This window comes from Planktotalea frisia (assembly GCF_001890925.1).
GTDB classification, from domain to species: Bacteria; Pseudomonadota; Alphaproteobacteria; order Rhodobacterales; family Rhodobacteraceae; genus Planktotalea; species Planktotalea frisia.
On the sequence record NZ_MLCB01000130.1, the window covers coordinates 1 to 42,845 of the forward strand.

General features: G+C 53.4%; 45 protein-coding genes. 15 read left to right on the forward strand and 30 right to left on the reverse strand.

The window, feature by feature from the left end:
- From PFRI_RS09680 to PFRI_RS09695, 4 genes are all read right to left on the reverse strand, one after another.
- Nucleotides 1-244, reverse strand: a 244-nt coding sequence (locus PFRI_RS09680; protein WP_483878467.1) for an IS66 family transposase, incomplete at its 3' end; no start/stop codon positions are given.
- A 59-nt stretch (nt 245-303) separates the two neighbouring features.
- Nucleotides 304-654, reverse strand: coding sequence for an IS66 family insertion sequence element accessory protein TnpB (gene tnpB, locus PFRI_RS09685; protein ID WP_072630505.1), 351 nt, complete (start codon nt 652-654; stop codon nt 304-306).
- Nucleotides 651-1,046: an IS66-like element accessory protein TnpA gene (gene tnpA / locus PFRI_RS09690; RefSeq protein WP_072630506.1), complete on the reverse strand. Its 396-nt coding sequence runs from the start codon at nt 1,044-1,046 to the stop codon at nt 651-653. Before tnpA ends, tnpB begins: the two co-directional genes overlap by 4 nt.
- Before the next feature lie 186 nt (nt 1,047-1,232).
- Nucleotides 1,233-1,883 (reverse strand): RluA family pseudouridine synthase, encoded by a 651-nt coding sequence (locus PFRI_RS09695; protein ID WP_072630507.1) that lies wholly within the window; start codon nt 1,881-1,883, stop codon nt 1,233-1,235.
- Nucleotides 1,884-1,959: 76 nt separating this feature from the next.
- On the opposite strand from PFRI_RS09695, the gene PFRI_RS09700 reads away from it, so the two are divergent.
- Nucleotides 1,960-2,370, forward strand: coding sequence for a nuclear transport factor 2 family protein (locus PFRI_RS09700; protein WP_072630508.1), 411 nt, complete (start codon nt 1,960-1,962; stop codon nt 2,368-2,370).
- Here PFRI_RS09700 and rarD read toward each other — a convergent pair.
- The 9 genes from rarD to PFRI_RS09745 form a co-directional block, all read right to left on the reverse strand.
- Nucleotides 2,367-3,263 (reverse strand): EamA family transporter RarD, encoded by an 897-nt coding sequence (rarD, locus tag PFRI_RS09705; protein WP_072630509.1) that lies wholly within the window; start codon nt 3,261-3,263, stop codon nt 2,367-2,369. The genes PFRI_RS09700 and rarD overlap by 4 nt on opposite strands.
- Before the next feature lie 132 nt (nt 3,264-3,395).
- Nucleotides 3,396-5,837 carry a GcvT family protein gene (locus tag PFRI_RS09710; RefSeq protein WP_072630510.1) on the reverse strand — a complete coding sequence of 814 codons (2,442 nt, stop codon included), beginning with the start codon at nt 5,835-5,837 and terminating at the stop codon, nt 3,396-3,398.
- Between the two features lie 13 nt (nt 5,838-5,850).
- A complete protein-coding gene (locus PFRI_RS09715) occupies nt 5,851-6,747 on the reverse strand; it encodes a homocysteine S-methyltransferase family protein (RefSeq protein WP_072630511.1) in 897 nt (298 codons plus the stop codon).
- Nucleotides 6,747-7,187 carry a hypothetical protein gene (locus PFRI_RS09720; protein WP_072630512.1) on the reverse strand — a complete coding sequence of 147 codons (441 nt, stop codon included), beginning with the start codon at nt 7,185-7,187 and terminating at the stop codon, nt 6,747-6,749. Before PFRI_RS09720 ends, PFRI_RS09715 begins: the two co-directional genes overlap by 1 nt.
- The gene (locus PFRI_RS09725; RefSeq protein WP_072630513.1) at nt 7,184-9,634 is read right to left on the reverse strand and encodes a GcvT family protein; all 2,451 of its coding nucleotides are present in this window, start codon (nt 9,632-9,634) and stop codon (nt 7,184-7,186) included. Before PFRI_RS09725 ends, PFRI_RS09720 begins: the two co-directional genes overlap by 4 nt.
- A 9-nt stretch (nt 9,635-9,643) precedes the next feature.
- A complete protein-coding gene (locus tag PFRI_RS09730; protein ID WP_072630514.1) occupies nt 9,644-10,027 on the reverse strand; it encodes a GFA family protein in 384 nt (127 codons plus the stop codon).
- A complete protein-coding gene (locus PFRI_RS09735; RefSeq protein WP_072630515.1) occupies nt 10,024-10,644 on the reverse strand; it encodes a LysE family translocator in 621 nt (206 codons plus the stop codon). The genes PFRI_RS09730 and PFRI_RS09735 overlap by 4 nt, the downstream gene beginning before the upstream one ends.
- A 10-nt stretch (nt 10,645-10,654) precedes the next feature.
- Nucleotides 10,655-11,227 (reverse strand): helix-turn-helix domain-containing protein, encoded by a 573-nt coding sequence (locus PFRI_RS09740; RefSeq protein WP_072630516.1) that lies wholly within the window; start codon nt 11,225-11,227, stop codon nt 10,655-10,657.
- A gap of 116 nt (nt 11,228-11,343) precedes the next feature.
- Nucleotides 11,344-11,805 (reverse strand): free L-methionine (R)-S-oxide reductase MsrC, encoded by a 462-nt coding sequence (locus PFRI_RS09745; protein ID WP_072630543.1) that lies wholly within the window; start codon nt 11,803-11,805, stop codon nt 11,344-11,346.
- A gap of 70 nt (nt 11,806-11,875) precedes the next feature.
- Here PFRI_RS09745 and PFRI_RS09750 point away from each other — a divergent pair, with 70 nt between their 5' ends.
- The 3 genes from PFRI_RS09750 to PFRI_RS09760 all read left to right on the forward strand — a co-directional run bounded on the left by PFRI_RS09750 (nt 11,876) and on the right by PFRI_RS09760 (nt 14,629).
- Nucleotides 11,876-12,223 carry an STAS domain-containing protein gene (locus PFRI_RS09750; protein WP_072630517.1) on the forward strand — a complete coding sequence of 116 codons (348 nt, stop codon included), beginning with the start codon at nt 11,876-11,878 and terminating at the stop codon, nt 12,221-12,223.
- The gene (locus tag PFRI_RS09755; RefSeq protein WP_170124852.1) at nt 12,216-12,698 is read left to right on the forward strand and encodes an ATP-binding protein; all 483 of its coding nucleotides are present in this window, start codon (nt 12,216-12,218) and stop codon (nt 12,696-12,698) included. Before PFRI_RS09750 ends, PFRI_RS09755 begins: the two co-directional genes overlap by 8 nt.
- 353 nt (nt 12,699-13,051) lie before the next feature.
- The gene (locus tag PFRI_RS09760) at nt 13,052-14,629 is read left to right on the forward strand and encodes a gamma-glutamyltransferase family protein (protein WP_072630518.1); all 1,578 of its coding nucleotides are present in this window, start codon (nt 13,052-13,054) and stop codon (nt 14,627-14,629) included.
- Here the strand turns inward: PFRI_RS09760 and hspQ are convergent.
- On the reverse strand, nt 14,626-14,952 hold the full coding sequence (gene hspQ, locus PFRI_RS09765; protein ID WP_072630519.1) for a heat shock protein HspQ: 327 nt from the start codon (nt 14,950-14,952) through the stop codon (nt 14,626-14,628). The two genes, PFRI_RS09760 and hspQ, sit on opposite strands and share 4 nt — an antisense overlap.
- An 84-nt stretch (nt 14,953-15,036) precedes the next feature.
- Between hspQ and PFRI_RS09770 the strand changes: the two genes are divergently transcribed.
- Both PFRI_RS09770 and PFRI_RS09775 read left to right on the forward strand, forming a co-directional pair.
- Nucleotides 15,037-15,918 (forward strand): AEC family transporter, encoded by an 882-nt coding sequence (locus PFRI_RS09770; protein WP_072630520.1) that lies wholly within the window; start codon nt 15,037-15,039, stop codon nt 15,916-15,918.
- A gap of 89 nt (nt 15,919-16,007) precedes the next feature.
- A complete protein-coding gene (locus tag PFRI_RS09775; RefSeq protein WP_072630521.1) occupies nt 16,008-16,595 on the forward strand; it encodes a transglycosylase SLT domain-containing protein in 588 nt (195 codons plus the stop codon).
- Here PFRI_RS09775 and PFRI_RS09780 read toward each other — a convergent pair.
- From PFRI_RS09780 to PFRI_RS09795, 4 genes are all read right to left on the reverse strand, one after another.
- Nucleotides 16,592-17,197, reverse strand: coding sequence for a LolA family protein (locus PFRI_RS09780; RefSeq protein ID WP_072630522.1), 606 nt, complete (start codon nt 17,195-17,197; stop codon nt 16,592-16,594). The two genes, PFRI_RS09775 and PFRI_RS09780, sit on opposite strands and share 4 nt — an antisense overlap.
- Before the next feature lie 78 nt (nt 17,198-17,275).
- Nucleotides 17,276-20,407, reverse strand: coding sequence for a DNA translocase FtsK (locus PFRI_RS09785; RefSeq protein WP_072630523.1), 3,132 nt, complete (start codon nt 20,405-20,407; stop codon nt 17,276-17,278).
- A 15-nt stretch (nt 20,408-20,422) separates the two neighbouring features.
- Nucleotides 20,423-21,601: an aminotransferase class I/II-fold pyridoxal phosphate-dependent enzyme gene (locus PFRI_RS09790; RefSeq protein WP_072630524.1), complete on the reverse strand. Its 1,179-nt coding sequence runs from the start codon at nt 21,599-21,601 to the stop codon at nt 20,423-20,425.
- Nucleotides 21,602-21,711: 110 nt separating this feature from the next.
- Nucleotides 21,712-23,040 (reverse strand): amidase, encoded by a 1,329-nt coding sequence (locus PFRI_RS09795; protein WP_072630525.1) that lies wholly within the window; start codon nt 23,038-23,040, stop codon nt 21,712-21,714.
- Between the two features lie 42 nt (nt 23,041-23,082).
- Between PFRI_RS09795 and PFRI_RS09800 the strand changes: the two genes are divergently transcribed.
- Nucleotides 23,083-24,342, forward strand: a complete 1,260-nt coding sequence (locus PFRI_RS09800; protein ID WP_175549246.1) for an FAD-dependent monooxygenase — start codon at nt 23,083-23,085, stop codon at nt 24,340-24,342.
- Here the strand turns inward: PFRI_RS09800 and PFRI_RS09805 are convergent.
- The 6 genes from PFRI_RS09805 to PFRI_RS09830 form a co-directional block, all read right to left on the reverse strand.
- Nucleotides 24,339-24,524 carry a Trm112 family protein gene (locus PFRI_RS09805; RefSeq protein ID WP_175549247.1) on the reverse strand — a complete coding sequence of 62 codons (186 nt, stop codon included), beginning with the start codon at nt 24,522-24,524 and terminating at the stop codon, nt 24,339-24,341. The genes PFRI_RS09800 and PFRI_RS09805 overlap by 4 nt on opposite strands.
- Nucleotides 24,521-25,165 (reverse strand): LON peptidase substrate-binding domain-containing protein, encoded by a 645-nt coding sequence (locus tag PFRI_RS09810; protein WP_072630526.1) that lies wholly within the window; start codon nt 25,163-25,165, stop codon nt 24,521-24,523. Before PFRI_RS09810 ends, PFRI_RS09805 begins: the two co-directional genes overlap by 4 nt.
- A 27-nt stretch (nt 25,166-25,192) precedes the next feature.
- Complete coding sequence (locus PFRI_RS09815; protein WP_072630527.1) at nt 25,193-26,107, reverse strand: thioredoxin family protein; 915 nt, start codon at nt 26,105-26,107, stop codon at nt 25,193-25,195.
- A 74-nt stretch (nt 26,108-26,181) separates the two neighbouring features.
- Entirely contained in the window at nt 26,182-26,970 is a 789-nt protein-coding gene (locus PFRI_RS09820) for an exodeoxyribonuclease III (protein ID WP_072630528.1), read from the reverse strand.
- Nucleotides 26,971-27,008: 38 nt separating this feature from the next.
- Nucleotides 27,009-28,004, reverse strand: coding sequence for a zinc-dependent alcohol dehydrogenase family protein (locus PFRI_RS09825; protein WP_084649663.1), 996 nt, complete (start codon nt 28,002-28,004; stop codon nt 27,009-27,011).
- Nucleotides 28,005-28,153: 149 nt separating this feature from the next.
- Nucleotides 28,154-28,534, reverse strand: coding sequence for a VOC family protein (locus tag PFRI_RS09830; protein ID WP_425439461.1), 381 nt, complete (start codon nt 28,532-28,534; stop codon nt 28,154-28,156).
- 72 nt (nt 28,535-28,606) lie between these two features.
- Here PFRI_RS09830 and soxR point away from each other — a divergent pair, with 72 nt between their 5' ends.
- The gene (soxR, locus tag PFRI_RS09835) at nt 28,607-29,059 is read left to right on the forward strand and encodes a redox-sensitive transcriptional activator SoxR (RefSeq protein WP_072630530.1); all 453 of its coding nucleotides are present in this window, start codon (nt 28,607-28,609) and stop codon (nt 29,057-29,059) included.
- Between the two features lie 159 nt (nt 29,060-29,218).
- Here soxR and PFRI_RS09840 read toward each other — a convergent pair whose 3' ends face one another.
- Entirely contained in the window at nt 29,219-29,905 is a 687-nt protein-coding gene (locus PFRI_RS09840; RefSeq protein ID WP_072630531.1) for a response regulator transcription factor, read from the reverse strand.
- A gap of 172 nt (nt 29,906-30,077) precedes the next feature.
- Between PFRI_RS09840 and ribA the strand changes: the two genes are divergently transcribed.
- Nucleotides 30,078-31,169 carry a GTP cyclohydrolase II gene (gene ribA, locus PFRI_RS09845; protein ID WP_072630532.1) on the forward strand — a complete coding sequence of 364 codons (1,092 nt, stop codon included), beginning with the start codon at nt 30,078-30,080 and terminating at the stop codon, nt 31,167-31,169.
- Nucleotides 31,166-31,660 (forward strand): L,D-transpeptidase family protein, encoded by a 495-nt coding sequence (locus PFRI_RS09850; protein WP_072630533.1) that lies wholly within the window; start codon nt 31,166-31,168, stop codon nt 31,658-31,660. Before ribA ends, PFRI_RS09850 begins: the two co-directional genes overlap by 4 nt.
- Nucleotides 31,661-31,714: 54 nt before the next feature.
- On the opposite strand, the gene PFRI_RS09855 is transcribed toward PFRI_RS09850, so the two are convergent.
- Together PFRI_RS09855 and PFRI_RS09860 are read right to left on the reverse strand one after the other, a co-directional pair.
- Nucleotides 31,715-32,371, reverse strand: coding sequence for a YggS family pyridoxal phosphate-dependent enzyme (locus PFRI_RS09855; RefSeq protein WP_072630534.1), 657 nt, complete (start codon nt 32,369-32,371; stop codon nt 31,715-31,717).
- Between the two features lie 105 nt (nt 32,372-32,476).
- A complete protein-coding gene (locus tag PFRI_RS09860) occupies nt 32,477-33,310 on the reverse strand; it encodes a porin (protein WP_072630535.1) in 834 nt (277 codons plus the stop codon).
- A gap of 315 nt (nt 33,311-33,625) precedes the next feature.
- Between PFRI_RS09860 and PFRI_RS09865 the strand changes: the two genes are divergently transcribed.
- On the forward strand, nt 33,626-34,111 hold the full coding sequence (locus PFRI_RS09865; protein ID WP_072630536.1) for a DUF3576 domain-containing protein: 486 nt from the start codon (nt 33,626-33,628) through the stop codon (nt 34,109-34,111).
- A gap of 6 nt (nt 34,112-34,117) precedes the next feature.
- Here the strand turns inward: PFRI_RS09865 and PFRI_RS09870 are convergent, their stop codons facing one another.
- Nucleotides 34,118-35,356 carry a glycosyltransferase gene (locus tag PFRI_RS09870; protein ID WP_072630537.1) on the reverse strand — a complete coding sequence of 413 codons (1,239 nt, stop codon included), beginning with the start codon at nt 35,354-35,356 and terminating at the stop codon, nt 34,118-34,120.
- 162 nt (nt 35,357-35,518) lie between these two features.
- On the opposite strand from PFRI_RS09870, the gene leuS reads away from it, so the two are divergent.
- From leuS to PFRI_RS09890, 4 genes are read left to right on the forward strand one after another with little or no spacing between them, the layout of a single operon-like run.
- Nucleotides 35,519-38,080 carry a leucine--tRNA ligase gene (leuS, locus tag PFRI_RS09875; protein WP_072630538.1) on the forward strand — a complete coding sequence of 854 codons (2,562 nt, stop codon included), beginning with the start codon at nt 35,519-35,521 and terminating at the stop codon, nt 38,078-38,080.
- Nucleotides 38,067-38,561, forward strand: coding sequence for an LPS assembly lipoprotein LptE (gene lptE, locus PFRI_RS09880; RefSeq protein ID WP_072630539.1), 495 nt, complete (start codon nt 38,067-38,069; stop codon nt 38,559-38,561). The genes leuS and lptE overlap by 14 nt, the downstream gene beginning before the upstream one ends.
- Nucleotides 38,558-39,583 carry a DNA polymerase III subunit delta gene (holA, locus tag PFRI_RS09885; protein WP_072630540.1) on the forward strand — a complete coding sequence of 342 codons (1,026 nt, stop codon included), beginning with the start codon at nt 38,558-38,560 and terminating at the stop codon, nt 39,581-39,583. Before lptE ends, holA begins: the two co-directional genes overlap by 4 nt.
- 19 nt (nt 39,584-39,602) lie before the next feature.
- On the forward strand, nt 39,603-40,190 hold the full coding sequence (locus PFRI_RS09890) for a glutathione S-transferase family protein (RefSeq protein WP_072630541.1): 588 nt from the start codon (nt 39,603-39,605) through the stop codon (nt 40,188-40,190).
- Here PFRI_RS09890 and PFRI_RS09895 read toward each other — a convergent pair.
- Nucleotides 40,174-41,355, reverse strand: coding sequence for a TIGR03862 family flavoprotein (locus PFRI_RS09895; protein WP_072630542.1), 1,182 nt, complete (start codon nt 41,353-41,355; stop codon nt 40,174-40,176). The two genes, PFRI_RS09890 and PFRI_RS09895, sit on opposite strands and share 17 nt — an antisense overlap.
- On the reverse strand, nt 41,352-42,707 hold the full coding sequence (locus PFRI_RS09900) for a mechanosensitive ion channel family protein (RefSeq protein WP_425439462.1): 1,356 nt from the start codon (nt 42,705-42,707) through the stop codon (nt 41,352-41,354). Before PFRI_RS09900 ends, PFRI_RS09895 begins: the two co-directional genes overlap by 4 nt.
- Nucleotides 42,708-42,845 lie beyond the last annotated feature (138 nt).

Genomic DNA, 42,845 nt, shown 5'->3' on the forward strand with positions numbered 1-42,845 from the left:
CCGCTTCCAATTCCTCAAGCTGCAATTCCAGCTGATCAATCAGCCGCGCGCGACGCTCGGAGGAGATGCCGTATTTGTCGCGCCGAAGCTTGGCGATCTCCAGCTTCAATTCTTGGATCATTGCGTCCGTGCAGGAGGCCAGGGCGCGGGCCTGCGCCAATTCGGCTTCCGCAGCCTGCGCACGGGCGGTCTGCACGGCAAGTGCAGCGCTTAATCTGGCAATTTCGGAAGCGGCGTGTGACATGGCAAATATTTACCACAGAAGCCGTTAAACGCCAATAAAAACAGGCGCTTCAGAACGAATTATCCAGCCGCTTTGGGCCTTTGCGTCCAGCGTGGATTGCGCCAATCGATCCCCTCGAGAAGATAGCCCAACTGCGCCGCAGATATCGCAACCGCCGTCCCGTCTTGGCTCACCGGCCAGATGAACTTCCCCGCCTCAAGACGCTTCAAATATAACGACATGCCCACCCCGTCATGCCAGAGCAGCTTCACCAGGTCACCTTTGCGGCCTCGAAAGCAAAAGATCTCGCCCGCATGCGGATCACGCCCAAGCCCCTGTTGCACTGTCAGCGCTAAAGTATTCATGCCTCGACGCATATCCGTCACACCGCCTGCAATCCACACCTTCGTACCCGCCGGAAACGCGATCATGACCACACCATCAAGCCGTTGAGCAGATGCGCAGCAGCTTTCATGTCAAAACCTGACGGGATCGCCACACGACACCGCGGGCCAAGATCAATAGTCATCACAGGAGCTTGGGGCGCTGGCGCAGTGTCACAGCCATCGAAAGCATCTTCGATCTTCGTAACACGCAAAAATTGCAGGCCAGAACCAAGCAATCCATTCTTATGGCGATAACGCCAATCGTAAAGCTGAGACCGCGATACCTCATGGCGTCGTGCTACCTCAGCCACTGTTACGCCGTCGCCAAAGCTTTCCTCAACGATACGGATTTTTTTGTCATCTGACCAACGGCGGCGACGGCCGGTATCAGAGACCGACAAAACTTGAATGCGGGGGGTGGCTTCGTGTGCGTCCATAAGGACACTCGATAAACGATCTCACAGCCCAGCAGCCAGACGGCCCTCGGCGGAGGTTTACGATCAGAATAGATAAGGCACATAAATTGCATGGTATTTCCTTTGGTTTGAAACAGACGCAACGCACGTCTGTACACCCTAGACGGATGAACCTTAGCGAAACCGACACTTTTAGCGAAATTATTTCTAAAAAGGCGCCTTGGCGCGAAATTTATGGGTCGCGCCGCCATCAGGATGCTTCACGCGCAACTCCTCAGAATGCAGCATCAAGCGCGGATGATCTGCTAACGCAGAACCAAAGGCGTAAAATGGATCGCCCAAGATCGGATGCCCAAGGGCGAGCATATGCACGCGAAGCTGATGCGAGCGCCCTGTTCTGGGTGTCAAACGCACCCGCGTTTCATTATTTCCATAACGCATTACACGGTAATCCGTATGCGCGTTCTTGCCTGTTTCGTGACAGACCATCTGCAAAGGACGATTCGGCCAATCCACGATAAGCGGCAAATCAACCGCGCCAGTCTTCGGCTTCAACAACCCAGCCACACGCGCCACATAGGTCTTTTGCGTCATGCGTTTTTCAAATTGCAGCCCCAAGTGCCGCTGCGCATGACGGGTCAGCGCAAAGACCATGACGCCAGATGTATCGCGATCCAAACGATGCACCAGCAGAGCCTGCGGGAACACCAACTGGATGCGCGCGATCAAGCAATCCGCAAGCTCTTCGCCCTTCCCTGGAACGGATAACAAACCAGCAGGTTTGTTCACGATCAGCAGTTCGTGATCATCGTGGATGATGTCCAAAGGATCGTTCGGGGGATAATACGCTGAGCTCATGCGCCCTCGTCTCAGATGCGCGCCTTCTTTTCAACCCGACATCTTGCGCTTAGGCTAAGCAACAAAGGAGTTTCCAATGCACCCCACGATCACCACCATGCAAGAGGTCGTCGCCAAAGGCGATGACAGCAAGATCGCGCCTTTGCTTGCGGAGCAGGTTAAATTCATGCCGCCGACCTATTTCGCCACATGGACGGGGCGCGATGCAGTGGCAGCTGTATTGGGTCACGTGGGTCAAGTCTTCAGCGATTTCGAGTATCGCCGCGTGATGGGCGAGGGCAAGGATTGGGCGCTAGAGTTTCAATGCAAGATCGGTGATCTCGATGCGGTGGGTGTTGATCTGATAACCCTCGATGATGAAGGTCTGATTAAAACGTTTGAGGTCGTCATGCGCCCCCACAAAAGCATCGGCGCTTTGCGTGAGGCGATGAATGCACGCGTTATGAAAGACCCAGCATTCCTGAAACACAAAGCTGCGCTTAGCTAGTTTTTCGCGCGCATCTGACGCACCATCGATGTGGTGTAGACGATCAACGCCAGCCAGATCAGCGGAAACGCAATCGCACGTGCACGGCCAAACGGTTCATCAAACACAAAGACCGCGATCAGGAAGATGATCGTTGGGGCGATGTATTGCAGGATGCCGATAGTTGAGAGGCGCAGTAGTTTCGCGCCATTCGCGTAAATCATCAGAGGCACGGCGGTGATCACCCCGCAGCCGAGCAAGAGCCAAGTGTTGGTGCTAAGCGCTGCCTCAAAATGCGATGTGCCCTGCGTGCTGAGATAAGCCACATAGGCCAGCGCAAAGGGGAGCAGGATCAGAACTTCCAGCAAAAACCCTTGGTTCGGCCCAATCGGTAACTGCTTCTTGCCGAGCGCATAAAATCCCCACGTAAACATCATGCCCAGCGCCGCCCACGGCAGGCCACCCCCATCAATGACCAGCACCAGAACCGCTGTCGCCGCCAATCCAATCGCCACCAATTGCGCACGGCTCAACTTTTCACCCAGCAAAAGCGCACCCAGCGCGATACTAAACAGCGGGTTCATGTAATAGCCCAACGCCGCTTCCATCGCGTAACCTGCGGTGACGGCCCAGACATAAATTCCCCAATTCAGAGAAACCAATGCAGCTGTCACACACGCCATGCCGAGCATCTTAGGCGTTTTCAAAGCCGTCAGAACATCCTTCGTTCTGCGCAAAATCAGCAACACAACAACGGCAATCGGCACAGACCAAATGATACGATGCGCGATGATCTCAGCGGGTGGAATATGCGCCAACAACTTGATGTAAAGCGGTAAAAATCCCCACAAAAAGTAAGCGGTCAAAGCAAAGGCAAGCCCTTGGGGCGTATCTACGTTCTCGCGTTGTATCATATCACTGCCCTAACGCTGAAAACCTATCAAGCCAATGCGCAACTGCTTTGTCTTCCTCTCTTTTTAAATATCCCGGGGGTTGCGGGGGCTGGCCCCCGCACCGGTCGGATCGCGCAAGCGATCTGAAAGACCTCAGACTTTTACACGCTCGGACTTTGGGTCATAAAACGGCTTGGACGATACTTCCGCCTTCACGCGGGTGCCAGCGACATCAATCTCGAATGTCGATCCCAGCACATCTGCCAATTTCTCACCCTTGCACGGAATATACCCCATGCCCATCGCGGCACCCTCATGGTGGCCATACGCACCAGACGTCAGATAGCTCACAATCTCACCATCGCGCAGCACGGGTTCTGCATGATACAAAAGCGGCTCGGGATCGCTCAGTTTGAACTGCAACAGACGCATATCAAGACCGTTCTCTTGCTTGGCAATAATCGCTTCACGCCCGATGTAATCCGCCTTGTCCTTCTTCACCGCAAAGCCAAGACCTGCCTCCATCACATGATCCTCAGACGTAATATCATGCCCAAAATGGCGGAAGCCCTTTTCCATCCGACACGTATCCATCATGTGCATGCCACACAGACGCATCCCCATCTCCAGACCCGGCTCCGCCAAGGTTTCAAACACATGCCCCGCCATATCGGCAGAGACGTAAATCTCCCAACCCAGCTCCCCCACATAGGTCACGCGATGCGCTCGCGCGAGGCCCATGCCGATCTCGATCTCTTGCGCTGTACCGAATGGATTGCTGTCATTGCTAAAGTCATTCGGTGACACCATTTGCAGCAATTCGCGCGAACGTGGACCCATGATCGCGAGCACACCTTCGCCCGTAGTCACATCTGTGATCACTACATTGAAACCGCCTTGATTGCGGCGCAGCCATGTCTCGTCCGCCAAGCGTGTCGCAGCAGGTGTAACAACCAGATAAGCCGTCTCCGTCAAACGCGTCACAGTCACATCCGCCTCAATTCCACCTGAGCGGTTCAGGAATTGTGTATAGACGATCTTACCATTCGCAACGGAGTAATCACCGCCGCCGACGTAGTTCAAGAACGCCTCTGCATCGCGCCCCTCAACACGGATCTTACCGAAAGAGGACATGTCATACATGCCAACGCCTTGACGGACGGCCATATGTTCCTCGCGCACGTTGTCGAAGAAATTTTGACGTTGCCAGCTGTACTGATACTCAGGCTCTTGTGCTTCGCGTGCGAACCAATTGGCGCGTTCCCATCCCGCGAGTTCGCCCATAACAGCCCCGCGTTCCATCAAGTGATGATGGAAAGGCGTGCGACGCACTCCACGTGCGGTTTTCTTCTGTAGATAGGGGAAATGATCCGCGTAAAGCAGACCAAGCGTCTCTTTAGAACGCTCGAATAGATAGGTTTTGTTGCCTTGGAACGGCTGCATGCGGGAGATATCCACATCGCCCAGATCAAACGGCTTTTGACCTTCATCCATCCACTGCGCGAGCGCAGATCCTGCGCCACCAGCGGACTGAATACCGATGGAGTTGAAACCAGCCGCGACCCAGAAATTATCAAGCTCAGGTGCGAGGCCGAGGTGGTAGGCGTCATCCGGCGTGAAGCTTTCCGGCCCATTAAAGAACGTGTGAATGCCTGCTTCGGCCAGCATCGGAAGACGCTCGACAGCGGCTTCTAGGATCGGCTCGAAGTGGTCGAAATCCTCGGGCAGTTGATCAAATTCAAAGTCCTTCGGGATGTCCAAAGTCCAAGGTTTGGACACAGGCTCAAACGCGCCCAAGAGCATCTTGCCTGCGTCTTCTTTATAATACGCACACTCGTCAGGGACACGCAGCACAGGCATTTGCGTGAGGCCCGGAATCGCTTCGGTCACGATGTAAAAGTGCTCGCAAGAATGCAAAGGCACGTTTACGCCAGCCATACGCCCGATGGAGTGACCCCACATGCCGCCACAGTTGACGACATGCTCCGCCTCGATCGAGCCTGTCTCGCCGTTCTTATCTTCCCACGTCACACCCGTTACACGACGACCCTCTTTGTGGATATCCGTGACGAGATACCCTTCCTTAACGAGCGCCCCATTCTGGCGCGCGCCTTTCGCCAAAGCATGGGCGATATTCGCCGGATCGCCTTGACCGTCTAGCGGCAGATAAACGCCACCTTTGACACCATCAATGTTAAGGTGCTCATACTTTGCTTTCACTTCAGCAGGCGAAATCGGCTCTGCCTCAACCCCGAAAGAGCGCGCCATTGCGGCTTGGCGATTGATCTCTTCGAGGCGTTCTTCGGTCAAAGCGACAGTGATCGAGCCACAGCGTTTGAAACCCGTCTCTACACCGGTCTCAGCCGCAAGATTGCCGTAGAGTTCCTGAGAATACTTCGCCAGTTTCGTCATGTTCTTCGTCGCGCGCAGCTGCGCGATCAGGCCAGCGGCGTGCCATGTTGTCCCTGAGGTGAGCTGTTTGCGCTCCAGCAAAACCACGTCTTTCCAGCCAAGTTTGGCAAGATGATAGGCGACAGAACATCCAATGACGCCGCCGCCAATAATGACAACGCGGGCTTTTTCAGGAAGAGACATCGACGAGTTTCCTTTAGACAATAATATGCCCAGCCGCACGAAGGCGCTTGGCAATTTCAGCGATATGAGCGGGGCTGACTTCACAGCAACCACCCACGAGTGTGGCACCCTGATCCACCCACGCCATCACATGATCAGCGTAGTGTTCAGGGGTAAAATCATGACGCAAAGTGAGCGCATCAACAGTGGGGCGTTCTTTCAAGAATCCCTCGCTGATTTTGGTAAATCCATTGGCATAAGCGCCGTAGGGCAAGCCCGTTTTAGCAAGCTCACGCAACGCAGCAGGGATCACTTCGGGGGCGGAACAATTGGCTAGAACTGCAACAACGCCCATGTCAGCCGCAATCTGCGCAGCCTCTGCCACAGGTTCGCCAGAGCGCAATTTGCTGCCGTCTTCATCATTCACAGAGAACGCACAATAGATTGGCAGGCCAGCAGATTTTGCGCCCTCAATGATGCAGCGCGTATGATCGAGCGAGACAACTGTTTCGCAGATCACCAGTTCGGCCTTGCCTTTGAATTGCTCCGCCACTTCACGGTAGAGCGGCACGGCAATATCAGCGCTCGGGTGAATATCAGGACGATAGCTTGCACCCAAAGGACCAAGACTGCCAGCAAGACGCCCTGAGCCATGTGCCGCAATAGCATTTTGACCCTCTTGCAGCGCCATCGCGTGCAAGGTTTCGAATTTATCTTCTATGCCAACAGGAACGAGACGATCACGCTGGATTGCGTAACTATTGAGGGTTGCAATCGTCGCGCCAGCGGCCAAAAAATCGCGAGAAACTTCCGCGACAAGACCAGGTTTGTCCATCATAACTTGTGTGGACCAAAGCGCTGTTGGGCGGTCGCCAGCACGGTGCACAAGTTCTTGCCCCATGCCGCCATCAAGAAGCGTAATATCAGTCATCAGATCTGTCCTGTCAGTAAAAAGAATGTCAATGCCGCCGCATAACACCAGTCCACAACAACGCAACCGCTTATGTACCAGCCAAAGAACGGTGTACCGTGGCCGCGATGTTTCAACAGATCCCAAACACCGTGTCCGAAGATGCCAGCGATGACGAGCCAAGGAGTGGTGAACAGGCCGACAAGGCCGAACAATGCCAGAAAAATCGAGACGCGGAGTTCTAGTGAGAAATGGTTTCCGCTACGCCATGCAGCAACGGGATACGTAAAGAGCATCGCGATCAAGAAGAAGACCGCGATGCCCCAGATGTATGAATGCGGCAGAGCGAAATGACTGATCGGAATTGCGATGACATAGAACGTCGACGCGGCCTTCAACCAAAGGAAGGCACGCGAAAACGGGCTGTCATGCCAGTCAATATCGTCTGCCACTAGGCTCACGCACGCAATCTTTCGTTCGCAGGATCCCACATCGGTTGATCTTCCTGAACGGTCACGCCGTAGCGCGCACCAAAGATCTCAACCTCCAGTTTCGTGCCCGGCTCAAGCAAGTCCGCGCGCAGCATCCCAAGTGCGATACATTTGTTTGTCCGATACCCCATGGCAGAGGAGGTGACTTCGCCAACAACCTCATCACCGTTCCAAATTGTGGACATGTAAGGCGCATCAAAGACGCAGGCGTCGTCGATGGTCATAGTGACAAACCCCTTCTTACGACCTGATTGCTTTTCGCTCAGCAACGCGGCTTTGCCCGGGAAGTCTTGCGGTTTGTCAAACTTGATGAAACGCTCATGACCACCCTCAAGCAAGGTGTAGTCAGTGGACAGATCACCTTTCCAAGCGCGGTAACCCTTTTCGATACGCATGGAGTTCAGCGCATACATGCCAAAGGGCGTTGCGCCTGCGCCGATCACAGCATCGTAAAGTGCTGGCATATGCGCGTTCTCTGCGTGGATTTCCCAACCGAGTTCCCCAGCAAAGCTGACACGGTTCAGCGCGCATGGTTTGCCCGCAACTGTTGCGGATTGGTGTGTAAGCCAACCTGTTGAGAGGTCCGCATCAGTGCCAATCGTCTCGAAGAGTGTGCGGGACTTGGGGCCCGTAACGATGAGCGTGGAAAACTCCGTCGTGTGATCCGTCAGGGTCAAACCCGCAGGCAGGTTTTTGTTGAGCACATCAAAATCATGCCACTGCGCGAGCGCGGCGGTGATTAGCGTGAAATGATCCTCACCGTGACGCATCACGGACATTTCTGTCAGGATACGGCCTCGGCTATCAGCGAAATACGCGAGGTTCATGCGGCCGACTTTTGGCAAAGCGCCAGCGATCAAACCGCGCAAGTATTCTGCGGCACCCTCGCCCGTAAGATTGAAGCGAGAGAAGCCCGGCAGATCGAGCACACCGACGCCATCGCGCACTGCTTCGACTTCTTCCTTGATGCGCTGCTCCCATGGGCCATTACGCTCCCATGTTTGTGTGCTTTCTTCGGATGTGTCGTCGCCGTCTTTGGCAAACCAATTCGCGCGTTCCCATCCATTGAAGGCACCCATTTGGCCACCAAGCTCCCGGATCTTCGCATCAACTGGCGAGAGCTTCTTATCGCGACCCGCTGGCCATTCGTGATGCGGGAAGTGCATCGCGTATTCGTGGCCGTAGGTCTCCAGCGCTTTCGCAAGGCAGTGATCGTGATCGGTGTAATCGGTGTAACGACGCGGATCGACGGCCCACATGTCATCTTCTGTTTCGCCGTGCATGATCCATTCCGACAGGACCTTACCCGCGCCACCACCTTGAGCGATGCCGAAAGTGAAGGAATGGCCTTCAAACGCATTCGGACAACCCGGCATTGGGCCGATCATCGGCAAGCCATCAGGGGCATAGGGGATAGGTCCGTTAATGTTACGCTCGATCCCACCTTCGCCGAGTAAAGGAACACGCTCCATCGCATCAGTAATCTGATATTCGATCCGCTCAAGGTCGTCTGGATAAAGCTGGAAAGAGAAATCTTCAGGCATCGGATCTTCGGGCGTGACCCAGTGGGCCTTACAATTCCGCTCGTAAGGGCCGAGGTTCAAACCGTTTTTGTCCTGACGCAGGTAGTAACTGATATCCACATCGCGCAGCAGCGGCACCTTGTGACCCTTTTCCTTGGTCCATTCCTCAAGTTCCGGCAGTTGGCCTGTCAGGAAGTATTGATGGGACATAACAACCATCGGCACTGTGCGTCCGCCATGCGGCTTGAACATCTCACCAACGCGCTGCGCATAATAACCCGCACAGTTCACCACCTTCTCGCAGCGAATATCACCTTTGTCGGTCTTCACGATCCATTCATCACCATCGCGATCAATACCTGTTACAGGGCAGAAGCGTTCAATCCGCCCGCCTGCATCACGCGCGCCTTTGGCTAAAGCTTGGGTTAATTGCGCCGGATCAATGTCACCGTCTAAAGGATCCCAAAGACCGCCCGTCAGATCATGGGTTTCCATGAAAGGATGCAATTCCTGCATCTCTTTCGGGGTCATGATGTCCATTTGCAGACCTTGATAACGCCCCATGCCTGCGACACGCTCAAACTCTTGCATCCGTTCTTTGGAATGCGCCAAACGGATTGAGCCGGTAACGTGGTAATTCATCGGATAATCAACATCGGTCCCCAGCGTGCGATACATCGCGGCGCCGTAACGCTGCATGTTCATCACCGCCCAAGAGCCCGCAAAGTTCGGCACGTTGCCAGCCGCGTGCCATGTGGAACCCGCAGTCAATTCATTCTTTTCCAGCAGCACACAGTCTTTCCAGCCTGCTTTGGCCAAATGGTACAAAGTGGACGTGCCGACGACACCGCCACCGATAATGACCACACGGGCCGTTGTTGGAAAATCTGACATGTTTGCTCCCTAGTTTTCGCTTTGCGGAACGTTGTCCGCGATATTGTAGTAATCGCCTTTGAAGGCGGTAAAGATGTGTTTGCTCGTCTCGATGCCAGTCGCCCCGTCAATCGTGCCTGACATGACCGAGATGGCACCGTTGTCGGCTTCATGCTTCCAAAAAAGCGATGACCCGCATGTGTTGCAGAACCCACGTTTTGCTTCTGGCGTGGATTGGAACCACGCAAGCGTCGCGTCCTTGGTGATTTTGAGTTGGTCTGGCCCAACCTGCGTCGCCGACACATAATGCCCGCTGGTTTTGCGACACTGCACGCAATGACAGGCAACCGAAGGACGCAGATCGCCGCTCAACTCAAAAGTGACACCGCCACAAAGGCAGCTTCCCGTTTTCATGCTGTTTTTCCCATGTTCGTACTCCCCAAAAGCACACCGTAAACAATGAAACACGCCGCCATTGCGCGGCGGACCCAGACGTTGAATACCGCACCAAGTGCTGCGCGACCGATGCCTGCGCCAAGCGCAGTAAAGCCGCAATAACTCAGCGTAGTCAGGAAGAGTGCTGTCGGCACGATGACACTCATTTGCTCCCAAATGGGCACACTTGGGTCTACGAATTGGCTGAACGCGGCCAAGTATCCTGCCACACTTTTTGGATTGATCACCGCGATCGCCAGCGCGCGCATGTAGATAGAGCCTGTTTTTGGCGGCAGTTTAGGCACGGGTTTGCGCGCGTATATCAAACCTTTGATACCCAGCCAGATCAGCCAAGCCGCCCCAATATATTTCGCCATTAAAAAACCTGTTTCAGAGGCCGCGATAAGCGCGGTCACGCCCAGCGCTGACAGCACCAAGAAAAGCGTCGCTTGCGTCAATATCCCTGCAACGCCCCAAAGACTTCGCACGAAGCCAAGTTGCATCCCATTCGTGATGCAATTTAGTGCATTTGGCCCCGGCGTGGTTACGAACACGACCCAAAACAGTGCGAAAATCGTCCATGCCTCGAAACTCATGCGCGCATCCTCAATACACCGGTGGCGCGATCACCCAGATCGCAACAGCTGGTTCAGAATATGGATTCGCCCATTGATAAGACGCACCTTTGATGCGGAAACTATCCCCTGCGCTGACTGTGAACGACTGCCCGCCAATCACCAGATCAAGCTTGCCCGACACCAGATACCCCACTTCTTGCGTGGGGCGTGTCACCGCCTCTTCCATGGTCGCACCGGAATCAAAGGTGGAATGCACCATCTCGAAATCATCGGTCAAGTCTGGAGACAGCAGTTCTTCAACCAACCCCTGTTCTTTCGAACCTATGGGACGGCGCGCATGCTTGCGCACGATGATCCCCGCTTCTTGGGCTGGGGTTTGTGCTTGCCCAAAAAGAATGGAAACTGGCACTTCAAGCGTCTTCGCAATCTGCTTGAGATCGAAGACCGACGGCTCTGAGAGATCGCGCTCGACCTGAGACACCCAGCCAACAGAGCGATCCAATGCGCTCGCCAAATCGCTCAACGTCAAACCACGCGCTTTGCGCAATGCCCGCAGGTCTGCGCCGAGGCTTTTGGTCTTGGTTAAATCCGATTGGATCATGTGCGATTCGAGGCTTTCGTGAAAAATGGTTCCTATTTTTCACCAAAGCTGAACACGTATGAAAAATCAAAGGTTTTTTTCACGGCGATTAGATTTGTTAAAGTGCAAGAGGTGATCTAGCGAACGAGTGCGAAGACTTCGCTCAAAAGATGGCTCAAATTATCTGCATCTTCCTGAGTAAACGCATCGGGTTGATCGCTGTCGATATCGAGTACGCCAAGCAATCGGCCAGCTTTATTTTGCACAGGAATAACCAGTTCTGAACGGGTGGAACTCGCACATGCGATATGTCCCTCGAACATATCCACATCGGCGACCAACTGTGTTTCTCTTTTGCGCGCAGCTGCGCCGCAAACGCCACGATTGAATGGAATAACGAGGCAACCATGTCCCCCTTGATAGGGCCCGATCTTAAGAAGCTCCGGTTCAGTGACGCGGTAAAAACCGGTCCAATCAAACCGCGCATCGCTATGGTGCAACTCGCAGACAAAAGTCGCCATCAACGCGATTTCATCAGTCTCATTACTGGTCAAAGACAAGATTGCTGCGCGTAAATCTTTGTAGTTGATTTTAGTCATGTCGCTCACCGAATCGTAACCAATTGCTTCTAGCTGTGATCGCAGGTTTTCCAAAACAGGCAAGATTAAGATGAACATTACAAGCGAAACGACTGGCGATCTTCAGATTTTAACTGTCCACGCGCAACGGATTGATGCCGTGGCGGCGATCCAGTTCAAAGATACCGTGCGCGAACTCACCGCCGACCAAGATACGGCTGTGGTGCTCGATTTGTCTCAGGTGGATTTCATTGATTCAAGCGGGCTAGGCGCGATCGTTGCGTCGATGAAGCAACTTGGTAAAGAACGCCCTTTGCATCTCGCTGGATTGACACCGATTGTGTCGAAAGTGTTTGCCTTGACGCGAATGGAACGTGTTTTCAAGATTTTCAAATCACCACATGAAGCCGTCCAAATAGATGAGGCTAAAAGTGCCTGATGGCTCTTTTATAGAACCCATGCATCTCATGCCAAACACACCTGCGCAGCCTGATATTCATTTGGTCTTCCCTGCTACGGAAATATCTGTGCGGCGCGCTTTGTTGTCATTGCGCGCCTCTCTAAAGGCACTGGCGGTTGATGATCTCACAATTGGCACGGTTGAAATTATTTTGGCCGAGGTTGCGAATAACATTGTCGAACATGCCTACCCGTTGAATGTCAGCGGCACGGTAACATTGGCCTGCACCAAAGCCGAACAAGAGCTGCGATTTGAGGTCTGTGATCAAGGAAAACCCTTGCCTGGTGGCGAAATCCCTTCGAAAAAAGAGCACGATCTTGAAGCCGACAGAAACCAGCTACCAGAGGGTGGATTCGGTTGGGGCTTGATCCGCGATATGACAACGATGCTGATGTATAAGCGCGACCAAGGTCGCAACATTCTCCGTTTCAGAGTAGCTTTCGCTAATATCTAAGAGCGTTCATGCGCGATGACCAATTCACGCGCGACTCATAGCGCGAGAGAATCGCTGCGCTAAGCGCACAGCAGCGCAATCTGGAGTAGCAAATTTTACCGCCTGCCGACCGATGGTAGCACTATATTATACGACGCAGCCGAATGACCAAATATTGCCTCATTCACACCAAACATCGGCCCCGAAGCATAGTCATACCCATTCTTGTAGCTGCATATAGCTTCATTCCAGCGTCGCGTGTTAATTGCCCCCACCCAGTACGCGACGCTGGGAACCTCCCTCAAACAAGTTGATTGATTGGCAAGTTGGATGGTCCGACCTATGCTCTCTCTTAACTTATTGAGAGAGACGATATGCGCGATTTTCATTTCCCTGGTCGTTCCGAAGTTTTTGCAAGCAATGGCATGTGTGCAACCTCGCATCCGTTAGGGGCTGCTGTAGGTATCGATATTCTTAAACGTGGCGGCTCAGCGATGGATGCTGCTATCGCGGGGGCCTTCGTTCTGGGCATTTGTGAACCGCAAATGACAGGAATAGGCGGTGATTTGTTCGCGCTGATTTCGCCTGCGAATTCCAACAAAATCCATGCTTACAACGGATCCGGTCGCGCGCCTGCTGCCGCAAGTGCTGAAAACCTGCGTGCGCAAGGGCATGAAACCGTCCCACTTTTTGGCGCCGACGCTGTGACTATCCCAACAGCGATGCACGCCTTTGCCGAAATGAGTGAAAAATGGGGAAAACTTGGGCTCGATGTGTTGCTCGCACCGACAATCCACTACGCGCAAGAAGGTGTTCCCGTCGCGCCGCGCGTTGCGTTTGACTGGTTGGATGCGTCCAAAGCACTGCAAGGCGCGGGTAAAACCCACTACTTGATAAACGGCAAAGTGCCAAAAGCAGGCGAAATATTTCGTGCGCCCGGCCAAGCTGAAGTTTTAAAGCGGGTCGCGAAAGATGGCGTCAAAGCTTTCTATGAAGGCGAAATCGCAGAAGATATGCTCAACGCGCTAAACACGCTTGGCGGAGTCCACACTGCGAGCGATTTTGCAAATGTCAGCTCTAACGAAACGACACCCGTTAGCGGCACATACAAAGGTACAGAATTGTTCGAGCATCCGCCAAACGGCCAAGGTGCGACGGCAATCTTGTTGCTCAATATCTTGAAACACTTCGACATCGCTGCGATGGACCCATTTGGAACCCAACGTGCGCACATCGAAGCAGAGGCGACGAAGCTTGCCTATGATGCACGCAATCGCTTTCTTGCCGATCCGGATCACACGACAAAACTTGACCACATGCTTGCGCCTGAAACTGCGGAAAAACTTGCGGCTTTGATTGATCCCAAGCGCGCAATGCCTTCTGCGGCAGCCCTCAGCGAAGCGGTTCACAAAGACACGATCTACATCACTGCGGTGGATCGCGACGGCATGTCCGTTTCTCTAATTTATTCTATTTTTCATGGATTTGGCTCTGGCATCGCCTCTGAGAAATTCGGAATTCTGCTACAAAACCGCGGTGCTGGTTTCACGTTGGAGCAAGGTCATCCCAATGAGCTGGGCGCAGGAAAGCGACCCATGCACACGATTATCCCGGGGATGCTGGCTGAAAATGGAATACCGACGATGCCCTTTGGTGTGATGGGCGGCGCCTATCAACCCAATGGGCACGCACGTTTCCTTTCAAATTTGAACGACTTCGGCATGGACGCGCAAAGCGCGATTGATGCACCCCGCGCCTTTGCAGATGGCGGTGTCCTCAAAATAGAGAAGGGTTATAGCGAGCAAGTGCGCGCAGAATTGACCGATCTTGGTCACAAAATCGAAGTGCCTAACGGACCTATTGGTGGCGCTCAGTCGATCAAGATAAGTGAAAATGGCGTTCTCATTGGCGCATCTGATCCAAGAAAAGACGGATGCGCGTTGGGCTATTAATTCAGCTGGAAATGCAACGGATAGGTCCCGTCTTCGATGGGGCCGAACAGATCCTCGATATCAGGGTGGTCCACAGGTTCGCCTGAATAATCAGCGATCAGGTTTTGCTCTGACACATACGCCACATAATAGCTCTGATCATTTTCTGCGAGCAGGTGATAGTAGGGCTGCTCACGTTTGGGCCGACTATCCTCAGGAATCGCATCGTACCACTCTTCAGTATTGTTGAACGTCGGATCGACATCAAAAACCACGCCGCGAAACGGGTGCTTTTTGTGTCGGACGATTTGCCCGAGGTGATATTTTGAGTGCGCGATCATCATTGCATTGCAGCTCCTACATTTGGTTAGTACCCAATTCAAGGGCGTCTTGTCCAATTTTTGAGCCATTTTTCAGGGAAACAGTTTGTGATCATCTTTGTGACAGTGCTTGAGATCGTCGCGCCCGTTTTTCTGTTGGCGTTGATTGGGTTTAGCTGGGTGAAACTTGGCTTTGAGTACCGTGTCGAGTTCGTCACACGGCTGGCGATGACACTTGCCGTGCCCTGCCTGATCTTCACAGCATTGATGAAAACCGAGATTAACCCGAGCGCATTAACCACGCTTTTGATCGCCAGCATCGCTGCCCATGCAGCGATTGCGGCGATTGGGGCGATTGGGTTTTGGGCGCTGAAGATGCGTCAGCAAACCTATCTCGCGCCATTTACCTTTGGAAATACTGGCAACCTTGGGCTGCCTCTCGCGCTTTTCGCTTTTGGCGCGGAAGGGCTTGGTTATGCGATGATTGTTTTTGCAGTCTCTGCGATCTTTTCTTTTACGTTCGGGATTTGGGTCGTGTCTGGTGGTGGCAGCCTGATGAAAGCGCTGAAAGAACCGATGGTCGGCGCGACTTTGCTGGGGACTTTGTTCTTGTGGCAGGGGTGGCGTACGCCTGATTTTTTCACCAATACGCTTGATCTGATCGGTCAGATGGCGATTCCTTTGATGCTGATCACACTTGGTGTTGCGGTTGCCCGGCTGAAACCGGGGCGCATAGCGCAGGCATTTGTTCTGTCGTTTGTAAAATACCTCGTTTGCGCGGGTGTCGCTTTGGTGATTGGTCTCGCGCTTGGGCTTAGCGATGTTCCGCTCGCAGTTCTAATCCTTCAAACCGCCACCCCTGTCGCCGTCACCGCCTACCTTCTTGCCGAAAAATATGGTGGCGATTCGGAGGCGGTTGCAGGTTTGGTCGTCGTGTCCACGCTGATGTCCGTTGCCGCAATACCGCTGTTGCTGACGTTTCTGCTTTAGCGTGCAGACCTCAAGCGAAAGTCATTTTGCATCGCAGCATTTTACGCTATTATAAAGAAAATATAAAAATAGTACAAAGCGAGAGGCCAATGAGCAGATTCTTTCGCGCCCTGGTGATTTTGAGCTTGGTCGCATCTTGCGGCGGCGGCGGAGGAAAGTTTTCCGCGCCCCGAAACCTTGATAATGCGTGCAGTATCGCAAAAGAGCGACCTGCCTATATGAAAGCCTTCAAGAAGGCAGAGCGCAAATGGGGCGTTCCCATTCATGTGCAAATGGCCGCCATGTATCAAGAAAGCAAATTCATCGGCGATGCGCGCACGCCGTTGAAATACACGCTTGGCGTCATTCCGATGGGACGTCAAAGTTCTGCGTTTGGCTATGCCCAAGCGCTTGATGCCACGTGGAAAGAATACCAGGTCGATCAGGGCAAACGCTCTGCGAGACGTGATCGTATTGAGGACGCCTCAGATTTTATGGGGTGGTACATGAATCTTAGCCGTGAACGTAACGGCATTTCACTCAATGATGCGCGCAATCAGTATCTGGCCTATCATGAGGGTCACACCGGCTATAAGCGCGGCAGTTTTTACGGCAAGAGCTGGCTGATGCGTATCGCGGGTGAAATCGACGAGCGCTCGTTCAAGTACAAAAACCAGCTAAGAGGCTGTCGCGTTTAGCGATCACTGCCCTGAGGAAGCGCGGAATCAGGATTGAACAATAAATTGTTCATCCGCGCTTTCTTGTCCAACTCGCCCAAAATCACTGTCGTGCGATTGCCACCATCATCATTGATGACCCATTGGCGCAACTCGACAGGGTTAGCCGTGAACACCAATTCGATGTTGCCGTATTCTGGATGCTCTGGATCTTGCGCTTTGACTGTCGTGGATTTGCCATCGCTCTTGTGACCCACCACCATACGCGCGCGAGAAAGATTTACGTTCTTCGCCAAGATGATCGACAAAGGTGTGCGCGCAAGCGGGTAAGTTTCAGGGGGCTCATTGGTTTTGGGATCATAGATCACCACAGCGCCGCCACTTGCCAGAACAAGCTGTTTGTCAGGCGGGTTATACTCGAACCGGATGCGTCCGGGCCGCTTGATATAGATCGTCCCGGTAGAAATCGTGCCATCGTCATTCACTTGCGTGAACGCACCTTTGGCGGTCTGAAGATTGTTCAGATAATTCGAAATCGCATTCAGCGAGATTTGCTGCGCAGCGGCAGGCAATGCAGTGGCCAGCACGATCGCAACAGCGGGGAGGAGCGTTCTAATATTCATACAACCTACTTAACCATTCCAACGCACAGGTACACCCCACGCCATTCTCACGAATGTGAGAGCGGCGAAGGACTGCCGTTATTGCGCTTCGGGAACGAGTATCTCACGTTTACCCACATGGTTTGCAGGGGAAACGAGACCTTCGTCCTCCATTTGCTCAACCAAGCGCGCAGCTTTGTTATAGCCAATCGCCAGTTTGCGCTGGATGTATGACGTCGAACATTTGCGATCCTTAACCACAATCGCAACCGCGGTATCATAAAGCGCATCTTCGCCATCGGTGTTGCCACCAAGGCCCAGAACCGTGTCGATGCTGCTTGCCGCATCTTCTGACGGACCTTCAACAACACCGCTCATGTAGTTTGGCGGGCCGTAACCTTTGAGGTGGTTGACGATTTCTTCAACTTCCTCATCGGACACGAACGGGCCGTGGCAACGCGTAATCTTTGCACCACCTGCCATGTAGAGCATATCGCCCATACCAAGCAGTTGCTCAGCACCCATTTCGCCCAGAATTGTGCGGCTGTCGATTTTTGAGGTCACTTGGAACGAAATACGCGTTGGGAAGTTCGCCTTGATCGTACCTGTGATAACATCCACGGACGGACGCTGTGTCGCCATGATCAAGTGGATACCAGAAGCACGCGCCATCTGCGCAAGGCGCTGAATGCACGCTTCGATTTCTTTGCCGGCAACCATCATCAAGTCGGCCATCTCGTCGACAACGACCACGATGTAGGGCATTTTCTCTGGCTGCGTCTCTTCCGTTTCGAAGATCGGTTCACCCGTTTCATCGTCAAAACCCGTCTGCACGGTGCGCGAGAACATTTCGTTCTTGCCCAGCGCATCCGCGACACGAGAGTTATACCCATCAATGTTACGCACGCCCATTTTGGACATTTTGCGATAGCGCTCTTCCATCTCGCCCACAGTCCACTTCAACGCGACAACCGCCTTTTTCGGGTCGGTCACAACAGGACTTAGAAGGTGTGGAATGCCGTCATAGACGGAAAGTTCCAGCATCTTCGGGTCGATCATGATCAGGCGGCACTCTTCCGGCGTCAGCTTGTAGAGCAAGGACAAGATCATCGTATTGATCGCAACCGATTTACCTGAACCGGTTGTACCCGCGATCAAAAGGTGGGGCATCTTGGCAAGGTTGGCTACGATAGGATCGCCACCAATATCTTTGCCCAAAGCGAGTGGGAGTTTCTGCTGACCATCGCCAAAGTCTCGGCTTGAGAGGATCTCGCGCAGAACAACCTTTTCACGGTTCTCATTCGGGAGTTCGATACCGATCACAGAGCGACCCGGAACAGTAGATACACGTGCGGACAAGGCAGACATGGAGCGCGCGATGTCGTCAGACAGACCGATAACGCGGGATGCTTTGAGGCCCGGCGCAGGCTCAAGTTCGTACATGGTAACAACCGGACCAGGGCGCACAGAAACGATTTCGCCTTTGACCCCATAGTCATCCAGAACCGCCTCAAGCATACGCGCGTTTGCTTCCAGCGCTTCATCGCTGAGGTGATGACGCTGCACAGTGCTGGGGCTTTCCAACAGGTTAAGCGGTGGTAGCTCGAACGCCTCTTTGCTGTCTGCAAATTTCAACGTTGGCTGCGCTTCGGCTTTGGCCCGTGTAGAGGGTTGCATGGGCTTGCGCTGCGCGTGTTGCACGACGCTTTTGGGCGCAGGCGCTGGAACTGGATCAGGCAGCGGTGCAAACGTCGCAATCTCTTCTTCCGTGACAAGCGGCGCACTTTCAAAGCTTGGCACATCTGCAAGTTCCGGCGTCGGCAAGTATTCCGTCGGCATCGCATCAAAACTTGTCACAGGCGCTAGTGTCGGCTCAGGCATCGATGCGGCAGGTGCAACGTAGGCCATCGGTTCCTGCGGAACAGGCTGCTCAAGGGGGGGCTGAGTTTGATAAGACGCGCTTAGAAATGCCGGGGCTTGCGCCACCGGCTCTTGCATAATCGGTGCTTCAACAGGTTCCGCAGGTTCAGCGACCGCCTCCATGCGTGCGGACGTAAACGCCAATGCGCTTGGCTCTGCCATTTCTGCCAAAGGCGGTTGCGCAATCAAAGACGCGCTCAAAGGTGGTTCAACACGCATATTCGGCAGAGTTGTGTCCACAACAAGCGGGATCGGGCCACGACTGCGCGACTTTGCAGGATGCGAAGATACAGGTGGTTGCGTGACCATATGGTTGCGCGCGCGGCTCTTAATGACGTTGGAAATCTTGCTCTTGATGCGATCATCCGTTGGCATTTCGGCATAGTTTTCGAGCGCTTGTTGCTCTACCAATTCCGGCTCTGGCATCGGATCTGCGCGTTTGATTAAAGACGGCATGCGCGCCAAAAGGCCGAGTTTCTCTTTCTCGGGAGCAGGCTCTGGCTCTTCGTAAACGGGTTCGATCACAGGCTCAGATGCAATGTGGCTCATACGTGGTTCATCGGCGAGACGGCGCGCGGCGCGCGCTTCATCTTCGGCGCGCAAAGCATCGCGTTTTTCTGTTTGGCGCGCCTGCAAAGTGCTTGCAGCGCCAACAGCCCCTTTTGCGCCTTTGCCGATCAAGCGCATCGCCATCATATAAGTCACGACAACGCCAATCGCGAGGAACCGCGCACTTTCTTTTAGCTCATAGCGAGTGGCGCCAAGTACAAAAGCGAGCATCGCAACCGTCGCAATCGCTAGGAAAAAGGCGATCAATTTCAAGCCAACAGTCGCGCTGAACGGCAAGAACGTCAGGAAGGCACCCAAAACAGTATCGCCGAACAAGCCACCAAGGCCAAAGGTGTGCGTCCAACCTGCACCGGGAACGAGCGAGGACATGTAAACCGCACAGACAACAACCGCGATGGGTAGGAAAATAATACGGCCCAGCGCGCGTTCAGCGCCAAAGTGCAAAACGAAACGAACGCCCCAACCAAGAGAAACAACAGGAATAACCCAAGCCGCTTTGCCAACGATCATGAATAAAGGTGCGGCAATCGAGGCGCCCAATTGGCCGAGCCAGTTTTGCACAGGCGCATCCGTCGCAGACAACCAGCTCGGGTCCGTGGGCGTGTAAGAGCCAACAACCATCGCCGCCAAAATGCCAAAGATAATCAACGCGGCGCCGATCATCTCTTTACCACGCTTTTCAATCATGGCCTGCATGTTGCTGTCCAAAAGCGGATCGCGTCCCCGTGCCTGATATGCCATTCGGTTTCCTCGTTTTTATGCGAATAGGCAGTCGCGGATTTGGATTAATCCCCGCTGCATTTCGTCTTTTGGGGCCACCATGGCGACCCGGATATATTCTTTACCAGGATTGCCTTGATCAGTGTCTTTGCTGAGATATTCGCCCGGAAGAACGCGCACGCCCGTTTCTTTCCACAGTTTCAGAGCAGCCTCTTCGCCGTCCTCAACAGGAAGCCAAAGGAAGAAACCTGCTTCTGGCCCTTGGTAGCCTTGAACAGTTCCGAAAATCTCATCCGCGATGCGGTATTTTTCTTGATATAGCGCGCGATTTTCATCGACATGCGTGTCATCGGCCCATGCTTTTTCAGCCACTTTCTGAAGTGGCAATGGAAGCGGCGCACCGGAATACGTGCGCAATTGTTTGATGCGCGCGATGCTCTCGGAACCGCCTGCCACAAAGCCAGAGCGCAGGCCCGGCATGTTTGAGCGCTTGGACAACGAGTGAAACACCACAACGCGTTCGGGATCAGCACCCATATCTTGTGCAACCTTCATTGCACTTGTCGGGGCCGTACCGCGGTAAATCTCAGAATAGCACTCATCCGCGAAAACTTGGAAATCATACTGCTCAGCTAAGGTGATCAAATCGCGCCAGAACTGCTCATCCGCGACAGCGCCCTGCGGATTCGCAGGCGAGCACATGTAAGCAATTGCGGTACGTTTCAACACATCTTCAGGCAGCGCCTTGAAATCAGGCAAGTGATTGGAAGCAGACGTCGCATTGACGAAGTGTGGCTCGGCTCCCACAGAAATCGCAGCAACCATGTAAACTTGGTAAAAAGGGTTGGGCGTCAGAACGAGCGGCTGCGCACCGTTCTTTGTCTCGGGGCACAGCGCCATAGCAGCATTGTAGAGCCCTTCGCGCGTGCCATTGAGCGCCATAATTTGAGTATCAGGATCAACCTCCGCACCAAAACGGCGCTGCATCCAACCCGCGATAGAGGCAAGCAACTCTGGGCTGCCATCATTCGGCGGGTATTTATTAAAACCTGCGGCATTCTCGGCGATTACGCCCGAAACCCAATCAGGAAAGGCATGTTTCGGCTCGCCAATGGTCATATGCACCACATCACCGCCCGGTGTATGATGGTCCAAAAGCGTGCGTAAACGCGGAAATGCGTACGCCGGAAGGTTCGAAAACCGCTCGGGAAACATAGTTAACTGCCTCAATGTCGGGATCATAGGCGCCCCGTTGAGACTAAAGTAACCTAAGGCTGTGCCTCGCGTCCAACAAAAAGCGCAAGTTTAAGAAAGACTTGTGGCTTTTAGGCCAGAACCGCTTCTGATGCGGCACCGATGCGGAGCAAACGCTCCTCTTGGAAGGGCAGTGTATTGAGCATGATTCCACAGCTTGGCGCGCCTGTCGGCAAGGTTAACGCACAGCAGCCCATGAGGTTGCCGATACGCGTATTGCGCAAAGCCGCGAGGTTGCGTTCCACATAAAACGCTTCATCGGCTTCGAGGTCAGCAATTTGGGGGGGCATGATTGCGCAAGACGGCATGAGCACCGCGTCAAATCCTGCGATGCGTACGTTCCAAATGTCGCGCAGCGCGTTCAGGGCTTCCCAAGCAGCGACATAATCAGGTGCCGAAAAACTTGCACCTGCGCGAAAACGTCCCAAGACTTGCGCATACATAACATCCGGGTTAGCTTCGATGTCTTTGCGCCACATACCGTAGGCTTCCCCGGGATAAAGCGGACCTGCGTTCGAGATTGCCTCGACCACTTCGGGCGCTTCGATTTCGGTGATCTCTGCGCCTGCCGCTTTGAGCTTGGCGACAGCAGCGTTGAAGGCCGCGAGCGGTTCAGGCGCCACGTCATCCAGAGCCAGTGTTTTCAAAACTGCAAACCGCGCACCCTTGAGCGTCGCACCCTTCAAATCAGCGGCGCTTGTGCCCTCCAAAGATGCCAGCGCGAGGGCCGCATCTTCAACCGTGCGCGCTAAGGGACCGACTGTATCAAAGCTTTTCACCAAAGGAACAACGCCTTTGAGCGACACACGCCCAGCAGTGGTTTTCAAACCGACAAGGTCATTCCAGCATGCGGGCAAACGCACAGAGCCGCCCGTGTCAGAGCCAATCGCAAGGGGGGCAATGTTATGCGCAATCGAGGCCGCAGCACCAGAGGATGATCCGCCAGAGACCGCATCAGGATCATGTACACAAGGGGAGGTCGCAGTGATCGGGTTATAGCCGAGACCAGAAAAAGCCAACTCGCTCATGTGGGTTTTGCCGATGCAAACGGTGCCCATCATGGTTGAGGCGCGCAAGACTTCGGCATCCTCGTTCGGCACACGATCCTTGAGCAAAGCGCTGCCTGCTTCAGTCGCGATTCCAGCCGTATCAAACAAATCCTTCCAACTGATCGGAACGCCATCAAGCGGGGACAAACGCTGACCTGCTTTGGCGCGCATACTTGCGGCAGTCGCCTCAGCAATAGCGCGCTCAGGCGTGAGGCGCGCATAGATGCGGTGGCTCATCGGGTGCGCGGCGGCGGCATCGAGATAGGTTTGCGCCAAATCAACCGGATCAATCTCACCCGCGTCAATCCCACGGCCAAGTGCCGCAGCGCTCATCTTTAACCATTTTTGCATCGCAATTCTCCCTTTCATCGCAGGGTAGCGACAGAGACGCGCATGGACAATCCTGCGCGCGCACCCATATTGAAAGTCATGGAAATTGATAGCGATCTCATCATTGTTGGCGGCGGTCTGAACGGCCCTGCTTTGGCACTTGCGGCGGCCCAAGGGGGACTGAGCAGCACGGTTATTGACGCGCTTCCTGTAGGTGATCGAAAAGCGCGTGGTTTTGACGGGCGTTCTTATGCGCTTGCGCTTACGTCGCAGCGTTTATTGAGCGCGATTGGATTGTGGGACGGCTTGGCTGATAACGCACAACCCATGCTCGAGATAAAAGTCACCGATGGACGCGCGGGCGAAGGGCCTTCGCCGTTTTTCCTGCACTTTGATCATGCAGAGATCGAAGAAGGACCGATGGGCTATTTGGTCGAGGACCGTTATCTGCGCCGTGCTTTTCTGGACGCGATGGAGGCGGAGCCGCTGATCACATTGCGCCATCAAGAGAGGGTTGTTGCACAGGATACCTCTGATGGCGCCTCAGTTACGCTCGCTTCGGGCGAAGTTTTGAAGGGTCGTGTTCTGATTGGATCAGATGGACGGCGGAGCGGCACAGCCGAGCGTGCAAAGATAAAGCGCACAGGTTGGGGCTACGGTCAAACCGCACTTGTCTGCGCGATTGAGCATGAAAAACCCCACGGCGGCATCGCACATCAGTTCTTTATGCCCTCTGGTCCCTTGGCGATTTTGCCGCTGACGGGCAATCGCAGTTCTATCGTTTGGAGCGAAACCGAGGACAATGCCAAACGCATCAATGCGTTAGAGGATGCCGATTATCTGAATGCTCTGCGCCCTGCATTTGGCGATTTCCTAGGCGAGATCAAACTCGCGGGCACGAGGTTCACCTATCCGCTGAACCTGACGATTGCGAATAGCTTCATTGGCGCGCGTTTGGCGTTGATTGGCGATGCTGCGCACGGCGTGCATCCGATTGCGGGGCAAGGGCTGAACGCTGGTTTGCGAGACGTGGCAGCTTTGGCAGAAGTGATGATCATGGCTGTGCGTCGCGGTGAAGATATTGCGTCACCACTTGTTTTGGAGCGCTACCAGCAATGGCGCCGCTTTGATACGGCAACGCTCGCTATGGCGACAGATACGTTTAACAGGTTGTTCTCAAACGATATCCCGATTTTGCGCATGGGGCGTGACTTGGGAATGGGGTTGATCAATTCTGTCCCGAGCTTGCGCCGTAACTTTATGCGTGAAGCAGCAGGGCTCACAGGCGATCTGCCAAAACTGATGACAGGGCGCGCGCTCTAGAGCTTGCGCGCCTCATCAATCAGCATCACAGGAATGCCGTTGCGAATAGGAAACGCCAAACCCGCTTTTTTCGAGATTAACTCTTGCGCAGCAGCATCATAGTCCAAACGACCTTGAGTATGCGGGCATATCAAAGCCTCTAACATATGCGGATCAAAGGCTGGGCTGTCTTGATCAATCATTGCATCATTTCCTCTGCATCCCCGCCACGCAGGAAGTACTCGATCAGCGTCACCAAGGTTTCGCGACGTGTTGATAGGCTCGGCGCTTCCAAAAGCGCCTGTTTATCTTCTGGTTCAAATTCGAGCATCATAGAGAGCGAATTTACCAACAATTCGTCATCCGCATCCTTCAACATTTCCCAATCGGCGCTAAGATCGCGGTAAGTGAAGTATTTTGAGAGAAGGTTCAGGAATTTCTCGCGATCAAAAGCCACGTCACGCTCGGACGCTTTGCGATCTTGCTCGAACCCATCCCAGTTCACTTCAATACGGCGATAAGGTGCGAACCCATCGACTTCACCCAAAAGACGGAAACGCGAAACGCCAGCAAGCGTAAGCATGTATCGCCCGTCTTCTGTTTCAGAAAACTGGGTAATACGACCAGCACACCCGATGGTGTGAAGACCCTTTTCGTCGCCAGCACGACCCGGATTAGGCTGGATCATCCCAATGAGCCGCCCTTGTGTTTTCAAAGCATCATCGATCATCGCGAGATAGCGCGGCTCAAAGATGTGCAAAGGCAAGCACGAACGCGGCAAAAGCAGCGCGCCGGGCAGAGGAAAGGCCGGAAGCATGTCCGGAAGGTCACCGATTTTTATCATATAAAACGACCTAGCCCGCGCGTCGCGTTAGACAAATATCATTGAGCTTAATTTACGTCGCCCATTAAGGACAATTGGATCTTCTGGCTTGATCGCGTCGAAAATCGTGAAGAGTTGCGTCTTGGCAGCGCCGTCATTCCACTCGCGATCACGACGGAAAATTTCGAGCAATACGTCGACAGCGTCTTGTGTCTGATTGTTCGCATTCAGCGCTGTCGCAAGATCAAAGCGCGCTTGCAGATCGTCAGGATTGGCCTCAACCGCAGCGGTAAGTTCAGCGAGTGGCCCCGCCTGCGCCGCTTGGCGCGCGAGTTCCAGTTGCGCGAACGCCGCTTCGATCATTGCATCGCCAGAAATTTCTGCAGGAACACCGTTTAGAACGGCTTCGGCCTGATCCGCTTCATCCATCGCCAAATGAGAGCGCGCAAGTCCCGCATAGGCGGCCACGCATTGATCGTCTTCTTCGAGGATCGCCGCAAAAGTTTGCGCCGCATCACTTGCGTCACCCTCTTCGAGCATCACCGCCGCCGCCTCAATCGCGTCATCCAACCCACCGGATGCATCACCACCGCCAGCTTCAATCACACGCTCGACAAACGCCTTGATCTCAGAGGGTGGCAAAGCGCCTTGGAACCCATCAATCGGCTGACCTTTGTAAAAGGCAAACACGGCAGGGATCGATTGAACTTGCATCTGACCCGCGATCATCTGGTTCTGATCCACATCGATCTTCGCCATTTTGACCGCGCCTTTGGCTGCCGTCACTTCAGCCTCCAACGCAGGGCCAAGCGTCTTGCATGGGCCGCACCAAGGGGCCCAGAAATCAACGATGACAGGCACCTCTTGGCTCGCATCAACGACGTCTTGCATGAACGTGTCTTCGTTCACATCCTTGATCAGATCGCCCACTGGCGCCGCTGCGCCCCCGCCTAGTTCAATCATTTTACCGCGTCCCGTCTATGTATCGTGTTGGGCTTTAGATGGCCCATCGACCCCTTTTTCGCAAGGGGGCTGGATCAAAGATCAAATGTCGCGAACACTGGCGCATGATCGGACGGTTTCTCCCACCCGCGCGCATCGCGCAGAACCCGCGAAGAATGCGCAGCGGCTTTGATATCACCCGTCGCCCACACATGGTCCAAACGGCGCCCTTTATCTGCCGCGTCCCAATCCTTCGCGCGGTAGGACCACCAGCTGTAGAGCTTGCCCTCAGAAATATCCGCGCGGGTCACATCATGCCAATCGCCTGCCGCCATCACATCGTTAAAATGCTCCACCTCGATGGGCGTATGCGACACGATCTTCAGAAGCTTCTTGTGATCCCAAACATCCTCCTCAAGCGGGGCAATGTTAAGATCGCCCACGAGGATAGATTTCTTCGGCGAGCTCGCTTTGAACCAGTCGCGCATCTCTGTGAGGTAGTCGAGCTTTTGGCCGAACTTCTCATTCTTTTCACGGTCCGGCACGTCGCCGCCCGCAGGCACATAGAAGTTATGGATCGTCACGCCATTCTCTAACTGCCCCGCGATGTGGCGCGCATGACCGAGACTGGCAAAATCTTCTGCGCCGACCTCTTTAATCGGCAACTTGGACAGGATCGCGACGCCGTTGTAGCCCTTCTGACCACGCGCAACCATATGGGTGTAGCCGAGCGCGGCAAACGCCTCCATCGGGATCAATTCAACGGGCGATTTGCACTCTTGCAAGCACAATACATCGGGCGCTTCCTCCTGCAACAATTTGCACACAATTGGCTCGCGCAAGCGCACCGAGTTGATGTTCCAAGTGGCGAGAGTAAAGCTCATGGCGCGTCCTTTTCGAGATGAAGTCGCGCCAAACTAGCCTAGATGCCGTTCGGCGCAAGCAGCACTTTTCCTGTGCGCTCGCCCGCCCATGTGTAGCGTGCGGCTTCACTAATATCCTCAAGCGCGAACACACGATCAATCGGCGCATGAAGCGCACCCGTGGCGACGGCTTTGGTCAGGGCTGCATGGACCCCCATACGCTCTTCCTTGCTTGCGCGTTCGAACCAGTTCACCAGCCAAAAGCCACGGATACGGACGTCACGGAAGATCATCGCGCCCGCTTGCATGGACGCAGGTTCATTCGACATCGCCCCATAATTCACCAGCGTTCTGCCAATCTCTAGACACTCGCCAAGGCGTCCAAATGTTTCACCCGCCACAGCATCCAAAGCGAGCTTGATCTTCGCGCGATTGGTCGCTTGGATCACGCGCTTCACCAAATCAGGGCCATCGACCAACACAACATCACCACCGTGATCGAGCAGGCCTTGCACAGCACTCTCGCGACGCACAACGCTAACCGTCTTCACACCCATCGCTTTGGCGAGTTGCACGACATATGTGCCCACCGCAGAATTCGCGGCACTTTGGATGATCCAATCCCCCTCAGACAAATCCACAAAATCCGTCAACAAAAGTTGTGCGGTGGCAGGGTTCACCATCATCATCGAGAGCTGATCAACATCGCCCTCTGGCATCGCAACAAACGCGCCGGCGGATGCAACGACCTCGCTGCGCCAAGTCCCTGCACCAGCTGGCAACAGCACAAGCTGACCAACTTGCAACCCGCGCGCTTCACCGCTGACTTCAGTGATCCGCCCGATACCTTCATTACCCGCAATCGCAGGCAAAGGTGGTCGTACGCCATAATTTCCCGCAATCTGAATCAAATCAGATGGGTTAATCGGAGCGCGCAAAACATCAGCGCGCGCTTGTCCTTCGCTCAACGCAACGCGCGCCACATCTTCAACGCGCAAAACTTGTCTGGGATCCCCAAATTCCGAATAAACGACCTGTTTCACTGTATCAGACATGCTCAACGCTCCTATAAATTTCGCGCCCAACATGGCCTTTGCGGCTCGGAAGGGTAACCCACTTCGCCGCAACGTCACTCTTCATCTTTCCAAAAAAACTTCGGGGGAGTCGCCCTAAAGGGTGACGGGGGCTGGCCCCCTCCCCCCTCTCAAGCATACGCTACAATCTCGTATTCGATCCCATTCTCGTCGCAAAAGTAAAACCGCTCTCCCGGCTCATAGTCTTGATGGGAATGTGGCTCATAACCTTCTGCACGTATCGCTTTTTCCGCCACGGCCAGATCGTCGACAACGATCCCGACATGATTCAATTGACCCCGCGATTTGTAGTCTCTCTCGCCACCCGCTTTCGACGCTTTAGGCTCATAAAGCGCGAGGTAGTCGTCATCGTTCCCCACATGCATCGTGTAGCCCGCACCATCAAAGGTGGACCCCTCCCAGCGAACACGCCATCCAAACGCACGCCCAAACCATGCGGCGGTTTTTGCAGTGTCACCAACATTAATGTTTGCATGTTCTAATCTCGCCATCAGATCGCTCCTTTATCCTTGATCTAACCCCTTTGTAATTTCTAAAGTTAACTTTAGATCAAGAGGTTTTTTATGCGCACCAAACATTCTGAAATAACTATCGGGCAGATGGCCGAACGCACCGGTCTCGCGGTTTCCGCGATCCGCTTTTATGAAACCGAAGGACTGATCACCGCCAATCGCAATCGCGGCGGGCATCGCCGTTTTGCGCGCGCGCAAGTGAGGCGGGTGTCCTTCATTTTGATTGCCCAGCAATTCGGGCTAACCCTTCCACAGATCAAAACAGTGCTGAGTGAATTGCCAGACAACAGAACGCCAACAGCCAAAGACTGGGAACGTATTTCCAAAGGGTTGCGCGTGCACTTGGATGACCGCATCGCGAGTCTCACTCGGATGCGCGACAGCCTTGATGGATGTATCGGCTGCGGCTGTCTCTCACTTGATGCTTGTGCGCTCTACAACCCTGAAGACGCGCTTTCGAAACGCGGAGCAGGACCAATTATTTCAATGCAAAATAGCGTTTGAACAAAAAAAGGACCCGGGCAAAGCCCGGGCCAGTCCAACAGGGAGGTGCATATCATAACCCGGATATGCGCAGGTATCTTACTTAATCATCTAAACATGAATACGAAGTTAATCCTTGATTTGGATCAAAAAAAACATCCATTCACGCGTATTTAACGATTAAGCCACTAACCTATAGCCACCAGATTCGGTCACAAGAAGGCGCGCATTTGACGGATCTGGTTCAATTTTTTGACGAAGACGGTAAATATGTGTTTCCAAAGTGTGCGTTGTGACACCCGCATTGTAGCCCCAAACCTCATGCAAAAGGATGTCACGCGGAACCACGCCTTCAGAAGAACGGTAAAGAAACTTCAGAATATTCGTCTCTTTTTCAGTCAAACGGATTTTCTTATCATCCTCAGTAATCAACATCTTCATCGATGGTTTGAACGTATACGGGCCAAGTCCAAATACGGCATCCTCAGATTGCTCATGCTGACGAAGCTGCGCACGGATCCGTGCCAGAAGAACCGGAAACTTAAACGGCTTGGACACATAATCATTCGCGCCGGCATCAAGACCAAGAATCGTATCAGCGTCACTGTCATGACCTGTGAGCATCAAGACAGGGCTTTTCACACCTTGCTTACGCATCAAGCGGCATAACTCGCGACCGTCTGTATCGGGCAGGCCCACATCGAGGATAATCAGATCATAAAGCGAATCTTTGATGCGCTCCATCGCAGCCGCGCCACAGTCCGCTTCAAACACCTCAAAATCTTCTGTCATGACAAGCTGTTCGGACAACGCCTCACGCAGATCATCATCATCATCGACAAGAAGGATATTCTTTAACTGGGCCATTGGATCGTCTCCACTTTCGTTGCTTGCACTAGAGATGTGACGCAGGGCCCTTCAAGACAAGTTTTGTGGCACTCCCTCACGTCCATGTGTTATCGAGCCTTGATATGTTTCATATTCGCCGCCTTTCAGGGTGGTTAAGCAGCAAAGTATTTCAAAGAGCGGTGATCAAAAGATGAGTTTCGCGCCCGATCCTTCTGAGCAAATCGCCCGCGCACGCGGTGATTTGCGTATGGGTGTGCCCGTTGTGATTGTCACTGAGTCGTCCGGAATTCTGGTTCAAGCGAGCGAAACGCTGACGCTTGAGCGTGTGAAAGCAGCGCGTGCCCTCTGTGGCGAGACCGTTCTCGCGATCACCTCGCGCCGCGCAGAAACGCTTAAAGCCCGCGCATACGACGGCGATTTCGCGCGCATTATCGTACCCGCCGACGCTGATCTACGCTGGATCAGGGCGCTTGCGGATCCCTCAGACGACTTGCGCACTCCGATGAAAGGGCCACTCAAGTCTGCGCGCGAAGGCAACACAACCCCTCATCGCATCGCTCTTCAATTGACCAAGGACGCGCGGTTACTGCCCTCTGCTTTAATCACAGAGCTAGAAAACCCCGTAAAATTCGCCCAAGATCATCAGCTAACGATACTGTTCACGGTGCAAATCGAGCCGCTGCTAGGCAAGTCGGCGCACTACAATGATATCGTCCACGCGCGCCTTCCTATGGAAGTAAGCGAGACTGGTAGACTACATGTGTTCCGCCCCGATGATGGCGGTGAAGAGCATTATGCGATTGTCGTTGGCACGCCTGATCGAAACAAGCCTGTCCTAACACGGCTTCATTCTGCATGTTTCACAGGCGATCTCATGGGGTCCCTCAAATGTGATTGCGGCCCACAACTTCGTGGTGCTTTGGCACAAATGGGCGCTGAGGGGGCAGGCGTATTGCTTTACTTGAACCAAGAAGGGCGCGGCATTGGCCTCGCCAATAAGATGCGTGCTTACTCCCTTCAAGATCAGGGCTTTGACACAGTCGAAGCCAATCACCGTCTAGGGTTTGAGGATGATGAACGCGATTTTCGCATCGGTGCCGCACTCTTGAACCAACTTAACATCAGCGACGTTCGCTTACTCACCAACAATCCTGCCAAGATTGATATGATGCAAAAAACAGGCATCACCGTCAGTGAACGCGTCGCTCTGAAGGTCGGCGAGAATCGCCACAACAAAGAATACCTACAAACCAAAGCTGACAAATCAGGGCACCTACTGTGACCCCCAATGATCTGGTGCTAACACCAAAAGGTGTGCGTTTTGCAGGACGGTTATTTCCGTGCAGCATCGGGAAAGGTGGCATCACAAGCGACAAACGCGAAGGCGATGGCGCGACACCGCGCGGCACACACAAGATCGTAGGAATGCTCTATCGACCCGACCGCATGAAACGCCCGAATGCTATGGCCCTCCCGATTGGCCCCCGTGATCTCTGGTCTGATGACGTCAAGGATAGGCACTACAACAACCTCGTGCGCGCGCCCTATTCGCATAGTCATGAAAAGCTACGCCGCGCGGACCCTCTTTATGATCTGATCTTAGTCACGGATTGGAACTGGCCAAACGCGATAGCGGGAAAAGGCTCCGCCATATTCATTCATCAATGGCGTCGCCCCGGTTATCCAACCGAAGGCTGCATTGCATTTCGACGTGATCATCTCCATGAACTCACCTCGCAAATCACCGAAAAAACGCGTCTTATTATACGCTAACGCGCTGCTTCCTCTCTTTACAAATATCCTGGGGGTTCGGGGGCTAGCCCCCGTTTATAGCTCGTAGGCGCGCTGCCCGAAAATAGCAGAGCCAACACGTACATGCGTTGCACCCAACGCAATCGCACGCTCAAAGTCGCCACTCATGCCCATCGACAAACCTGTTAAACCGTTACGTTCAGCAATCTTACCAAGCAACGCAAAGTGCAACGACGCTTCTTCATCAGCAGGGGGAATGCACATGAGACCCTTGATCGGCAGCTCCAGTGCACGGCATTCAGCAATGAAACCATCCGCCTCTTGGGGGGCAACACCTGCTTTTTGCTCTTCTTCACCTGTGTTCACTTGCACGAACACATCAGGGCAATGCCCCATTTCTTGCGCAAGGCGTGCAATAGTCTTGGCCAATTTCGGGCGATCGACTGTATGGATCGCATCGAACAATTCCATCGCTTGCCGCGCTTTGTTGGTTTGCAATGGGCCTATCAGATGAACAGAGGCGTCGGAAAATTCTTCTTTGAATTTTGGCCACTTTCCAGCGGCTTCTTGAACGCGGTTTTCACCGAATAAACGATGGCCTTCGCTCAAAACAGCGTGGACACGTTCGTCAGGCTGCACCTTGGACACAGCAATAAGCTGCGCACTGCCAACAGCGCGGCCCGCCTCTTTCTCAGCTTTAGCGAATTTTTCTTGAATCTCTTGCAGCGACATACTGTGACCCTCTGATTTCTCATATGAGGTAGTACGCATCACCCAAAAAGAAAAGGACGGACCCCGAGGGATCCGTCCTTCTTAAGCAGTGCTTAACTTCTAAAATTAGAAGCTGAACATTACGCCCAAAGAAGCAACTGTGTTGTTGCCGCCAACTTGACCAACAGCGCCGATCAGGTTTGCGCCACCAAGGTCGTGCTTAACCTGGAGACCAACAGCGTTGATTGTGCTGCCGGAAGCCGCGTCAACACCGAAGCCGATGGATGTCGCGTCAGAGATGTCGTAGCCAGCTGTCAGAACGATGTCGGAGTTGCTGTTTGTACCAAGACCAGCATTCCAGTTGCCGCCATTGTACTTCGCGCCAAGCATCCAACGTGTACCCGCGGAGGAGTCAACACCAGCTGCGATTGTGAAGCTGTTGAATGTGTAGGACGCCGCGATCTCTTGCGTTGTGCCTGCAACGTCAGCAGATGCTGCAACTTTGAAGTCGCCTGCAGAGTAGCTGATCAATATGTTGTTGCCGGAGTCGTTGTGCGTGGAGATGTTGTTGTCAATGCCTGAGCCGCCAGCTGTGTAGTAAAGGCCACCGTCGTTGAAGCCGTGGAACGTAGCGATACGAGCCGTTGTCTTCATCGCGCCGTGTGTTGCGCCAACTGCGAGATTCAGGCCACCGGAGGACATGGTGATCTTGTTGTGACCAAGCTGACCGTTGTCGTTGTTGCCAGAGATCGTGATACGCGAAGACGCCGTGAAAGAGATACCGGAGTCTGTTTCTACGGAACCGCTGAATGTCAGGCGTGTTGCGTGAGAAATTGTTGTTGTGTTTGCGGAGCCATCAAAGTTGACACCTAGGAAGCCGTAGCCGCCTACAGATACGTCAGCGGATGCAACGCCAGCGGTTGCGATCAGAGCTGTTGTAGCGAAAAGAACTTTTTTCATCGTTTTTCCCTCGGGGTTTCTATTCTGGTGCCTAGCCCGGGGAATCCGTACTAGGTCTGATTGGTGTTTCACTCTTTTCGGGGGTTCATTGCAAGTCCGCGAAAACATGGCGCAAGAAAGGTCTTTGAAATGGTGCAGCTTTGCCACACTGATGTCGGCGGTCTAAATGTCTGTTTAATATGTGTACGTGACTGACCGAGACATCACGCCGACTAGGCAAGCCCGCGCCGAACTGGCAGTATTATAGAAGCAAAAACACTTGCTCCCTATTCTTTGGGAGTTTAGGACAAAGAAAACAAAGACGCAGGCAGGAAAATGACACCCATTCGCTCCGCTCGACTTCTTTTATTAACCACTGCCTGTGCAGCCCTTGCGGGATGTGGCGGTGGTTTAAGCTCTGGCAACAGTTCCGCTGCGAGTTCTCAAATCGCGTCAGCCGATGGCGACGGGCTGGAAAATCCCGCTTCTATTTGGGACGTCCTGCGCCGGCCTGACGCAAATACAAATGTGCACGTCAATAAATACATCTGGAATGCGTCTTTGGATGTACTCAGCTTTTTGCCAGTAGAATCAGTCGACCCGTTCTCAGGTGTCATCACAACAGGATATGGTCGCCCACCAGGCGGCGGTCGTGCATATCGCGCAACGATTCTTGTGAATGACGTCGCTCTAGAAGCGCGTTCTTTGAATGTGGCGCTTCAAACGCGTAATGGTCCTGTTAGTGTTGGCACCGCGCGCGCGGTTGAGGATGCGATCCTCGCACGCGCACGTCAGTTGCGTATCGCGGACGGCCGCCTTTAATCCAACTTACTTAGCAGTCAGTTTCGCGACCCATTCAAGTTGCGTTGGCAAACAATGCGTCTTGAGATCATAGGTCTTGAGCACAAATTCACGCGCAGCTTTGCCAAGTCGCGCACGTTTGTCAGGATCCTCGAGCAAAGCATTCGCTTTTTCAACCAAAGCATCCCCATCAAAAAAATCGGTGAGCATACCGGTTTCATCATCGCGGATCGCTTCGAGAACAGGCGCGGTATCAGAGGCAAGAATCGCCGCCTCAGCGCTCATCGCTTCTAGCAAGGACCAGCTCAGAACAAATGGATACGTCAGATAGATGTGCAAACGGCTGACCTGCATCATCGCAAGGAAGGTGTCATAAGGGACGCGACCTAGGTAATGCACACGCGCCCAATCCTCGTCAGAGATCTGATCTCGCACTTCATCTATATATATTTGTTTCCAGGTTTTTCCTGCGGGCGGTTTAGAACCATAGCTGACCTCATCGCCCCCAAGCAGAACAACCTGCGCATTAGGGCGCGCTTTCAAAAGTTTCGGCAAGGCCCGCATAAAGGCATGATAGCCGCGATAAGGTTCAAGGTTACGGTTGATAAACGTGATCACCTCATCATCGCGCGTCAGGCTCAGATCGTCAGAGATTTTCAGCACTGCATCAGGATTGGGTTTTACCAATTCCGTATCGATCCCATCGTGAATCACGCTGATGTCGCTGCGAAACGGCTCTGGGAATGTGCTCGCTTGAAATTCAGTCGGACTAATTCCCGCATCAGCAGCCTCAAAATGCAAAGTATTGTTGAGATTGCGCAAACGCAGCCGCAGCGCATTGCTGCGCAGGTCCTTCGTCTCAAACTCAGGATCGAAATTCACGCTCTCGCCGGAATCGAGGTGATAAAGCTCGCAATAAATCCCCATCTTTGCATCAGGCCAAACGTCTTTCAGAAACATCGGTTCGCCCCAACCGTGATGCGCGAGGATAACATCTGGGTTCAGTCCCTTTTCCTTCCACGCAAGCGCTTGGCGATAACATGCATCAGCGCGAATGACTTTGGTTTCCAGATCAGCCAGCCAAGGATGTATCTCTTTCGAGGATGCACGGCTGATTTTGTAGGGAAGCAATTGCACCCCTTTCCAAACCGTACGCTTTTCCACTTTTGGCGTAAGCGAGAAAACTTGATGCCCTTGTTCGACCAAAGCCGGAGCAAGATGTTTATACTGTCCCGGAAAATTCTGGTGGATAATAAGAATCTGCATCGATCAAAGCCTGCTTTTGTTTTGAGGGCACTATAGAAACACCAATGTGGCGCGCCAATGGCGTTTTGATGGGGGTCTTGGCACTGGACCCTTTAAAGGGCATCGCCTATCACAGTTTCAACAGTATTTTAGCGGCGCGAGACGCGCAAAAAGGACATTACTATGCAACGCTATGACGCCACCTCCATCGAAGCGAAATGGCAAGAGGCATGGACCCTTGCGGATACCTTCAAGGCAGAGCGCGATCCATCCAAGCCGAAATATTACGTTTTGGAGATGTTCCCCTACCCGTCTGGTCGCATCCACATGGGCCACGTGCGCAACTACACTATGGGCGACGTGATCGCGCGCTATAAGATGAGCACAGGTCACAACGTTCTGCACCCGATGGGCTGGGACGCGTTTGGTATGCCTGCGGAGAACGCCGCGATGGCGATTGGCGGGCACCCAAAGGATTGGACATACTCTAATATCGCGGACATGCGTGAGCAGATGAAACCGCTGGGCCTGTCGATTGATTGGTCCCGCGAATTCGCAACATGCGATGTAGAGTATTACGGCAAACAACAAGCATTGTTCCTCGATTTCCTCGATGAGGGATTAGTCTATCGCAAGAATGCTGTGGTGAACTGGGATCCTGTGGACATGACCGTGCTTGCGAATGAGCAAGTCGAGGCAGGACGCGGTTGGCGTTCAGGTGCTTTGGTCGAGCGTCGCGAACTCACACAGTGGTTCTTCAAGATTTCGGATCATTCCGAGGAATTGCTTGGTGCTTTGGACGGTCTGGATAACTGGCCCGCTAAGGTAAAGCTGATGCAGGAGAACTGGATCGGCAAATCGCGCGGGCTCCAGTTTGCGTTTTCCACGATTGATGCGCCCGACGGCCATGATCGGATCGAGGTTTACACAACACGCCCCGATACTTTGAACGGTGCGTCTTTTGTTGGCATCTCGCCTGACCACCCGCTCGCCAAGCTGCTTGAGAAAGACAATGCAGAGATGCTCGCGTTCAACGAGGACTGCCGCAAAGGTGGCACCACCGCGGAAGAGATCGAAACAGCCGAGAAGAAAGGCTTTGATACAGGCCTTCGCGTGCGTCACCCGTTTGATACGGCGTGGGAATTGCCCGTCTATATCGCCAACTTCATTATGATGGACTACGGCACAGGCGCGATTTTTGGGTGTCCTGCCCATGACGAACGCGATTTCGAGTTCGCAACGAAGTACGCATTGCCGATCACCTCCACCTACCTCCCTTCCGAGGAGAGCTCGCCAAAGCTCGAGGAGGCCTACGTTCCAGCAAAAACCGAAAAGGTTTTCTACAACGGCGGTTTCGCGGGCGAGCAATGGCAGACAGGCAATGAAGCCATCGACGCCGCTATCGCGTTCTGCGAAGAAAACGGCATCGGCCAAGGCGTCACCAAATATCGCCTGCGCGATTGGGGCCTAAGCCGTCAGCGCTATTGGGGCTGCCCGATCCCCGTTGTGCATTGCTCTGACTGCGGCGTGGTGCCCGAAAAGAAAGAGAACCTGCCGATTGAATTGCCCTATGACGTGACCTTCGACACGCCCGGCAATCCGCTGGATCGTCACCCCACGTGGCGCAACTGTTCTTGCCCGAAATGCGGCAGCCCTGCGCAACGTGAAACGGATACGATGGACACGTTCGTTGACAGCTCTTGGTATTTTGCGCGCTTCACATCGCCGAATGCAGAAACACCTGTCGATATGGCGGACGCTGAGTATTGGATGAACGTCGATCAATATATCGGCGGGATCGAGCATGCGATTCTCCACCTGCTCTATTCCCGCTTCTTCGCGCGCGCGATGAAGATCACAGGCAACTTGCCCGCAAAAGCGATTGAACCATTCGATGCTTTGTTCACCCAAGGCATGGTCACGCACGCGATTTATAAACGCGACGGCCAAAACGGGCGTCCTGTTTATTACTACCCTGAACAAGTTGATCTGAAAGAAGGCAAGGCGTTCCTCAAGGAAGACGGCTCTGAAGTGGATATCATTCCTTCTGCGAAGATGTCGAAATCCAAGAACAACGTTGTTGACCCTTTGAACATCATTTCCGCTTTCGGTGCCGACACCGCGCGTTGGTTTGTTCTGAGCGATTCCCCACCCGAGCGCGACGTTGAATGGACTGCCTCTGGCGCAGAAGCCTCGTTCAAACATCTTGGTCGTGTCTGGTCGATCTGTGATCGCATCAGCGAGATGGACAAGGACGCCAAGGGAGAGGGCGACGAAGACCTACTGCGCGAAATGCACAAAGCGATCCGCGATGTGACGCTCGGTGTTGAGAGCTTCGGCTTTAACGCGGCAATCGCCAAGCTTTATGGTTTCACTGCAACGCTCACGAAATCCAAAGCCAGCCACAAAACACAGCGCGAAGCGATCATGACGCTCGCGCAACTGATGGCCCCAATGACACCCCACCTCGCAGAGGATATTTGGGCGCATCAAGGCGGTGAAGGGCTAATCATCGACGCGCCTTGGCCTATTGCGGATGAAGCGATGCTGATCGAAAGCAACGTGACTCTACCGATTCAAATCAACGGCAAGCGTCGCGCAGAAATCACTGTCCACAAGGATATGCCGAAGGAAGAGGTTGAAAAAATCGCGCTGAGCCATGAGGCTGTGGTGAAATCACTTGATGGCGCAACGCCCAAGAAGGTGATCGTTGTTCCGGGGCGGATTGTGAATGTCGTACTTTAACAGAAGACATCTATTGATCGCAGGCGCGTCACTATTGGTCAGCGCCTGCAACTTCACGCCCATCTACGGACCAGAAGGCGCGGGATCTCAGATCGAGAACCGTATCTTAATCAAAGCGCCCACGACGAAAGACGCCTACTTCGTCACGCGCCGCCTAGAGACGCGGCTAGGACGGGCAGACCCTGCACCTATGACATTGTCATTTTCAGTATCCAACTCTAGCGCAGGTCTGGGAACGACTGCGACAGGTTCGACGACGCGCGTTCAGCGTGTGGGTAGCTTGAGCTATACGCTGAAAAATTCTGCCACCGGCAAGAATATCGCTAAGGGCAGTGTATCGAATTTCACAGGCTATTCCGCAACAGGCAACACGGCTGCAACACTGGCCGCAGAACGCGCGGCAATTGAGCGTTTGATGAATATTCTTGCGGATCAATTGGTGGATCGCTTGCTACTGCTTGATCCTGCAACGCTTCCATGAAGCTATCTGCGCGCGAAGCAAATGGCTACTTTGCCAAGCCAGATGCCGGCAAAACTGGGCTGTTGATCTATGGCCCTGATGCAATGCGAATTGCATTGAAACGCCAACAAGTGATCGCCGCGTTGATCGGCCCAGCTGGCGAAGAAGAAATGCGCCTTACCCGCATCCCTGCAGCGGACCTGCGCAAAGATCCCGCAGCGCTGATTGATGCAATGACTTCACAAAGCTTTTTTCCCGGACCACGTGTCGCATTTGTAGAAGATGCAGGAGATGGCTTAGCCAAAACAATCGCGCCCGCGCTTGAAGACTGGCAGCCCGGAGACGCGCAAATTATCGTAACGGCAGGGCAGCTCAACGCGCGCTCAGCACTTCGTAAACTCTTTGAAAGTCACAACAACGCCTTTGCTGTGGGCATCTACGATGATCCCCCTTCTCGTGCAGAGATCGAAGCAGAGTTGGCCCGCGCCAAGATTACGCTGCCCGAACGTGATGTCATGGACGACCTGACAGCCTTGTCCAAAGATCTTGATCCAGGTGACTTTCGCCAAACTCTAGAAAAACTCGCGCTTTATAAGCTTAACGACCCAGCCCCGCTCAGCAGCGAAGACATTGCCAATTGTGCACCAACTTCTACTGAGGCAGGGCTTGATGATGTGATAAACATCGTTGCCGAAGCGCGTTCTGGTGAAATCGGCCCTGTTATGCGCAAACTTCAGGCGCAGGGCGTCCAGCCTGTCGCGCTTTGCATCGCAGCGCTGCGCCATTTCAAAACGCTCTATACAGCGGCAAGTGATCCCGGTGGAGCCGCGCAGGGCATTGGTAAACTACGGCCCCCCGTCTTTGGACCCCGCCGCGATAGACTTTTGCGACAGGCCCAAGGTTGGGGCATTCATAACCTCGAAGCCGCTCTGAGTTTACTGGTCGATACCGACCTCAAACTTCGAAGTGCAAGCCAACATGCGCCAGCAATGGCATTGGTTGAACGCTGTTTAATCCGTCTTGCCATGATGGCGCGACGCTAGAAATTTTAGGAACATCTTTATGTATGAAGTCTTCGGAACCCTCACCAGTCGTGCCTTTCGTGTTGTATGGGCGCTTGAAGAATTGAACCTTCCTTACGAGCTAATCAAGGCAAAGCCGCACGATTCAGTCATCACAGCTGTTTCGGCTGCAGGCAAAGTTCCAGCATTGCGTGTTGATGGCGAAGTTTTGACCGATTCAACAGCCATCATGACCTATCTTGCGGACAAACACGGATCACTTTTGGCGTCTTCGGGCACGCTGGAACGCGCGAAGCAAGATGCAATGGTGCATGCGATCATCGATGAGATCGACGCGGTGCTCTGGGCAGGTGCGCGCCACAGCTTTGTGCTACCGAAAGAACAACGGGTTCCCGAAGTGAAAGAATCGCTCAAGTGGGAGTTCAATCGCAATGTGTCCCGCCTCGCAGAGCGTATAACGACACCCTTTGCAGCGGGTGAAACGTTCACAATCGCAGATATTCTATTAACACATTGTTTGAATTGGTCGATCAGTGCCAAGTTCGACTATGAAAGCGTCAAGATGCAAGCCTACGCAAAAGAGATGCGTGCGCGTCCAGCTTTTCAACGTGTTAGGGCGCTGGCGTAAGACCCAGATATTTCGCGGCTCCTCGCCCAGCTGTGCGGCCTGTCGCAAAAGACGCTGTAAGCAGATAACCACCTGTTGGCGCTTCCCAGTCGAGCATCTCGCCCGCACAGAATACACCTGCGCGGCTTTTCAGCATAAGCGACTCGTCGAGCGCATCGCGTCTTATACCGCCGCTAGTAGAAATTGCTTCGTCGATAGGGCGCAATTTAGCGTCAGCTACTTTTAAGTGCTTAACAGTGTCCGCGAGCGATCGAAGGTCAGACGGTAAAGGTCGCGCCCATTCATTCAGCAACGCCAATTCATGTTTCTGAAGTTTCAGAACTTTTCTGAGGTGGTTAATCGTCGATGTTTTACCTTTTGGCTTTTGCAGCGCAGCTTCAACAAGACTTGTGGACCAATCAGGTTTCAAATCGATGAAAAGCGGATGGCCCTCGCGCACACCACGTGAAACGGAATAAACACCGCCACCTTCCAGCCCGTTTTTCGAGATCACTGCCTCACCACGACTTTGATAAGGACCGGACTTAAATGTTACCGCCTTTAGCGGCGTGCCAAAGTGCTGCGCTACGTGCGCACTCCACTCGATAGAAATAGCGGAATTAGATGGGCCAAATGGCGTTACTGCCTTCTCAAAATGCGTTGCCCATTGACCATCTGAACCCAATCGCGCCCAACTCTTTCCACCAAGCGCCAGAACAACCACATCGGCAATGCATGTTCTTGGGCCATCAGGAGTTTCGAACACAAGGGCACCGTCATCCCAGCCCGTCCAACGCCATTTTGTAGAAATCGTCACACTGAGTGCGTCTAAATGTTTTATCCAAGCGCGCAACATAGGCGACGCTTTCATCACTTGCGGAAAAACACGGCCGGAGCTGCCCGTAAAAACTGTTTGACCCAAACGTGTTGCAAACTCAGACACCTCATTTGGGCCAAATTCATGCAACATAGACGAAAGCCACTGTCCTGCTTCGCCATACTTTGCAGTGAAAGCATCGATCGGTTCATCCATCGTCAAATTCAAGCCGGACTTACCAGCCATAAGAAACTTTCGCCCCAAAGACGGCTTCGCTTCGATCAACGCCACGGATGCACCCGCGAGCGCAAGCTCTTGCGCCGCCATCAAACCCGCAGGGCCACCCCCTATTACAAACGCCGTCTTCATTGACTCGTCGTGCGAATTTCGCCTTTGAGCTCGACCACGCGTTGCGGATACGGAATTTCGATATTGTTCTCTTTCAATGCGTTCCACACGAGGAAAAGCACATCGGACGTAAACTTGTGCCGTCCGTCATCGATTCCATTCACCCAAAATTCGACTGCAAAATTTACACCGCTGTCACCAAAGCTGCGCAATTCACAATCTGGTGGATAGGGGTCGCTCAGAACTTCGGAGTGTTTCGCGACAGCTGCTTCAACGATTCCGGGGACGAGGTTAATGTCAGTGTCGTAGCTCACCGAAAAAGGCGCTTCGTACCGGTTGGCAGAGCCACTGTCGGAATAATTGACAACACGTGTTGTGATGAAATCTTCGTTTGGGACAACGATCCAACGTCCATCGTAGGTTTCTAGAATGGCTGCGCGTGCTGTCATTTTTACAATCGTGCCAGCTTCGCCACCATCGAGTTCAACGTAATCCCCGACCGTCGCCTGCCCCTCAAGCAAAAGGATCACCCCAGATATAAAGTTCGAAGCAATTTTCTGGAGTCCAAAGCCAAGACCGACACCGATCGCGCCACCTAAAACAGCAAGGGAGGTAAGCGAAATCCCCATGATATTCATCAGAAACAGAACAGCGGCGCCAAAGATTGCAATCTCTGCAGCTTTTGAAGCAAGCTCACGTGTTGCTGGACGCATCTCTTCTTGTTTGGAGATAAACGTGGACGATTGATCATTCGACCAACGGCCGAACCAAAAGATTATTCCGCCAACGACTGCAAATCGTATCGCAAACAAAAGCGAGAAAGACAGATTGCCAAGCGGTACAACCATGGCATCGAGACGTGTCGTAGCGAGCTCCAAAAGGCCAACTGCATTTAGCGCAGCGACTGGAACGAGAACGAATTTACCAAGAAGCTTTAAGAAGCCGTCCTTGATGATGTCCGTAACGAATATGCGTGCTGCCAGGAAAAGAAATATTCGTTTGCCGAATGCGATTACTTCACCGCTGCCAAAGATCGAGCGTGTGATTGATTCACCAAGGCCAGTTAGTCCGTAAGCTAACAATGGCATGATAAGCGGGAGGAATATTAGGATGAATCTTCGCGCGGTTGCGAAAATATTTCCCTGATCGTCCGCAGGCGTAAAAAGGCGCGTCAGCGAAGGCTTTAACTTGCGCGAGATTAGGACAGCTAGCAGGTAGGCAAGTATTAGTATTGCAAACTGTGACCAAGCCGCAGGGCTTAGCAACCATCCTTTTGCAAGATCCCAGCCTTGTAGGACGAATGCAAACGCTTGTTGTACGATCTCGGGTTGTTCGCTCAAATCCATGACGCTATCCAAATTTAGGTTTGTCATGTATGTGGCTTATCATTTGATAAACATCCAGAGACGAATACAAAGTCGCCTGTAAATTTGGGATTAGGATGTTTGGGATATAAGACCGTAATATGGAGAAAGTTTTGATTATTTGGATTGGCGGTGACCTACTCTCCC

Coding starts and splice junctions, on each gene's coding strand:
- PFRI_RS09825 (WP_084649663.1), bottom strand. CDS start 28,004: ATGTCTGATACAGTGAAACAGGTCGTTTATTCGGAATTTGGGGATCCC.
- PFRI_RS09730 (WP_072630514.1), bottom strand. CDS start 10,027: ATGAAAACGGGAAGCTGCCTTTGTGGCGGTGTCACTTTTGAGTTGAGC.
- PFRI_RS09790 (WP_072630524.1), bottom strand. CDS start 21,601: ATGTTTCCCGAGCGGTTTTCGAACCTTCCGGCGTACGCATTTCCGCGT.
- rarD (WP_072630509.1), bottom strand. CDS start 3,263: ATGATACAACGCGAGAACGTAGATACGCCCCAAGGGCTTGCCTTTGCT.
- PFRI_RS09700 (WP_072630508.1), top strand. CDS start 1,960: ATGCACCCCACGATCACCACCATGCAAGAGGTCGTCGCCAAAGGCGAT.
- PFRI_RS09780 (WP_072630522.1), bottom strand. CDS start 17,197: ATGAATATTAGAACGCTCCTCCCCGCTGTTGCGATCGTGCTGGCCACT.
- PFRI_RS09840 (WP_072630531.1), bottom strand. CDS start 29,905: ATGGCCCAGTTAAAGAATATCCTTCTTGTCGATGATGATGATGATCTG.
- PFRI_RS09760 (WP_072630518.1), top strand. CDS start 13,052: ATGCGCGATTTTCATTTCCCTGGTCGTTCCGAAGTTTTTGCAAGCAAT.
- PFRI_RS09895 (WP_072630542.1), bottom strand. CDS start 41,355: ATGAAGACGGCGTTTGTAATAGGGGGTGGCCCTGCGGGTTTGATGGCG.
- PFRI_RS09890 (WP_072630541.1), top strand. CDS start 39,603: ATGTATGAAGTCTTCGGAACCCTCACCAGTCGTGCCTTTCGTGTTGTA.
- PFRI_RS09710 (WP_072630510.1), bottom strand. CDS start 5,837: ATGTCTCTTCCTGAAAAAGCCCGCGTTGTCATTATTGGCGGCGGCGTC.
- PFRI_RS09725 (WP_072630513.1), bottom strand. CDS start 9,634: ATGTCAGATTTTCCAACAACGGCCCGTGTGGTCATTATCGGTGGCGGT.
- soxR (WP_072630530.1), top strand. CDS start 28,607: ATGCGCACCAAACATTCTGAAATAACTATCGGGCAGATGGCCGAACGC.
- PFRI_RS09800 (WP_175549246.1), top strand. CDS start 23,083: ATGGACAATCCTGCGCGCGCACCCATATTGAAAGTCATGGAAATTGAT.
- PFRI_RS09740 (WP_072630516.1), bottom strand. CDS start 11,227: ATGATCCAATCGGATTTAACCAAGACCAAAAGCCTCGGCGCAGACCTG.
- PFRI_RS09775 (WP_072630521.1), top strand. CDS start 16,008: ATGAGCAGATTCTTTCGCGCCCTGGTGATTTTGAGCTTGGTCGCATCT.
- tnpA (WP_072630506.1), bottom strand. CDS start 1,046: ATGGACGCACACGAAGCCACCCCCCGCATTCAAGTTTTGTCGGTCTCT.
- leuS (WP_072630538.1), top strand. CDS start 35,519: ATGCAACGCTATGACGCCACCTCCATCGAAGCGAAATGGCAAGAGGCA.
- PFRI_RS09820 (WP_072630528.1), bottom strand. CDS start 26,970: ATGAGCTTTACTCTCGCCACTTGGAACATCAACTCGGTGCGCTTGCGC.
- PFRI_RS09795 (WP_072630525.1), bottom strand. CDS start 23,040: ATGCAAAAATGGTTAAAGATGAGCGCTGCGGCACTTGGCCGTGGGATT.
- PFRI_RS09695 (WP_072630507.1), bottom strand. CDS start 1,883: ATGAGCTCAGCGTATTATCCCCCGAACGATCCTTTGGACATCATCCAC.
- holA (WP_072630540.1), top strand. CDS start 38,558: ATGAAGCTATCTGCGCGCGAAGCAAATGGCTACTTTGCCAAGCCAGAT.
- PFRI_RS09855 (WP_072630534.1), bottom strand. CDS start 32,371: ATGTCGCTGCAAGAGATTCAAGAAAAATTCGCTAAAGCTGAGAAAGAG.
- PFRI_RS09805 (WP_175549247.1), bottom strand. CDS start 24,524: ATGATTGATCAAGACAGCCCAGCCTTTGATCCGCATATGTTAGAGGCT.
- lptE (WP_072630539.1), top strand. CDS start 38,067: ATGTCGTACTTTAACAGAAGACATCTATTGATCGCAGGCGCGTCACTA.
- PFRI_RS09810 (WP_072630526.1), bottom strand. CDS start 25,165: ATGATAAAAATCGGTGACCTTCCGGACATGCTTCCGGCCTTTCCTCTG.
- PFRI_RS09750 (WP_072630517.1), top strand. CDS start 11,876: ATGAACATTACAAGCGAAACGACTGGCGATCTTCAGATTTTAACTGTC.
- hspQ (WP_072630519.1), bottom strand. CDS start 14,952: ATGATGATCGCGCACTCAAAATATCACCTCGGGCAAATCGTCCGACAC.
- PFRI_RS09870 (WP_072630537.1), bottom strand. CDS start 35,356: ATGCAGATTCTTATTATCCACCAGAATTTTCCGGGACAGTATAAACAT.
- PFRI_RS09745 (WP_072630543.1), bottom strand. CDS start 11,805: ATGACTAAAATCAACTACAAAGATTTACGCGCAGCAATCTTGTCTTTG.
- PFRI_RS09865 (WP_072630536.1), top strand. CDS start 33,626: ATGACACCCATTCGCTCCGCTCGACTTCTTTTATTAACCACTGCCTGT.
- PFRI_RS09900 (WP_425439462.1), bottom strand. CDS start 42,707: ATGACAAACCTAAATTTGGATAGCGTCATGGATTTGAGCGAACAACCC.
- PFRI_RS09785 (WP_072630523.1), bottom strand. CDS start 20,407: ATGGCATATCAGGCACGGGGACGCGATCCGCTTTTGGACAGCAACATG.
- PFRI_RS09715 (WP_072630511.1), bottom strand. CDS start 6,747: ATGACTGATATTACGCTTCTTGATGGCGGCATGGGGCAAGAACTTGTG.
- PFRI_RS09815 (WP_072630527.1), bottom strand. CDS start 26,107: ATGATTGAACTAGGCGGGGGCGCAGCGGCGCCAGTGGGCGATCTGATC.
- PFRI_RS09735 (WP_072630515.1), bottom strand. CDS start 10,644: ATGAGTTTCGAGGCATGGACGATTTTCGCACTGTTTTGGGTCGTGTTC.
- PFRI_RS09860 (WP_072630535.1), bottom strand. CDS start 33,310: ATGAAAAAAGTTCTTTTCGCTACAACAGCTCTGATCGCAACCGCTGGC.
- ribA (WP_072630532.1), top strand. CDS start 30,078: ATGAGTTTCGCGCCCGATCCTTCTGAGCAAATCGCCCGCGCACGCGGT.
- tnpB (WP_072630505.1), bottom strand. CDS start 654: ATGATCGCGTTTCCGGCGGGTACGAAGGTGTGGATTGCAGGCGGTGTG.
- PFRI_RS09830 (WP_425439461.1), bottom strand. CDS start 28,534: ATGGCGAGATTAGAACATGCAAACATTAATGTTGGTGACACTGCAAAA.